The following is a 50163-nucleotide window of genomic DNA, read 5'->3' as shown; positions in this document are numbered from 1 at the left end:
CCGAGGAACACGTAGGTGTGGTGGTCGACGATGTCGTGGCCTTGGCGGTTGAACTGGCCAGCCATGACCTTCTCGGCGATGGCGAAGCCGACCGCGTTGGCCAGGCCCTGGCCGAGCGGGCCGGTGGTGGTTTCGACGCCTGCGGTGTAGCCGAATTCCGGGTGGCCCGGGGTTCGGCTGTGCAGTTGGCGGAAGCCCTTGAGGTCATCGATGGACAGGTCGTAGCCGGTCAGGTGCAGCAGCGAGTAGATCAGCATCGAGCCGTGGCCGTTGGACAGCACGAAGCGGTCGCGGTCGGCGAAGTGCGGGTTGCTCGGGTTGTGCTTGAGGTAGTCGCGCCACAGCACTTCGGCGATATCCGCCATGCCCATCGGGGCCCCGGGGTGGCCGCTGTTGGCCTTTTGCACGGCATCCATGCTGAGGGCGCGGATGGCATTGGCACGTTCACGACGGCTGGGCATCGCTGGTCTCCTGAAAGCTTGGAAAAGGGGGGTATCACGGAAAAAGTCCGACATTTTCCCCCACGCGCAGGTATTGGGCAATCACGGATTTCGTGGAGCGGCAAGCTATCAGTTGCAAGCGGCAAGCCAGACCGTGCAACCCGTTAACTTTGTCTGAGCGCGCACGCCGGGCTTGCCGCCTGCCGCTAATAGCTTGCCGCTGGCGCCCCGCGCCAATATCAAAACTTTTTGATATTGCTGTTGCGGGCCACGCCTGCCGTGACTAGACTGCCGCCCCATGAACCTACCCGCGCAGCCTTTCCCCGAGCATTGCAGCGATGACCTGGCCGCCCTGTGCAAGGCCAGCGGCGATGTGCTGCGCCTGAACGTGCTGCGGGTACTGGTCAGCGATTCGTTCGGCGTGCTGGAGCTGGCGCAGATTTTCGATATCGGCCAGTCCGGCATGAGCCACCACCTCAAGGTGCTGGCCCAGGCCGGGTTGGTGGCCACGCGCCGGGAAGGCAACGCAATCTTCTATCGCCGCGCCCTGCCAGATACCGTACGTCTCGGCGGTCGCCTGCATGCGGCCCTGCTAGAGGAGGTCGACGGCCTGGCCCTTGGCGCCGATATCCAGCAACGCATCGTGCAGGTCCAGCAGCGTCGCGCCGCCACCAGCCAGGACTTTTTCCTGCGCGTGGAAGAGAAGTTTCGCGCCCAGCAAGACCTCATTGCCGGCCTGCCGCACTATCGTGAAAGCCTTTTGGCCCTGCTCGACAAACTGAGCTTCGCGCCCCAGGCCACAGCCTTGGAGGTCGGTCCCGGCGATGGCGGCTTTCTGCCCGACCTGGCCCGCCGCTTCGCCCAGGTCACGGCGCTCGACAACAGCCCGACCATGCTCGAACTGGCCCGCCAGTTGTGCCTGCGCGAAGGCCTCGACAACGTCGACCTGCAACTGGCCGACGCCTTGGACAGCAGCCAGGGTCAGGCCGACTGCGTGGTCCTGAACATGGTCCTGCACCACTTCAGCGACCCGGCCCTGGCCTTGCGCCGCCTCGCTTCGCGGGTCAACGCCGGCGGCAGCCTGCTGATCACCGAGCTGTGCAGCCACGATCAGGACTGGGCCCGCGACGCCTGCGGCGACCTGTGGCTGGGGTTCGAACAACACGATCTGGCCCGCTGGGCCAGCGCTGCCGGGCTGACCCCCGGCGAAAGCCTGTACGTGGGCCTGCGTAACGGCTTCCAGATTCAGGTCCGGCATTTCCAGCGGACCACTGCCAACACTTTCATCGGTACTTTCTAGGAACCCTTCGAGATGAGCGAATACTCCCTTTTCACGTCCGAGTCCGTGTCCGAAGGGCACCCGGATAAAATCGCCGACCAGATTTCCGACGCGATCCTCGACGCCATCATCACCCAAGACAAATACGCCCGCGTCGCCTGTGAAACCCTGGTCAAGACTGGCGTGGCGATCATCGCTGGCGAAGTTACCACCTCGGCCTGGGTCGACCTGGAAGACCTGGTGCGTAAAGTCATCGTCGACATCGGCTACAACAGCTCCGAGGTCGGCTTCGATGGCGCAACCTGCGCAGTGATGAACATCATCGGCAAACAGTCGGTGGACATCGCCCAAGGCGTCGACCGTTCCAAGCCCGAAGATCAGGGCGCAGGCGACCAGGGCCTGATGTTCGGCTACGCCAGCAATGAAACAGAAGTGCTGATGCCAGCGCCGATCTGTTTCTCGCACCGTCTGGTCGAGCGCCAGGCCGAAGCGCGCAAATCCGGCTTGCTGCCGTGGCTGCGTCCGGACGCCAAGTCGCAGGTCACCTGCCGCTACGAAGCCGGCAAAGTGGTCGGTATCGATGCGGTGGTGCTGTCGACCCAGCACAACCCGGACGTTTCCTACGCTGACCTGCGCGATGGCGTGATGGAACTGATCGTCAAGCACACGCTGCCGGCCGAGCTGCTGCACAAGGACACCCAGTTCCACATCAACCCGACCGGCAACTTCATCATCGGTGGCCCGGTGGGCGACTGCGGCCTGACCGGGCGCAAGATCATCGTCGACTCCTACGGCGGCATGGCTCGCCACGGTGGCGGCGCGTTCTCCGGTAAAGACCCATCGAAAGTCGACCGTTCCGCCGCCTACGCCGGCCGTTACGTGGCCAAGAACATCGTCGCTGCCGGCCTTGCCGACCGTTGTGAAATCCAGGTGTCGTACGCCATTGGCGTCGCCCAGCCAACGTCGATTTCGATCAACACCTTCGGCACCGGCAAGGTCTCCGACGCTCGTATCGTGCAGTTGGTGCGCGAGTGCTTCGACCTGCGCCCCTACGCCATCACCACCATGCTCGACCTGCTCCACCCGATGTACCAGGAGACCGCTGCCTACGGCCACTTCGGCCGTACCCCGCAGCAGAAGACCGTGGGTGACGACACCTTCACCACCTTCACCTGGGAACGCACCGACCGCGCCGAGCAACTGCGCGTCGCGGCTGGCTTGTAAGCCCAACCTGGGTTTCGCCAAAGCCCCTGCCGAGCGATCGGCGGGGGCTTTTTCATGCCAAACGTTTCGCCAGGCGAGTCCACAACAGCCCATAGACCTCGAATTCGACCGCATCGCTGATGCCGCCCGGCACCGCACAACTACCATGGCGAAGCACGTCGGAACTCAGAAATCCCTCAGGTTTTTCGGCATGCGCGTCGATGTAATGCAATGGAATGAGCCGCTGGGTGTCGTCCAGTGCGCAAAGCCTGAAGCGGCCCGCAACCTGTTCGCTCAGCGCCACCACGTAGATCGCGTAGTACTTGCGCAGTTGTTCCTGCGTGACGAACGGGTCGCCTGACCTGACCTTGTTTTCGGGTTGCAGATGGCTCAGTCCCTGGCCGATCTTCTCCCAATTGGCCCTCAGCCATCGTGGCTCGAAAGCCCGCAGACCCATTGCCTCGAGACGATGATGCATAGCCCTCTACTCCTGTTCGGGTGGTTTGCCGATAGCGCCCTCCTACTGCACCGGTTTCTGCGGCTTTTCCACAACTGGTAAAAATGTCAGGTGGCCCGGCATGGCTGCTCCTCCAGCGAGACAGGCTGGCGATCAGCAGCCTTGGGCAACTTCCGCTGACACTCGCATCCCGGCGGGTTCGCCTGCGCCGACTAGGCTGGCCCTTCCCCTGATGCCTGCAAGGAAGCCGGCCATGTTGCCCAAAGTCTTGATCGTCGTTGCCGTGTTCGCCTGTAGCGCGATCACCCGTGCCGACGATTGCCCCGACTGGTCTGCGCCAAGGGCCGCAAGCGAGGTCAGCGACCTGCGCCAGACCCTCACCCGCTGGGACGATCACTATCACCGCCAGGGCGTCGCCCTGGTCGACGACGAGGTGTACGACCAGGCCCGTCAGCACCTGCGCCACCTGCAACGGTGCTTCGCCCTGCCACAGCAGGACGATCCACTGGCAAGCGCAGGTGGCCCGCGGCCCCATCCCATTCCCCATACCGGCCTTATCAAGCTCGATGACGAGTCGGACGTGCGCCGGTGGCTGGATACCCGACGCGATGTCTGGCTACAGCCCAAGGTCGATGGCGTGGCGGTGACGTTGATCTACCGCGGCGGCACACTCGAGCAGTTGATCAGCCGCGGCAATGGCGTCAGCGGACACGATTGGAGCCGGCACCTGCCGATGCTCGAGGGCATTCATCGGACACTGCCCGAGCCGCTCGATCTGGTGCTGCACGGCGAGCTTTATCAGCGTCTGGATGAACATGTACAGGCCAGGGCGGGTAGCGTTGGCGCGCGTGGGGTGGTCGCCGGCTGGCTGGCGCGCAAACACCTGAGCGCCAGTGACGCGCAGCGCATTGCCCTGTTCGTCTGGGACTGGCCGCAAGGCCCCAACGAGCAGGCCCTGCGCTATCAGCGCCTGGCTGATCTGGGGTTTGTCGACACCCTGCGCTTCAGCGTGCCGGTCACAGGCTTGGATGAGGTCAGCCGCTGGCGCCAGCACTGGTACCGCCGCCCCTTGCCGTTCGCCAGTGACGGCGTGGTGCTGCGCCAGCAACACCGCCCGCCGGCCTCGCGCTGGCAAGCCCGGGCACCTCACTGGGTAGCCGCCTGGAAGTACCCGTTTCGCACGGTACTGGCGCAGGTGCGTGACGTGCGTTTCAGCATCGGTCGCAGTGGCCGCATCACACCGCTGGCGCTGTTGCAGCCGGTCACGCTCGATGATCGTCGCCTCAGCCAGGTCAGCCTCGGCTCACTGGCGCGCTGGCAGGCCCTCGATGTGCGCCCTGGCGATCAGGTGCACATCAGCCTGGCAGGGCTGATCATTCCACGCTTCGAGGGCGTCGTTCTTCGCGCCAGCGAGCGCGTGCCAGTGGTGCAGCCTGACCCTGCACAGTTTCACCCACTCAGTTGCTGGCGGGTCAGCGATACCTGCCGTGAGCAGTTCGTCGCGCGCCTGGCCTGGCTCAGCGGCAAGCAAGGGCTCAACCTGCCCAAGCTGGGTGCGGGCACCTGGCGGCGCCTGGTGGATGCGGGTGCGCTCCACGGGCTGCTCGACTGGCTCGAGCTGGACGAGTCGCGATTGCGGCAGATTCCCGGCATTGGCCTGGCGCGGGCTGCGCACCTTTCCGAAAGCTTTCGCCTGGCGCGCAGCCGCCCATTCGAGCAGTGGCTGCGCGCGCTGGGGGTGCCCGCCAGACCAACACAGGCGCTGCACGCAGACTGGCACAGCTTGGCTGCGCGTACGCTCAGCCAATGGCGGCAACAACCTGGGGTGAGCGCGCAGCGCGCCCGCCAGTTGCATGGGTTTTTCAGCGACGAACAGGTGAACGCACTGGCGCGGCAACTGGCCGATCATCAGGTGGATGGGTTTGGGTCAGTTGCGCTAAGGGCCGCACAATAGCGTTTGGCAACGTTTGGTGTCAGAAAAGCCTGAGTTATGGCCAGAAACCACTATCAAGGGTTTCTTAAAGCACAAAACCAAGGCAGGATTTCCCCCAACTTTTGCTACCCCGCCCCGTAAGGGAGGCTTTACATGAAACCGATATCCTCGCTCGTCCTGCTGACTACCCTCCTTCTCGGTGCCACTGGCGTCCAGGCTGCCCAGCCCGATGCCGGCCTGACCGGCTGCGCCGCCAAGCGCAGCGCTATCGAGAATCAGCTCAAGCAAGCGCGTGATCACGGCAACGCCAACCAGGCCGCCGGCCTGGAAAAGGCGCTCAAGGAAAATACCGACAACTGCACCGACGCCAGCCTGCGCAAAGAGCGCGAGCAAAAGGTGCTCGAGGCCCGCCACGAAGTGGCACAACGCACCAAGGACCTGGACAAGGCGATGAAGAAAGGCGACGCCGAGAAGATCAACAAGCGCAAGGAAAAGCTCGCTGAGTCGAAGAAAGAACTGCAAGACGCTGTCGACCAACTCGAGCGCTAAGGCACCAGACTGACGGCGTACTTCAGTGGTTGCGAAACTCCTGATGGCAGGCCTTGCAGGCCGCCTCGACCGCATCCATGGGCGCCTTCAGGCTGGCAGGTTGCAGTGCCTGCTGCCGGGTCTGCTCGCGCAGCACGGCGGTGCTGGCCTCCAACCGCCGGGCCAGGTCTTCGAATCGCGCCTGGCGCTGCCAGAGTTCGGGCCGGGCGCTGCTGTTGGCGCCTTCGGGCTGTTTGGCGAAATGCTGCCATGGTTCGTGCGCCAAGGTATCGAGCTTGACCGCACCCTCAGCGAAAGCGCCAGCGTCGAACGGCAGGCGGCCGCGCAACATGCCGCCAAGGTTTTCACTGGTGTGCAGCAGCTCTTTGAAAATTGCCTTGCGTTTGGCCACTGGCGAGTCGGGGTCGACTCGGTCGCAACCGGCAGTGATCAGGGTGATACAGAGGATTGCAGTGAAGCGCTTGTACATCCGCGAGCCTCGGGCTGAGAAAAAGGCCCGCCAGTATCACGGCCCACACCGCAAAGACCAATCCCTTACTGATTTCAGGGTCGAATTTCCCATTCACCCGTACAAGGACACCGCCCCATGAGTTCAACCCTGCGCCGCCTCACCGGCACCCTCACGGCCCTGGTACTGCTGGCCGGCTGCAACGGCGGCGACCAGGACAAGCCCGCGCCCCACGCCATCGCCACCTATGCCCCTGCCACCTGGAAAGACTTGCCTGCGGTCAGCGACAGCGACCTGCTGGCCGGCTTCACCACCTGGCGCCAAGGCTGCGAGAAACTCACCCGTGATCCGGCCTGGGCGCCGATCTGCCAGGCGGCCGCCACGCTGCCGAGCGAGCCGCAGGCGGTGCGCAGCTTCTTGCAGGAACACCTTGAGGTGTACGGCCTGCGCTCGGCGCAGAACCAGGCCAACGGCCTGATCACCGGGTACTACGAGCCGGTCTACCGCGGCAGCCTCGAGCAGACAGCCCAAGCCTCGGTGCCGGTGTACGGCATTCCTGACGACATGGTGGTGGTCGACCTCGCCAGTGTTTATCCGGAACTCAAGGGCAAGCGCCTGCGCGGTCGCCTCGAAGGCCGCGTGCTCAAGCCCTACGACACCGCCGAGGTCATCAGCCGCGACGGCGTCAGCGCACCGGTGCTGGCCTGGCTGACCGACCCGATGGACCTGCAATTCCTGCAAATCCAGGGTTCGGGGCGAGTGCAGCTGGAGGACGGCCGGCAACTGCGCCTGGGCTACGCCGACCAGAACGGCCACCCCTATCGTCCCATCGGCCGTTGGCTGGTCGAGCAGGGTGGATTGACCAAGGACCAGGTGAGCATGGGCGCCATTCATGACTGGGCCCAGGCACATCCGCAGCGCGTACCGGAGCTGCTCGCCAGCAACCCCAGCTACGTGTTCTTCAGCGCTCGGCCAGACAGCAACGAAGGCCCTCGCGGCTCGCTCAACGTGCCGCTGACTGCCGGCTACAGCGTGGCCATCGACCGCAAGGTGATTCCGCTGGGCAGCCTGCTGTGGCTGTCGACCACGCGACCCGACGGCAGCCCCGTGGTACGCCCGGTGGGCGCTCAGGATACCGGTGGCGCCATCACCGGCGAAGTGCGTGCCGACCTGTTCTGGGGCACCGGACCCGAAGCCGGCGAGCTGGCCGGCAACATGAAGCAGCAAGGGCAGATCTGGATGCTCTGGCCCAAAGGTCAGCCGCTGCCGGACGTGCCCAAGGTGCCGTGATTCACACCGAGACGACGAAGAAACTGACGGTCAATATCAGGCCTGCGAAGTATGCCAGTGAGCGCAGCGCCGCCAGGTCGGCCATGTAGCAGAGGATGAACAGCAGGCGGCTGGTGATGTACAGCACACCCAGGACATCCTGGGTGACTTGCTCGGCATTGCCGACCACATCGGCCACCAGCACCGCAGCCGCGAACGCCGGGAAGGTCTCGAAGCCGTTCTGCTGCGCCGAGTGCAGACGCCGTGGCAGGCCAGACAATGTGTCGAGAAACGCTCGCGGGTCGTGGTTTTCACGAAAACCAAAACGGCCACTGCTGAGCTTGGCACCCAGTGCACACAGCGGCGGCAAGAACATGGCGAACAGAATGCACCAGAGGGCGACGGTCATAGCGAAAACTCCACGATCAAGGGGTCAGAACTTCATTACCAATACGCCAGCCAGGACCAGCCCGCAGGCCAGAAGTCTAGGGCCGCCGAACGGTTCCTTCAAATAGCGCATACCCAGCAGCACCACCAGAATCACACTCAACTCGCGCAGCGCAGCCGCCTCGGCGATCGAGCCCAGGTGCATGGCCCACAGCACCAGGGCATAGCTGAGCAACACGCATACACCCACTGCCAGCCCCAGCCGCCACTGACTACGCCAGAACGCGGTGAATGCTGTGCGGCGAGTCGACCCGGCAATCAGCGGAAACGGCAGTGAGCAGCATAGCGTCAGCCATACCAGGTAATCCCAAGGCTTGCCCCAGCGCTGCACGGCCTGACCGTCGAACCAGGTGTAGCAGCCGATGCACAAGCCGATCAGCGCCACCACCGGCAGCATCGACCAAGGCAGGCGATCACCGCCACCGCCCTGCCACAACAGGCACGCCATGCCACATGGAATCAGCAGAATGCCGATGATCTGCTGGCCGCTCAGGCTTTCGCCAGCGAACAGCAAGGTCAACGCCAGCACCACCAACGGCGACGTACCGCGCATCAGCGGGTAGATCAGCCCTAGGTCGCCCACCCGATACGCCTGGATCAACAGAATACGGTAGAGCAGCTCGGCCAACGCCGAGGCGGCCAGCCACGACCAGATATCGGCCGGCGGCGGCTCGACCATGGCCAGCAGCGGCAGAGCGAAGATCAGCCCCACCATGTCCATGCAGGCAATCACCAGCCAGCGCTCGCCGCTGAACTTGATCAAGGTGTTCCAGGTGGCATGCAGAACCGCAGCGATCAGTACCAGAGACGTTGCCAACACCGTGCACAGCTCCTTGAACCGTTGAGAAGTAAGCAGATATTTCGAGCGCTACCTTACCGCGACTCACCGCAGGTTGCAGGCGTTATGCCGCCTGCAAACGGAACGATGATGAGTTTTCTGGTCAGAGCATGTGCCCGACCACGCGGTCAGATCATCAAACAACACTCCCGGGACCATTCGGGTTTCGACTTGGAAGCCACTGCCACAGGATTCAGGATGCTTGAACTCGTTGCTGCGTTTATCTGCTTGACCACCCTCCTCACCTATGTGAACTACCGTTTCATCGGCCTGCCCCCGGCCATTGGCGTGATGGTCACCGCCCTGGTGTTCTCGCTGATCATTCAGGGGCTGAGCTTCATCGGCTTCCCTGGCCTGGAAGAACGGGTCGAAGGCCTGATGAACCAGATCGACTTCAACGACCTGCTGATGCACTGGATGCTGTCGTTCCTGCTGTTCGCCGGCGCCCTGCACGTGAACCTCGGCGACCTGCGCAGCTACCGCTGGCCGATCGGCCTGTTGGCAACCGTCGGTGTGTTGATCGCCACGGTGGTGATCGGCCTGCTCGCGCATTGGGTGTTCGCCCTGTTCGGCTGGCAGGTCAGCCTGATCTACTGCCTGCTGTTCGGCGCGCTGATCTCGCCAACCGACCCCATCGCCGTGCTCGGCGCGCTGCGTACCGCCAACGCCCCGAAACCGCTGAAAACCACCATCGTCGGTGAGTCGCTGTTCAATGACGGCACCGCAGTGGTGGTGTTCACCGTGCTGCTGGGCATCGCCCAGCTCGGCGAAACGCCGAGCGTGGCCGATACCGCGATGCTGTTCCTGCGCGAAGCGGTCGGCGGCGCGCTGTTCGGTGGCCTGATCGGTTACGCCACCTACCGCATGATCAAAGGCATCGAGCAGTACCAGGTCGAGGTCATGCTGACACTGGCGCTGGTGATCGGCGGTTCTGTGATGTGCTACGAGCTGCACGTTTCGGCACCGATCGCCATGGTCGTGGCCGGTCTGATCATCGGCAACCTGGGCCGTAACCTGGCGATGAACGACATGACCCGGCGCTACATGGACGGCTTCTGGGAACTGATCGACGACATGCTCAACGCCCTGCTGTTCGCCCTGATCGGCCTGGAGCTGTTGCTGCTGCCGTTCAACTGGCTGCACCTGGCCGCCGGCAGCGTGCTGGCGATCGCGGTACTGGCCTCGCGCCTGCTGACCGTGGCGCCGGCCATTCTGCTGTTGCGCCGCTGGCGCAGCGTGCCCAAGGGCACCATCCGCGTGCTCACCTGGGGCGGCCTGCGCGGCGGTGTTTCGGTAGCCTTGGCGCTGTCGCTGCCAGCCGGCGAAGAACGCGACCTGCTGCTGTCGATCACCTACATCGTGGTGCTGTCGTCGATTCTGATTCAGGGTCTGACGGTGGGCGGCGTGGTGCGCAGGGTGAGCGAACAGCCGTAAAAAAAGGGGCCGCGCAATGCGGCCCCTTCGCTATTCACTCCACCGAACCGTCGGGGAACTGATCTTCCACGTACTTGATGTGCGTACGCCCATGGGCCGCCGGCAGGCCGTCTTCGCCGAGGTTGACGAAGACCATGCGGTCGACGGTGAGGATGCTCTTGCGGGTGATCTTGTTGCGCACTTCACAGCGCAGGGTGATCGAGGTGCGGCCGAACTCGGTGGCGGTGATGCCCAGCTCGATGATGTCGCCCTTGCGCGAGGCGCTGACGAAGTTGATTTCCGACATGTACTTGGTCACCACGCGCTGGTTGCCCAGCTGGACGATGGCGTAGATCGCGGCCTCTTCGTCGATCCAGCGCAGCAGGCTGCCGCCGAACAAGGTGCCGTTGGGGTTGAGGTCTTCGGGCTTTACCCACTTGCGGGTGTGGAAATTCATCGGGACTCCTGAACGCCGAGTTAACGTCGGACCATCATGGCAGAGCGGCTGACGTGACTCCATCGACCCTCGACCATGGTCTCGATCAATTCGACAGAAAACCTTGGGCTAAGTGCTCGGCGCGGCTATAATCTGCGCCGTTTCACATGGTCGCCCACAGCGGCGCCATGCCCGCCACCTGTCCGAGGGGCGCTGCAGCAGGTTCTCCTGTCAGGCTCGGATGGGGCGTTGTCCGCGCATGCGGACGCCAAGGCGCTGAGTGAACGGTCTTGAGCGAAGGTCAGGCAAGGCGAAAACAGCCGAGAACGCGGAATGCACTGAAAGTACATGAGCATTTCGAGGGTGTTTTCAACGCAGCATGACCGAGCCTCGAGGCTGTTCAGGCGGCGCCAAAACGCACAACGGCGCCCATTCGACTATTACGAATGGAGGCTCTTCATGAGCGCTGTAAACACGCCTGCCGGTTTTGCCGATTTCAAGGTCGCCGACATTTCCCTGGCCGATTGGGGCCGCAAGGAAGTCATCATCGCCGAGTCGGAAATGCCCGCGCTGATGGGCCTGCGCCGCAAGTACCAGGCCGAGCAACCGCTCAAGGGCGCGAAGATCATCGGCTGCATCCACATGACCATCCAGACCGCCGTGCTGATCGAAACTCTGGTCGCGCTGGGCGCCGAAGTGCGCTGGTCGTCGTGCAACATCTTCTCCACCCAGGACCAGGCCGCTGCTGCCATCGCCGCTGCCGGTGTTCCGGTGTTCGCCTGGAAAGGCGAGACCGAGCAGGAATACGAGTGGTGCATCGAGCAGACCATCCTCAAGGACGGTCAGCCCTGGGACGCCAACATGGTGCTGGACGACGGCGGTGACCTCACCGAAATCCTGCACAAGAAATACCCGGCCATGCTCGACAAGATCCACGGCGTGACCGAGGAGACCACCACCGGCGTACACCGTCTGCTCGACATGCTGGCCAAGGGCGAGCTGAAAGTCCCGGCGATCAACGTCAACGACTCGGTCACCAAGAGCAAGAACGACAACAAGTACGGCTGCCGTCACAGCCTCAACGACGCCATCAAGCGCGGCACCGACCACCTGCTGTCGGGCAAGCAGGCCCTGGTGATCGGCTACGGCGACGTGGGCAAGGGTTCGGCGCAGTCGCTGCGTCAGGAAGGCATGATCGTCAAGGTCACCGAAGTCGACCCGATCTGCGCCATGCAAGCGTGCATGGACGGTTTCGAGCTGGTCTCGCCGTTCAAGGATGGCATCAACACCGGCACCGAAGCCGGCATCAATGCCGACCTGCTGGGCCGCATCGACCTGATCGTCACCACCACCGGTAACGTCAACGTCTGCGACGCCAACATGCTCAAGGCCCTGAAGAAGCGCGCCGTGGTGTGCAACATCGGCCACTTCGACAACGAAATCGACACCGCCTTCATGCGCAAGAACTGGGCGTGGGAAGAGGTCAAGCCGCAGGTGCACAAGATCCACCGCACCGGCGCCGGCACCTTCGACCCGCAGAACGATGACTACCTGATCCTGCTGGCCGAAGGCCGTCTGGTGAACCTGGGCAATGCCACCGGTCACCCGAGCCGCATCATGGACGGTTCGTTCGCCAACCAGGTCCTGGCTCAGATCTTCCTGTTCGAGCAGAAATATGCCGAACTGGACGCAGGCAAAAAGGCCGAGCGCCTGACCGTCGAAGTACTGCCCAAGAAGCTCGACGAAGAAGTGGCCCTGGAAATGGTCCGCGGCTTCGGCGGCGTGGTCACCCAACTGACCCCGCAGCAGGCCGAATACATCGGCGTCACCGTCGACGGCCCGTTCAAGCCTGACGCTTACCGGTACTAAGCTGCGAGCTTGAAGCTGTAAGCGGCAAGCGAGAGCGCCGCCTGCAGCTTCACCGCCGAAACCTGAACGATGCACAGCCGGATCGCACCACGCCGATCCGGCTTTCACTTGCAGCTTGAAGCTTGAAACTTGTAGCTCCAGAGCCTGCTGCTGGGAGAAGCCCCGATGTCCCAAGAACGCCGCTACAGCTTCGAGTTCTTTCCGACCAAGACCGAAGCCGGCCATGACAAGCTGATCAGCGTTGCCCGTCAGCTGGCCACCTACAACCCCGACTTCTTTTCCTGCACCTACGGCGCAGGCGGTTCGACCCGCGACCGTACGCTGAACACCGTGCTGCAGCTGGAAAGCGAAGTGAAAATTCCCGCCGCCCCGCACCTGTCGTGCGTTGGCGACACCAAAGCCGAACTGCGTGCACTGATCGGCGAGTACAAGGACGCCGGCATCAAGCGCATCGTCGCACTGCGCGGTGACCTGCCCTCGGGCATGGGCATGGCCTCCGGCGAGCTGCGCCATGCCAGCGACCTGGTGCAGTTCATCCGCGAGGAAACCGGTGATCACTTCCACATCGAAGTGGCCGCCTACCCCGAGATGCACCCCCAGGCGCAGAACTTCGAGTCCGACCTGAAGAACTTCGCCACCAAGGTCAAGGCCGGTGCCGACAGCGCCATTACCCAGTATTTCTTCAACCCCGACAGCTATTTCTACTTCGTCGAACGGGTGCAGAAGCTGGGCGTCGACATCCCGCTGGTGCCGGGCATCATGCCGATCACCAACTACAGCAAGCTGGCGCGTTTCTCCGATGCCTGTGGTGCCGAGCTGCCGCGCTGGGTGCGCAAGCAACTGGAAGCCTATGGCGATGACGCCGCAAGCATCCAGGCCTTTGGTGAAGAAGTCATCACCCGCATGTGCGAACAACTGCTGCAAGGCGGCGCACCGGGCCTGCACTTCTACACCCTGAACCAGGCCGAGCCGAGCCTGGCGGTGTGGAACAACCTGCAACTGCCACGCTGACCTCGCCCTGGCACCGCTTGCACCCACCGCAACCGCCCAAGCCCTGGCAGCGGCGGTTGCGGTGCAGGTGTCCGAGGAAAGTGCAGAGCAGTTTTGCATGTGCCTGTTGCGCGCGCCGTCGATGGCCTCGCGCAACATCCCGCGCAATCACCTGGTGACGCTTCTGTTGCGCTGTTCACAGCGCGGGCATCTGCCTTCCGGGCATGGCTGGTCATCGGCAGATGACCCGCGTACTCTGCCGCCATGTCCAAGATCCTCCCCCTGATCGGTATCGTGCTGCTGATCTGCCTGAGCCCGCTGGCCCAGGCAGAACGTTTGCGCATCGTCAGCGATGACTGGGCGCCTTACATCTATCAGGACAACGGCCAGCCCCATGGCCTCCACTTCGAGGTGGCCAGCGAAGTGTTCAAACGCCTGGGCGTGGAGGTCGACTGGGTGTTCATGCCATGGAAGCGCTGCCTGGCGATGGTCGAGCAGGGTCAGGCCGATGGCATTCTCGGGCTGTTCAAGCTGCCCGAGCGTGAGTCGTTCATTCTGTATCCCGATGAGCCGCTGTCGCAGGTCGAATTCGTTCTGTTCCAGTCGCGCGCGCGCCCTCATGAGGTACGTACGCTGGATGACCTCAACGGCCTGACCATCGGCACCTCACCCGGTTACAACTACAGTGCCGAGTTCAACGAGGCCAAGGGCTTTCGCCGTGAGCCGGCGCCTACCCATATGTCGAATTTCGGCAAACTTGCGCTCGGACGCATCGATCTGTTGGTAACCGATCGCCATGTCGGCCAATACCTGCTGCACCAGCTGCAACTCGATGAGCAGATCGAAGCCTTGCCGCTGCTCATCGACAGCAAGCCGCAATACCTGGGCCTGGCGCGCAAACCGGGACGTGAGCAGTTGGCTCAGGCGTTCGCCGAGGCCCTGCAGCGTTTCAAGCAAGAGCCGGCGTATCAGGCGATCGTGCAGCGTTATGCCGACACCCCTGAAAGTTTTCCACGCACCGTTGAGCACCACGAACACGGCACGCGCTGAATGCTCTGTTATACTCGGGCCTTCCCGCCCGGCTCACGCCCGGACGCTCGGCCTCGTAACAGGCATCCCGATCGGCAGTTGCGCACCCCAGGTGCCCCCGCCGCTTCCTCGATGCGCAGTGCATGCCAAGCTGGACCGGACGCGATCGCATTCCCTCAGATGCCCGTCGCGCCAGGCAGATCACCCCATCGGGCCCAGCCCCCACGAGAACAGGATTGCCCATGTCCTTTGCTTCCCTCGGTCTCTCCGAGGCACTTGTCCGCGCTATCGAGGCCGCGGGCTATACCCAGCCAACTCCCGTGCAACAGCGGGCCATTCCCGCCGTGTTGCAAGGCCGCGACCTGATGGTCGCCGCCCAGACGGGTACTGGTAAAACCGGCGGCTTCGCCCTGCCGATCCTCGAGCGCCTGTTTCCAGCAGGTCACCCCGACAAATCCAAGCGCCACGGCCCCCGCCAGCCACGGGTTCTGGTGCTCACCCCGACCCGCGAACTGGCCGCCCAGGTGCACGACAGCTTCAAGCTGTATGCCCGCGACCTGAGCCTGGTCAGTACCTGCATCTTCGGCGGCGTCGGCATGAACCCGCAGGTGCAGGCCATGGCCAAGGGCGTCGACGTGCTGGTGGCCTGCCCCGGTCGTCTGCTCGACCTCGCCGGCCAAGGCAGCGTCGACCTGTCCCATGTGGAAATCCTCGTGCTCGATGAAGCCGACCGCATGCTCGACATGGGCTTCATCCACGACGTCAAGAAGGTCCTGGCCCGCCTGCCGGCCAAGCGCCAGAACCTGCTGTTCTCGGCCACCTTCTCGAAAGACATCACCGACCTGGCCGACAAACTGCTGCACAACCCCGAACGCATCGAGGTCACGCCGCCGAACACCACGGTCGAGCGCATCGAGCAGCGCATCTTCCGCCTGCCGTCGGGCCACAAGCGCGCGCTGCTGGCGCACCTGATCACCCAGGGTGCCTGGGAACAGGTGCTGGTCTTCACCCGTACCAAGCACGGCGCCAACCGCCTGGCCGAGTACCTCGAAAAACACGGCCTGCCGGCTGCCGCGATCCACGGCAACAAGAGCCAGAACGCGCGCACCAAGGCGCTCGCCGACTTCAAGGCCAACAGCGTCCGCGTGCTGGTCGCCACCGATATCGCCGCGCGCGGCCTGGACATCGACCAACTGCCCCACGTGGTCAACTTCGAGCTGCCCAACGTCGAAGAAGACTACGTTCACCGCATCGGCCGTACTGGCCGTGCCGGCCGCTCCGGTGAAGCCATTTCCCTGGTCGCGCCGGACGAAGAAAAACTGCTCAAGAGCATCGAGCGGGTCACCCGGCAGAAGATCGCCGACGGCGACACCATGGGCTTCGATGCCAGCCAGATCGAAGCGGAAAAGCCGGAAGTGCGTGAACGTCCACAGGCCAATGGCCGTGGCGGGCGCAATGGCCAGAGCCGCGGCGATGGCGCCACTGCCAGCAATGGCGGGCGCAAGGACAAAGGCAAGGATAAAGGCAAGGGCCGTCAGCAGTCGGCGGAAAAGCCTGCCGAGAAGGCCAAGTCCGGCGAGCGTCAGGCGCAGCAACCGCGCAAGCCACGCGATGCCAAGACACCCCGCCCGCAGAAGTCGGCCCAGGCCAGCACTTCAGCTGCCGACGGTAACCGCGACCCGGAAGTCTTCCTCGACGATGACATAGACAACTTCGGCAACCGTGCCGACTACGTCAGCCCATACCAGAATGCCAAGAACTCCGGCCGTCAGCGCCGTCCCGGCAGCTCTTCCGGCCAGGGTCAGCAGCAAGGTAGCGGCCAGCCGCGCAACCAGAACGGTGGTCAACCGCGCTCAGGCGGTCAGCGTGGCGCTGGCGGTGCCAACAGCGGGGGCGAAAAACGCCGCAACAACAACGGCGGCGGCGCTGCCCGTGGCCGTCGCGAAGACACCACTCGCCAGGAACCGGCGGTGCGCAACCCGCGTGAGTCGCAGCAACAGCCGGTGATCATCCGCAAGGAATCCAAGCTCGATCGCTACCCCACGCCCGAGCAGCTCGAAGACGCACCAAGCCGCCCACGCGGTGAGCGTCCGGCGCTGCTGACCCGCAAGGGCTAAGCCGCAAGGCCCGATAAAAAAATCCGATGCCAGCAACTGGCATCGGATTTTTTTGTCCGCAGTAGCGGGGTGCAACGGTGCACCCCGCGCTGCGCGCCTTACTTCTGCTTCACACCTTCGACACTGATATCCAGGTCGAGGGTCTGCGAAGTCGGACCTGGACCTTTGATGCCGAAGTCGCTCAGGGTCAGCGTGGTGGTGGCATTGAAGCCGGCACGCTCGCCGCCCCATGGGTCTTTGCCTTCACCGTTGAACACGGCCTTGAAGGTAACCGGCTTGGTCACACCGTGCAGGGTCAGGTCGCCAGTGACGTCGGCGGTCTTGTCGCCGGTGGACTTGACTGCGGTGGAGACGAACTTGGCGTCCGGGTATTTCTTCACGTCGAGGAAGTCGGCGCTGGCGATGTGCTTGTCACGCTCGGCGTGGTTGGACCACAGGCTGGCGGTTTTCAGGTCGACGCTGATCTTGCTCGCCTCGGGCTTGGCGCTGTCCCAGGAGAAGTTACCGTCGAAGTCCTTGAAGGTACCGTGGATGAAGCTGTAACCCAGGTGGCTGATCTTCCAGTCGACGAAGGCGTGCTGGCCTTCCTTGTCGATCTTGTAGTCGGCGGCCATGGCCTGACCCGCAGCGAACAGGGCAGTACCGAGCGCCAGTGCGGCAAACGTCTTTTTCAACATCCTTTGATTCCTTCCGTTGCATTTTTGGGAGTGAGTCACGCTTTGCGGCCCAGCATACGCAGAAGGGTCGCGTCACGGTCGATGAAGTGATGCTTGAGTGCTGCCAGGCCATGCAGGCCGGCGAAGATCACCAACCCCCAGGCCAGGTAGAAATGAACTTCGCCGGCGATGTCCGCCTGATCAGGCAGGTTGCTGACCAGTGCCGGCACATGGAACAGCTCGAACACGGGAATGCCGACACCGTCGGCGGTGGAGATCAGGTAACCGGCGATCATCACCGCGAACAGGCCCACATAGAGAAGTCCGTGTCCCGCCTTGGCCGCCAGCCGGGTGAAGCGGCCGTGACTGGCGGGTGAAGGCGGCGGCGGGCTGATCAGACGCCACACAACCCGCACCAGCATCACCGCCAGCAGCACCAGCCCTATGCTTTTGTGCAGGTCAGGGCCAGCCTTGCGCCACGGGTCGTAGTAGTCGAGACCGACCATCCACAGGCCCAGGCCGAACAGGCTGAAAACCGTCAGCGCCACACCCCAGTGCAGCACGATGCTGATGGCCCCGTAACGCGATGATGAGTTGCGCAGTTGCATGGTGCTGAAATTCCCCGTGAGAGCTGTGCCAAGACTACCGTCAAACGTATCGAATAAAAGCAGAAAAAACTGCTCTGAAATATCGAATAAAACGATAGTAATTGTTCACGGACGTTATTAAGGAAACGTTAACCCTAGACGGATTTTTAGACGGCTGTCGAAAGACGGGTGGCTGGATGGTGGCTGCTGTTTTAAAGCCAGGCTGCAGCCCCGGCTGCGTTCCATCGACAAGATGCCGAGAGATACGCAGCCAGAACCCCGGTATGGCGGCCTCAGCGCGCCGGCTGGGCCTGCTCAGTGGTTGCAGGTTTCTTGGTCGCGGCCGGTTTCTTCGCAGGCGCCGGGTGGTGCGCTGCAGATTTGTGCGCCGCAGGCGCCGGGGCTTTCTTCGCAGCGTGCGGCGCTGGCTTGGCGGCGGGGGCCGGGGCGGGTTTGGCCGGCTCTACCGGCGCTGCCGGAGCGGCTTGCGCAGCGGGCGCGGCGGGTGCTGCCGGGACTGCTGCCGGGGCAGCTGGGGCAGCTGGGGCCGGTTGGGCAGGCTCTGGCTTGTCCTCACCGCCACCGCCGAACAGGCGTGAGAAGAATCCAGGCTTGGCCGCCTCTGGCGCAGCCTTCTGCTCGGTCGAGGCAGGGGTAGCCGCAGGTTGCGCCGCGTCGGATTTATCTGCCCCGCCGCCAAACAGCCGCGAGAAGAAGCCGGGCTTGCTCGCCTCAGGCGCAGCGGCTTTGTCGGCCACGGCTGGGGCAGCAGCAGGCGGGGCCTTGGCCTTGTCGTCGGTACTCCCACCGAACAGCCGCGAGAAGAAACCGCCCTGCTTCGCCGCTGCCGCGCCTGCCACCGCGGCAGTTGCCGCCGCTGGCCCGACCTTGATCGGTTCTAAGGACTTGCCGGCAGCCAGATCCTGCACCTGGATGGCGGCGCGTTGACCACTGCGCAGCGCACCTTCCAGGGTGCCTGGATACAGCGCGTCGGTGTGCTCGCCGGCGAAGGTCATGCGCTGCAGCGGGCGCTCCCACAGACGCCAGTACTTGCTGATCTGCCCCGGGCCATAGGCCAGGTAAGCGCCGCCCATGGCCGAATCGGTGCCATAACGGCGCACCTCATAGCCGGTGAAGGCGCCACGTGCCTTGGGATAGAACGCATGCAGACGAATCAGCACCTGATCGACCATCTGCTTGTCGCCGAACGCCTGCAGCAAGCGGGCGTTGTCACCGGCGAGGTTGATCACCACGTTGGCGCCGCCTTTCAGAGCAGGCTCGATCCACAGCATGCCCAGGCCTGCGTTACTGAAGATTTCCCCGGACATCCGCGCCCGGCTCTCCCACACCGGCTGCTTGAACTTCAGCAGCACCTGGTCGCGCCAGCCGTAGTTGGTGCCCTTGATCGCCGCCACGTGCTGGTTGTCCAGGCTCGGCGTCATCTGAATCTTGGCCAGTGCGCGCAGCGGCACGGCCATCACCAGGTAATCGGCGCTGTAGCCCACGCTTCCGACCTTCACCGTTACGCCATCTTTGTCCTGGATGATGGCGGTGACCGGCGAGTTGCTCTTGATCGCCTTGATCTGCTTGACGAAGGCCTGGGCCAGCACCGGGCTGCCGCCAGGCAGGCGCGCGGCGCGCAGGTCGCGGTCGTCGACACCGCGGTATACGCGGCTTTGCTGGGCGAAGTAGAGCAGCGACAGGCGCGAAGGTTCGTCGTAGCGGCTGCGGATCTGCTGGTTGATCAACTGCCGCGCGGTGGTCGGCAATTGCAGACGGTCGAGCCAGTTGGCGACGTTGATCTGATCGAGGGCGAACAGTGTGTTGTTGGCTGCCGGATTGAGCGGATCGTCGATCGAACGGGCCAGGTCATCGACGGTTTTCTCGTAGCGCTTGAGCGCTTCGGCAGTGGCCGGCTGCTTGGTCGCCAGATCAGCGGCGCTGAAGTAGTCGCCGTCGATCAGGTAGCCGGGGCTGCGCACGAACTCGGGGGCCGGCAAGGTGCTGAGCTTGAACTGTTGCAGGTACTGGTTGAGCACCGGCTGGGCCTTGTCGTTGCCGATCCACTCGCTGGTCGCCAGCCCCGAACGCCCGCCAGGACTGGCCTTGGCCTCAAGCAGGGTCACTTGCCAGCCCTTGTTCTGCAGCTCGTAGGCCGCGGTCAGGCCCGCCAGGCCGCCACCGACGACCAGCGCCGTCGGGGTCTTGCCTTGGGCCTGCGCTGCGGCGCCGGACAAGCCAATCATGATTACCGCGCACACGCGCACCCAAGCAGCAGCCATCGAGGCAGACTCCAGATCAAAAAAAGCGTGAAGAACCCAGAGCGCGAACCGCCCCGGAAAAAAGAGCCGCTAAGAATACGTCAGCCCCGGCTGCCCTGCTAGCACCGTGGCATCGTCCGCTGTCGACAAGCAGCGGTTGCGTACACGCATCTCGGGTTGTTCGACACGGCCGCTTCTCTTAGGCTTACGCGCTCTTTTACCCGTACGCCGCCAGGAGAACCGCCCATGGGGCTCAATCAACAGTGGATGCAACGTGACCTCGAAGTCCTGTGGCACCCCTGCACCCAGATGAAAGATCACGAGCACCTGCCGCTGATCCCGATCAAGCGCGGCGAAGGGGTATGGCTGGAAGACTTCGAAGGCAAGCGCTACCTGGACGCGGTGAGCTCGTGGTGGGTCAATGTGTTTGGCCATGCCAACCCGCGCATCGGCCAGCGCATCAAGGATCAGGTCGACCAGCTCGAGCACGTGATCCTCGCAGGCTTCAGTCACCAGCCGGTGATCGAGCTGTCCGAGCGCCTGGTGGCGCTGACCCCCGAAGGGCTCGACCGGGTGTTCTACGCCGACAACGGCTCGTCGTGCATCGAAGTGGCGCTGAAGATGAGCTTCCACTACTGGCACAACACCGGCCGGCCCGAGAAGAAGCGCTTCGTCACCCTGACCAACAGCTACCACGGCGAAACCATCGCGGCGATGTCGGTGGGCGATGTGCCGCTATTCACCGAAACTTACAAGGCCCTGCTGCTCGACACCCTCAAGGTGCCCAGCCCGGACTGCTACCACCGCCCTGAAGGGGTGAGCTGGGAAGACCACTCGCGAACGATGTTCGCCGCCATGGAGCAGACCCTGGCCGAGCACCACGACAGCATCAGCGCGGTGATCATCGAGCCGCTGATTCAGGGCGCCGGCGGCATGCGCATGTATCACCCGGTGTACCTCAAGCTGCTGCGCGAGGCCTGCGACCGCTACGACGTGCACCTGATCCACGACGAGATCGCCGTCGGCTTCGGCCGCACCGGTACGATGTTCGCCTGCGAGCAGGCCGGTATCCGCCCCGACTTCCTCTGCCTGTCCAAGGCTCTCACCGGTGGCTACCTGCCGCTGGCCGCGTGCCTGACCACCAACAAGGTCTACCAGGCCTTCTACGACGACTACCCGACCCTGCGCGCCTTCCTCCATTCGCACAGCTACACCGGCAACCCGCTGGCCTGCGCGGCGGCCCTGGCGACCCTGGACATCTTTGCCGAAGATCAGGTCATCGAGGCCAACAAGGCCTTGGCTACGCGCATGGCCAGCGCCACCGCGCACCTGGCCGACCACGCCCATGTCGGTGAAATTCGCCAGACCGGCATGGCCCTGGCCATCGAGATGGTCAAGTCGCGCGACGGCAAGGTGGCCTACCCGTGGCAGGAACGGCGTGGCCTGAAAGTCTTCGAACACGCCCTGAGCCGTGGTGCGCTGCTGCGCCCGCTGGGCAGCGTGGTGTATTTCCTGCCGCCGTATGTGATTACCCCGGAGCAGATCGACTTCCTCGCCGAGGTCGCCAGCGAAGGCATCGACATTGCCACCCGCGACAGTGTCAGCGTGGCGGTGCCGGCTGATTTCCATCCGGATTTTCGTGATCCCGGTTGATAGCCCCTGAGTCCTGTGGGGGCGTTGGCGGCCAATCGGAGCGCCGAACCGACCGCTCCCACATGACCGTGTTTCCATCGAGCCACACTTTCCATCGAGCCATACCTTCCATCGAGACAGACCATGCGACTCTCACGCTTTTTCATCGACGCCCCCTTGAGCCTTGGCGAGCACGACCTGCCCGAAGCGCAGGCCCACTACATTGGCCGCGTGTTGCGCATGAACCCAGGCGATGCCGTACAACTGTTCGACGGCAGTGGTCAGGAATTTCTCGGCCAGTTGCTGGAAGTGGGCAAGAAAACCGTACGGGTTGCGCTCGACCAGGCGCTGCCCGGTCAGGCCGACTCGCCGCTGCACATTCACCTGGGCCAGGGGCTGTCGCGCGGCGAGCGCATGGACTGGGCGATCCAGAAGGCCACGGAGCTGGGCGTAACGGCCATCACCCCGATCGTCAGCGAGCGCTGCGAAGTGCGTCTGAAGGACGAGCGCGCCGACAAGCGCCTGGCGCACTGGCGGCAAGTGGCGATCAGCGCCTGCGAGCAATGCGGCCGTTCGACCCTGCCGCAGATCAATCCGCCGCTAACCCTCGCCGAATGGCTCGGCAGCACCGATGCCGACCTGAAGCTGGTGCTGCACCCCGTGGCGGCGCCGCTGACCAGCCATGCCAAACCGGCCCGGCTGGCCTTTCTGATCGGCCCCGAAGGTGGCCTGAGCGACGCGGAAGTGGGCCAGGCCAGTGCCGCCGGCTTCCACCCTGCCCGGCTCGGCCCTCGGGTGCTGCGCACCGAAACGGCACCGGTGGTGGCGTTGGCAGTGGCGCAGCAGCTGTGGGGTGATTTCTAGCGCGCCTAGCGCACGTAGAAGAACACCGCGATGAAGTGCAGCAGGCTGCCGGCGATCACGAACAGGTGCCAGATACCGTGCCAGTGGCGGAAGCGCCGGTCGAAGGCGAAGAAGATGATGCCGACGGTGTAGAAAACTCCGCCTGCGGCCAGCCAGGCAAAGCCTGCCGTGCCCAGGGTAGCGAGCAGCGGCTTGACCGCCACCAGCACGATCCAGCCCATCAGCGCATAGATGACGATCGACAGGATGCGCGCCTCGGAACGCGGCTTGATCTCCTGCAACATGCCGATCGCGGCCAGCCCCCAGACCACGCCGAACAGGCTCCAGCCCCAGGGCCCGCGCAGGCTGACCAGGCAGAATGGCGTGTAGCTGCCGGCGATCAGCAGGTAGATCGACAGATGATCGAGCTTGCGCATGATCACCTTCGCCCGCCCGCGGGTGCTGTGGTAGAGGGTGGAAATGCTGTAGAGCAACAGCAAGGTGAAGCCATAGATGGAAAAGCTGACGATCTTCCACGGGTCGCCTTGCAGGCCCGCCGTGATGATCAACCAGAGTGCACCGATGGCCGCCAGAACGGCGCCGACCAGATGGGTCCAAGCGTTGAAACGTTCACCGTAATACATGCAGGAACAGACCTCCGGTTACTGATCGGGTTCCGTCGACCCGACACGTCCACCACTCGGCGAAGGCTCTGGCGCAAGCCTCTTGCGACCAGCAACCGAAGCCGAACTACATCTTGCGCGGGCGACTTTACAACTGTGCGTCACGCACCAGGCGCTCGAGCGCAGCAAGGTCGGGTACCCGCACCACCTGTTCGGCCACCTGCACTGCAGCCAGTTCCAGCGCGGCCAGCGGCACGTCGACATAATTGAGCTGGCTGTCGAGCTTGCACGAGCGCGGAATGCCTTGCAGCAGCAGCGCCAGGTAGCGCAGGCCGGTGTCGCCCAGTGCATTGAGCACGACGATGCGTGCACGCTCGCCGCAGGGGGTGTGACCGCCACAGGCCGCTTCGAAACCGATCAGTGGCAGCCGCTGCTGGCGCCAGTCGAGCCAGCCCATGTGCCAGTCGAGCGCGCCTTGCTCGCAGCTCAGCTGGCGCTGGCCGACCAGCTCGGCGATGGCCACGTTGGGCAGCAGCAAGGTGCGGTCGCCCAACGGCAACAGCAGCCCGGTGAGGCTGCTGCGCTGGCCGACGATGTGTTCAAGCATGCGGGGCACTCCAGTGGGCGATGCTGTGCAGCAGTTGCGACTCCTGATACGGCTTGCCCAGGTATTCGTTGACGCCGATGGCCATGGCCCGCTCGCGGTGCTTCTGCCCGCTGCGCGAGGTGATCATGATGATCGGCAGGTGCCTGAGGCGCTCATCCTGACGAATCCGCGTGGCCACCTCGAAGCCGTCCATGCGCGGCATTTCGATGTCCAGCAACAGCACGTCGGGGCAATGCTCTTGCAGCAAGGCCATGGCATCGACACCGTCCTTGGCGGTCAGGACACTCATGCCGTGGCGCTCGAGCAGGCGGCTGGTGACCTTGCGCACCGTCACCGAATCGTCCACCACCATCACCAGCAACGAGCGCTGCCGGCTGCTGCCAGGCAGCATGGGCGTGCTACGTGCCGCCGAAGGCAAGCGCGCCAGGCGCCGCTGCTGGCCACGCAACTGGCCGAGCAGGTCGAGAATCAGCACCACCCGGCCATCGCCCAGCAAGGTCGCCCCAGCCAGGCCCGGCACGGCGGCGAATTGCGGGCCAAGGCTCTTGACCACGATCTCGCGGCTCGGCGACAGGCCGTCGACCTGGATGGCGAACGACTGTTCCTGGGAATGCACCAGCAACACCGGCAGCGGCACGCTCTGGCCCAGCAGGTTCGGCTGCGGCGTGCCTTGCAGCAGCTCGCCCAGGTAGCGCAGCTGGTACTGGTAACCGGCATACACGTACTGCGGCGGATCGAGGCGATAGCACGCTTCCAGCTCGGCCGGTGGCACGCGCACCACCCCCTCGATGGTGTTCAGGCCAATGGCGTATTGCTCTTCACCCAGGTGCACCATCAGCGCGCGGTTCAGCGACACGGTGAACGGCAGGCGGATCTGGAAACGTGCGCCCTTGCCAGGACTGGACTCGATACTCATCGAACCGCCCAGTTGCTTGACCTCCTCATGCACCACGTCCATGCCCAGGCCACGCCCGGAAATCTGCGTGATCTTCTCGGCGGTGGAAAAGCCCGGGCGCAGGATGAACTGCAAGACTTCGTGATCGCTGAGGGTCGCCTCAGGGTCGAGCAGGCCGCGCTTGATGGCTTTCTTGCGCACTGCCTCCAGGGGCACCCCGGCGCCGTCATCGCTCATTTCGATGACGATGTCGGCGCCTTCGTGGAGCAGGCCCAGGTGGATGGTGCCCTGCTCCGGCTTGCCCGCCGCGCGCCGGGCGCTGCTGGTTTCCAGGCCGTGGTCGACGGCGTTGCGCAGCATGTGTTCGAGCGGCGCGACCATGCGTTCCAGCACGCTGCGGTCCAGCTCGCCCTCGGCATTGCCCACCACCAGTTCCACCTGCTTGCCCAGTTCGCTGGCGACCTGACGCACCACCCGCTGCAAGCGCGGCACCAGCCGCTCGAACGGCACCATCAGGGTTGCGGTCAGGCCCTCCTGCAACTGGCTGTTGATACGCGCCTGTTGCTGCAACAGGCCGTGGGTATGCTGGGCGCGCTGGGCCAGGGTTTCCTTGAGGTCGAGCAGGTCGGAGGCCGACTCGAACAGTGCCCGCGAGAGCTGCTGCAATTGCGAATGTCGGTCCATTTCCAGCGGGTCGAAGTCGTCGTAGGTATCGCCTTCGGCCTGATGACGGCTGAGCACCCGGCTCTGGGTTTCGTTGTCCAGGCGCAGCAACTGGTCACGCATGCGCTCGAGGGTGGTTTCCATCTCGTTGAGGGCGAACTGGCCATCGTTGACCTGCTGTTCGATGCGCCCGCGGATGATCGAGTGCTCGCTGGCCAGATTGCCAAGCTCGTCGAGCAGTTCGGCATCGACCTTGACCATGTCGCCGGTGGCGCGCTCATGGCTGGCTGCAGGCGCTTCGGCCGGTGCAGCCTCGCTGGGCAGCACCCCGGCCACCGTGTCGTTCAGCGCCGAGCTGGTGAAGTTGCGGATGTAATCGATCAGCGCGGTGGCGGCATGCAGCGGCTGCTCGAGGCGCACCGCATCGAGCATGTGTGCGAGGCGGTCATGGCAGTTCTGCAACAGGCTGAACAGCGCCAGGCTCGGCGGCAGCCGACCGGCGGCGAACAGTTCGTAGAGAAACTCCAGTTCGTGGGCCAGATCGCCGATGGCGCTGATCTCGACCATGCGCGCGCCGCCCTTGAGGGTGTGCAGGTCGCGCAGCAAGGTCTCGACTTCGGCGGTGTTGCGCGGGTCGGCCTGCCAGCGCGCCAGGGCCGCGGCCGAGCTTTCGACGATGTCCGAGCTTTCTTCGAGAAACACCTCCAGCAGCGCCTTGTCGCCCGGCGCTTCGTCCAGTTCCGACAGCGCCTCGAGCTCGCCCTCGGCCGTGTCGCTCGGCGCCACCGGCAGTTCCAGGGCACGCACGCCTTGCGGCCCGACCACACCCAGGCTGGCTGGGTCCAGCGCGCCGTGCAGGTGTTCGTGCAAGCGCGCCAACAGCGCCGGGCGTGGCTCGACGTCCTGTCCGGCGGCGACTTCATCGAGCATGTCGAGCATGCCTTCAAGCCCCTGTGCCAGCAGCGCGAACAGCGTGTCGGTAGCGGCAAGGCTGCCTTCTTCGACGGCGCCGAGCAGGTCGAGCAAGCTCTCGCACAACTGGTCCAGCGACCACAGATCGGCCAGATGCGCGGCATGCCCGAGCGCGGTCAGCTCATCGAGTAGCCCATCGAGCTGATCGCGCTGCGCGGGGGCTGCCTGCCAACGTGCCAACGCGGCCTCGGCTTCGAGCACGTGGTCCATGGCTTCACCCAACAGGCGTGCAGTGGCCTGCGGGTCACGGGCCACGGGCTGTTCGGCGTACGACGGTTGCGCCAGGGCCTGCTGCACGCTCTGTTCGATCTGCTCGATCAGTTCGCCAGCACCGGCGATGGCCGCCAACGGAGCGCTGTCGAGCTGCGCGAGGCCGCGCTGCAACAGGCCGTGGGCGGCCTGCAACTGCTGCAACTGCACCCCACCCAGAAGCAGGCCATGGGCCTTGTGTTCCCGCACCAGACGATCCAGGGCGGTGGCCAGCTGCGCCATGGGCTCGACCCCGGCCATGGCCGCGCTGCCCTTGAGGGTATGCAACGCCCGCTGCAACGCGTCGCTGATGCTCACCTCGCTAGCGCCTGCCTGCTGCAGGAAAGCGTCCAGCGCCTGCAAGTGGCCTGCGGCCTCGCGGGCGAATACACCGAGCAGGTGTGGATCGAGGCCCGCGGTGTCGGCGAGCGCCGGCGCCTGATCCTGCGCCAGGGCGTGCAGATGGTCGGCCAGCGCCTGGTTTTCCGCAGACGACCCCAGTTGCCCTCCGGCGTAATCGGCGAGCAGGTCCGGAAGGCGCACGAACACCTGCTGCAACGCCGCCTGGCCATCCCGGCTCAGGCTGATGCGCCCGTCGAGTACGCGATTGAGCAGGTGCTCGGCGCCCCAGGCCAGGGCCGCCAAGGCCTCGGCATGGACCATGCGGCCACTGCCCTTGAGCGTGTGCAAGGCGCGGCGCAGCTCGCCCAGTGTCGAGTGGGTCTGCTCTGCGCGCCACAGCGACCACTGCCGTTCGATCTCGGCCAGCAGCTCGCCGGCCTCTTCGAGAAACACTTCGCGCAGCCCATCATCCAGGGCCTCGGACGCTACTGCCGTGGAGGCTCGCTGCTGACACGGCACGCCCAGCAGCGCCAGGCTGGCACAGGCCCGCTGCAACAGCGGGCGGGCATCGGCCAGCGGGTCGGCCAATTGCCATTGCAAGTAGAATTCGGCCGCGCACAGGGCCTCGGCGAACGGCTCGAGGGTCGCGGCTTGCGGACGCTGGTCGAGGTCGTTGAGCCAGCCCTGGGTATACGCGGCGCACCCGCCGAGCACCTCGGCGGCCTCTGCCAGCATCAGCATGCTCAACGCGCCGCGCGCCTGTTGCAGCAGCCCGGGCACGCCTTGCAGACGCTGCCACGACCAGTCGTCGTCGAGGCAATCGGCGATCAGCTCCCTGGCCTGTTGCACCACAGACTGACACTCGGCCAACACCTGCTGACGAATCTCCAGCAGATCGGAGCCGGGCAGGCTCGCCGGGTCGTTGTCTTCCAGCGGCCCGACCATGCCGTTGAGGGTTGCCTCGACGTACAACAGTGCGCCGGCCACATCCATCAACAGCGCATCGGCGCCGGCATGGTTGTGCGCCGGCAGGCCCTGCAGCGCCAGCACCTGATCGATGATCACCCGCCGCGGCTGCTGGAAGCCGAGCACCGCCAGGGTATCGGCAATCTGCCGCAGCGGCGCCAGCAGGGTTTCCATCTGGCCGGCGTCGTGGCGATCACTGCGCACGAAGTGGTCGAGCCGCTCCTTGATGCGGATCAGGTCGTCACACAGGGCGATCACCACCGAGCGCAGGGCATCGCGGCCCTGGCCCGCCTGCAGCTGTTCGCGCCAGTTGCCCAGCGACACGTCCAGATCCGCCAAGTCGGCAGCCGCCGCTGCGGGCGCACCGACCTGGTTCAGGCTGCCTTCGGCAAGCGGCTCCAGGCCGCGGCAGTGGCGCAGTTGGTTGAGCAGCGGCAGCATCACCAGCGGCAGGTCGTGGCGGGCGCCGCGCAGCCGTTCGAGGTAGGCCGGCAACTGCTCCAGACCACGGAACAACGCGCCCAGGCACTCACCGCGCGGGCTCTGCTCACTGGCCGCCATGGCCGCACCGAGCAGCTGCATTTCCTCGGCCAGGTGCGCCGCGCCGCGCAGTTCGAGCATGCGCAGGCAGCCCTGTACCTGGTGCAGCTGGCTGACGAACTCGTTCAGTGGCGCCGCCTCGGCCGGCTCACGGGCGAACTGTTCGAGGGCCTGACGGGCCAGTTGCAAGCTGTCGAGAATGGCCGCCTTGCTCCAGGCCAGTCCCACCGTATCGTGGCGTTCCAGGGTCACTGCGGCAGGCGCCATGCGGGCCTCCTCATTGCGGCGGCGTCGTGTTCGGCAGGGTGAAGCCGGACACCGAGCGGCGCATCTCGCTGGCCATGCGCGCCAGATGGCGGATGCTGTCGGCGGTGGCGCCGGAGCCTGCCGAGGTCTGCGCGGTAATTTGCTGAATCACCGACATGGTGTGGGAAATCTGCCCGGCCGATGACGTCTGCAACTGCGCGGCATCGGAAATGCTCAGAATCAACTCGGCGAGGGTCTGCGACACGCCTTCGATCTCTGCCAGCGCCACCCCGGCGTCCTGCGCCAGGCGCGCGCCGCGCACCACTTCGGCGGTGGTCTGCTCCATGGAAATCACCGCCTCGTTGGTGTCGGTCTGGATGGTCCGCACCAGTGCTTCGATCTGCCGGGTGGCCGAGGACGAGCGCTCGGCCAGGCGCTGCACTTCATCGGCGACCACGGCGAAGCCGCGCCCCGCCTCACCGGCCAGCGAGGCCTGAATCGCGGCATTGAGGGCGAGGATGTTGGTCTGCTCGGCGATGTCGTCGATCAGGCTGACGATGTCGCCGATTTCCTGCGACGACTCACCCAGACGCTTGATGCGCTTGGCGGTGTCCTGAATCTGCTCGCGGATGTTGTCCATGCCATCGATGGTATTGTGCACCACCTCGTTGCCCTTGTTGGCGATGGCCACCGAACGTTCGGCGACCTTGGCCGACTCGTAGGCGTGGGCCGAAACGCGGTCGATCGACTCGACCATGTCGCCCACCGCCACCGACGCCTCGCTGATCTGCTCGGCCTGATGCTCGGAGGCCTTGGCCAGCTGGCGCGCGGTATTCTGCGTGTCCTGCACGGCGGCGGCGACCTGCTCGGCGCTGTGGTTGATGGTGGTGACCAGCTCGCGCAATTGGTCGACCGAATAGTTGATCGAGTCGGCGATGGCCCCGGTGAAGTCTTCGGTGACTGCCACCGACACGGTCAGGTCGCCATCGGCGAGTTCTTCGATTTCATCGAGCAGGCGCATGATCGCCTGCTGGTTGCGCTCGTTCTTCTGCGCGGTATCGCGCAACTGCCGGCGCGTGGCGCGGACCATGATCGAGCCGATGAGAATGATCGAAGCCAGTGCCAAAAGGCCCAGGGCATAACCGCCGACGGTGTCCAGGGTGCGGCTGCCGGCCAGGTTCTCGAAGCTGTTGGCCAGGTGCGAGGCTTCGTCGAGCAGGGTCTGTGACAGGCTGAAGATATTCCCTGCGGCCTCGCGCACCCGCAGCAGCTCAGGCGAGGTTTCGAGAATTTCATCCACCGAACCTGCGACGAACTGGAACAGCTCGGTAATTTCCCCCAGGCGGTTGCGCGCATCGGCATCCTCGACCCGGCTGATCTCCAGCGCCGCGTCGCCGTTGAGCATGCCTTGCAGGACCTGGCCGAACCGGTTGGCATCGCGGCCGAAGGTGGCAGCGGCCTGGGCGGTAGTGTCGTCGCCGGCAAGCACGGTGTTGACCGAGCCGAGGATACGCTCGGCCAGCAGCAACTGGCGCTGGGCCACCGCCACCTGGCTGGCCGGGGCGCCGCTCTTGAGCAGGATCTCCACCACCTTTTCGTACTCGACCTGCAACTGCGGCACGGTCTCGGCCAAGGTCGCGGCCACCTGGTGCAGCGACAGTACGGTCTGTTCGCTGGAAAGAATGACATCGGTGTTCTTGAGCAAGTTGTCCCAGTCCTGCCCGACGGCGGCCATTTCGTCGCGCACCGCGGCCGGTGCGGCGGGCAGGCCGGTGGCATGGTCGCCGCGGCGCAGGTAGCCCCAACGGCGGTCGAAGTCGTTGCGCGCATCGGACAGCAACTTGAACGCCAGGGCCTTGCCGGCTGCGGCCTCGGTGGCGTTCTTGGCGATGCGCTGCGACAGCACGCGCAATTCACCGGCGTGGCCGATGTACTGCTTGTCGTAGGTCGACTGGGTGTTGAGGTAGGCGAAGTTGGCGAACAGCAGCACGATCGACAGAATCAGCACCACGAACAGCACGGTGATCTGCGCGCTGCTGCGGGTGCGCTGGGTCATCGGCGGCGGAGTGACGCCAGGGGTGGACTTGCTCAAGACAGCATCCTCTACAACGCCACATCGAGAAAACCTGGCGCCTGGGCCAGGGCGAACGGGCTGAAGATCGCCCAGTTGCGTGCGCCGGGGAAATGCCCCTGAACGAAGCGCGCGGCACTGCGCAGCAACGGCTGCGGCGGCGTTGGCTGCAGTTGCTCGAGGTCGAAATGCTGCAGGCCCAGCACCTCGTCGACCAGCAGGCCGACGAACAGATCGTCGTGGTCGAGCACCATCACCCGACGCTGCTTGCCCGGCGCCACCGGGGCGAGACCAAGAAAGCTCGACAGGTCGAGCACCGGCAGCAGGCGCCCGCGCAGGTTGCCGACCCCCACCACCCACGGGCGCACCCCGGGCACGCGGCTGCTGCGCGGTTCACGCAGCACCTCGGCCACCTCGCCCATGGGCGCGACGAACCAGTGGCTGGCGATGCGAAAGCCAATGCCGCTCCAGGCTTGCGCCGGGCTGGGTTCGAAAGGCTGATCGGCCACCAGCAGGCGGCAGCGGCGGTCGATGTCCAGCAGCAGTTCGAAGGCGGTCAGCGACGCGCCTTGCGGCCGGGTGGTCAAGCCTTGAGCACCTCGTCGAGCTTGCTGATCAGCGCCTCTTCGTCGATGGGCTTGGTGAGAAAATCACGCGCACCCTGACGTGTCGCCCAGATACGGTCGGTGTCCTGGTCCTTGGTGGTCACCACCAGCACCGGGATGTCGCGGGTTTCCGGGTCCTTGGACAACTGGCGGGTGGCCTGGAAGCCGTTCATGCCGGGCATGACGATGTCCATCAGTACCGCATCGGGCTTTTCCTGGCGGGCCAGGGCCACGCCGTCGGCGCCATTGCTGGCCTTGATCACCTGGTGACCGTGCTTTTCCAGCCAGTCGGTGAGCTTGTACATCTCGGTCGGCGAGTCGTCGACAATCAGAACTCGGGCCATGCTGTTTCCCCGTCAGGAACTACGACGCCGTGGCCGGCGTCAGGAGGCGTGTTGTGGCTGCTCGACGAAACCCGGCACATGGGCACGGATGGCGTCGAGCAACGCTTGTTTGCTGAATGGTTTGGTCAGGAACTGGTCGGAGCCGACCACCCGGCCGCGGGCCTTGTCGAACACTCCGTCGCGCGACGACAGCAGAATCACCGGCGTGTCCTTGAACGCGCTGTTGTGCTTGATCAGCGCGCAGGTCTGGTAGCCATCGAGGCGCGGCATCAGCACGTCGACGAAGATGATCTGCGGCGCGTGGTCGACGATCTTGGCCAGGGCATCGAAGCCGTCGCTGGCGGTGATCACCTCGCAGCCCGCCTCGCCGAGCAGCAGCTGGGCGGTACGGCGGATGGTGCGCGAATCATCGATCACCATCACCTTCAGGGGCTGTTGCATAAGTTGCGTTACCGTGGCTGCTCACTGGAAGGTCGGCCTGTGCCGGGGCTGGGCGCAGAGCCTGTGCGGCCCTGCGCGCCGGACACGGCTTGCGGCGTGAAGCTGGGGGCATTTTTAGCACACTCCGGGAGCCCGTTCCATCTGCCCACCCCTTGACCGACCGCGCCTGCGGCGCCACCCTGAGCGACTTTTCATTTCGAACCATCGCGGCGCACGCCGCCAAGAGGAATTACCCCATGAGCGTTCGCCTCGGGATTGTCATGGACCCCATCGCGTCCATCTCCTACAAGAAGGACAGTTCGCTGGCCATGCTGCTGGCCGCCCAGGCCCGCGGCTGGAGCCTGTTCTACATGGAGCAGCGTGACCTCTACCAGGGCGAAGGCAAGGCCCGCGCGCGCATGCGCCCGCTGAAGGTATTCGCAGATCCGGCGCACTGGTTCGAACTGAGCGAAGAGCAGGACAGCGCCCTGGCCGAGCTGGATGTCGTGCTGATGCGCAAAGACCCGCCGTTCGACATGGAATTCATCTACAGCACCTACCTGCTCGAGCAGGCCGAGGCCGACGGCGTGCTGGTGGTCAACCGTCCGCAGAGCCTGCGCGACTGCAATGAAAAGCTGTTCGCAACGCTGTTCCCGCAGTGCACCGCGCCGACCCTGGTCAGCCGCCGCGCCGACGTGATTCGCGAATTCGCCGCGCGCCACGGCGATGTCATTCTCAAACCTTTGGACGGCATGGGCGGCGCCTCGGTGTTCCGCCATCGCCAGGGCGACCCGAACCTCTCGGTGATCCTTGAAACCCTGACCCTGCACGGCCAGCAGCAGATCATGGCGCAGGCCTACCTGCCGGCCATCGTCGATGGCGACAAACGCATCCTGATGATCGACGGCGAACCGGTGCCGTATTGCCTTGCGCGCATTCCGGCCAGCGGCGAAACCCGCGGCAACCTGGCCGCCGGTGGTCGTGGCGAAGCGCGTCCACTCACCGAACGCGACCGCTGGATCGCCGCGCAAGTCGGCCCGACCCTGCGCGAGAAAGGCCTGCTGTTCGTCGGCCTGGACGTGATCGGCGACTCGCTGACCGAAATCAACGTCACCAGCCCGACCTGCATCCGCGAGATCGACGCCGCCTTCGGCCTCGACATCGGCGGCCAGTTGATGGACGCCATCGCCCGTCAGCTCGACGCGCGCTGACCACCAGCACGCGGCAAGCCCGCGCAGTGGGGTATGATGCCGGTCCCGTCCGCTGACCTGCCCCACCGCGCCTTTGCTGGATATTCGATGACGCTGTCCGCCAACATCCCGCCCGACCTGCTGCCGCCACGCGTCCGCCCCGTGGACCGGCTGGGCTTTACCCTGTTTCTTGCAGCGCTGCTGCACATCGTGCTGATCCTCGGCGTGAGCTTCAGCGTCAGCACGCCCAAACAAGTGCGCCAGACCCTCGACTTCACCCTGTCGACCTTCCAGAGCGAAAAGCCGCCGGAAAAAGCCGATTTCCTCGCCCAGGACAACCAGCAAGGCAGCGGCACGCTAGAGAAGAAAGCGGTGCCGACCACCACCGAAGTGGCGCCGTTCCAGGACAGCAAGGTCAACAAGATCACCCCGCCGCCGGCCCCGCGCCGTGAAGTGCCGCCGCCGCCGCAGAAGGCCGTGGTGACCACCAAGGCGCCGAAACCGACCAAGGTCGAGCCGCGGCCCAAGGAAAGCAAGCCGCAGCCCAAGCCCACCGCTCCGGCCCCGGATTTCGACAGCTCGCAGCTCTCCAGCCAGATCGCCAGCCTCGAGGCCGAGCTGTCCAACGAACAGCAGCTGTACGCCAAGCGCCCGCGTATCCATCGCCTCAACGCCGCCTCCACGGCCCGCGACAAGGGCGCCTGGTACAAGGAAGACTGGCGCAAGAAGATCGAGCGCATCGGCAACCTCAACTACCCGCAGGAGGCGCGCAGCCAGAAGCTGTACGGCAGCCTGCGGCTGATGGTGTCGATCAACCGCGACGGTTCGCTGCATGAAGTGCTGGTGCTCGAATCGTCCGGCCAGCCGCTACTGGACCAGGCCGCCCAGCGCATCGTGCGCATGTCGGCACCGTTCGCGCCGTTCACCGGCGATCTGGCCGAATTCGACCGCCTGGAGATCGTGCGCACCTGGCGCTTTGCCCGCGGCGACCGTCTGTCTAGCAATTGATCACACATGAGCCTGGCGAGCAGCTTGTCAGCCTCGTCACCTGACGCCACACTACCGACCATGAAAAACCACACACCTACCTATCTCAAGCATCAGTTTCTGATTGCCATGCCGCACATGGCCGATCCGAACTTTGCGCAGACCCTGACCTATATCGTCGAGCACAACGCCAACGGTGCGATGGGCCTGGTGGTGAATCGTCCGCAGGATCTGAGCCTGGCCGACATCCTCGAGCAGCTGCGCCCGGATGAAGAGCCGGCGCCGCGCACGCTGAACGTGCCGATCTACCTCGGCGGCCCGGTGCAGACCGACCGCGGCTTCGTCCTGCACAGCCCCGAATGCAGCTATCAGGCCACCGTCGAACTCGACGGCATGAGCCTGACCACCTCGCAGGACGTGCTGTTCGCCATCGCCGAAGGCCGCGGCCCACAGCAGAGCCTGATCACCCTCGGCTATGCCGGCTGGGAAGCCGGTCAGCTCGAAGAAGAGCTGGCCGATAACGCCTGGCTCAACTGCCCGTTCAGTCCCGAGATTCTGTTCGCCACGCCCAGCGACCTGCGCCGCGAAGCGGCTGCCACCAGCCTGGGCGTCACCCTGAGCCTGCTGACCAGCCAGGCAGGCCACGCCTGATGGCCGAACTGCGCCTGTTGCTGGGCTTCGACTACGGCACCAAGCAGATCGGCGTGGCGGTGGGCCAGGTGATTACCGGCCAGGCCCGTGAGCTGTGCACGCTCAAGGCGCAGAATGGCGTTCCCGACTGGAACCAGGTGGAAAAGCTGATCGGCGAATGGCAACCCGACGCCATCGTCGTCGGCCTGCCGCTGAACATGGACGGCACGCCCAGCGAGATGAGCGCCCGCGCCGAGAAGTTCGCCCGCCGCCTCAACGGCCGCTACAACCTGCCCGTGCACACCCACGACGAACGCCTGACCACTTTCGAGGCCAAGGGCGAACGCCAGGCCCGAGGCGGCCAGCGCGGCAGCTACCGTGACGATCCGGTCGACGCCATTGCCGCGGCGTTGCTGCTGCAAGGCTGGCTGGAAGCCAATACCTAACGCTTTGCCGCCGGCAATACCGGCCCAGCCAAGGAGCACACAATGAGCCTACCCGACCCTTCCGCCCTTATCCGGCAGATGGCCGTCGACCTTCGCGCCCATCTGGCCCGTCGCCAGATCGAGTCGCCGCGTTTCATCGGCATCCGCACCGGTGGCGTGTGGGTCGCGCAGGCGCTGCAGGACGCCCTGCACGACGACAGCCCGCTGGGCACCCTGGATGTGTCGTTCTACCGCGACGATTTCAGCCAGAACGGCCTGCACCCGCAGGTGCGCCCCTCGGAGCTGCCCTTCGAAATCGAAGGCCAGCACCTGGTGCTGATCGACGACGTGCTGATGAGCGGGCGCACCATCCGTGCGGCGCTCAACGAGCTGTTCGACTACGGCCGCCCGGCCAGCGTGACCCTGGTTTGCCTGCTCGACCTGGACGCCGGTGAGCTGCCGATTCGCCCCGACGTGGTCGGCGCCAGCCTGCCACTGGCCGCCGAGCAACGCATCAAACTGACCGGCCCCGCCCCGCTCGCCCTCGAGCGCCAGGACCTGACCACCGCCTCCGCCCACTAAGAGCCCCACCGATGACGCCACTCGACGCCAAGCGCCCGCTGCAGCTCAACGACCAGGGCCAGCTGCGCCACTTCCTCTCGCTGGACGGCCTGCCCCGCGAGCTGCTGACGGAAATCCTCGACACCGCCGACTCGTTCCTCGAAGTCGGTGCCCGCGCGGTGAAGAAAGTCCCGCTGTTGCGTGGCAAGACGGTGTGCAACGTGTTCTTCGAGAACTCCACACGCACGCGCACCACCTTCGAACTGGCCGCCCAGCGGCTGTCGGCCGATGTCATCAGCCTGAATGTGTCGACCTCATCGACCAGCAAGGGCGAGACGCTGTTCGACACCCTGCGCAACCTCGAAGCGATGGCCGCCGACATGTTCGTCGTGCGCCACTCCGACTCGGGCGCCGCGCACTTCATCGCCGAGCACGTGTGCCCGGAGGTGGCGGTGATCAACGGCGGTGACGGCCGCCACGCCCACCCGACCCAGGGCATGCTCGACATGCTCACCATCCGCCGCCACAAGGGCAGCTTCGAGAACCTCTCGGTGGCCATCGTCGGCGACATTCTGCACTCGCGTGTGGCACGTTCCGACATGCTCGCGCTCAAGGCCCTGGGCTGCCCGGACATCCGCGTGATCGGCCCGAAAACCCTCATCCCCGTGGGTATCGAGCAATACGGCGTGAAGGTCTACACCGACCTCAGCGAGGGCCTCAAGGACGTCGATGTAGTGATCATGCTGCGCCTGCAGCGTGAGCGCATGGCCGGTGGCCTGCTGCCCAGCGAGGGCGAGTTCTACCGCCTGTTCGGCCTGACCACGGCACGCCTGGCCGGGGCCAAGCCCGATGCCATCGTCATGCACCCAGGGCCGATCAACCGCGGCGTGGAAATCGAGTCGGCGGTGGCCGACGGCAGTCACTCGGTGATTCTCAACCAGGTCACCTACGGCATCGCCGTGCGCATGGCGGTGCTGTCCATGGCCATGAGCGGGCAGAACACACAACGTCAACTCGACCAGGAGAACGCCCTGTGAGCATCAGTATTCTCGGCGCCCGGGTCATCGATCCGCACAGTGGCCTGGATCAGGTCAGCGACCTGCATATCGAAGCAGGCCGGCTCGTCGCCATCGGCGCCGCGCCGGCCGGCTTCACTGCGCAGCGCAGCATCGAGGCCAGCGGCCTGGTGGCCGCGCCTGGCCTGGTCGACCTCAGCGTTGCCCTGCGTGAGCCGGGTTACAGCCGCAAAGGCACCATCGCCAGCGAAACCCGCGCGGCCGTTGCCGGTGGCGTCACCAGCCTGTGCTGCCCGCCGCAGACGCGCCCGGTGCTCGACACCTCGGCGGTGGCCGAGCTGATCCTCGACCGCGCCCGCGATGCTGGCAACGCCAAGGTCTACCCGATCGGCGCGCTGACCCGTGGCCTTGAAGGCGAGCAACTGGCCGAGCTGATTGCCCTGCGCGACACCGGCTGCGTGGCGTTCGGCAATGGTCTGAAGGAAATCGCCAACAACCGCACCCTGGCCCGCGCGCTGGACTACGCAGCGACCTTCGACCTGACCGTGGTGATTCATTCCCAGGACCATGACCTGGCCCAGGGCGGCCTCGCCCACGAAGGCCCGATGGCCAGTTTCCTCGGCCTGCCGGGGATTCCGGAAACCGCCGAAACCGTGGCCCTGGCGCGCAACCTGCTGCTGGTCGAGCAAACCGGCGTGCGCGCGCACTTCAGCCAGATCACCAGCGCCCGTGGCGCCCAACTGATCGCCCAGGCCCAGGCCCGCGGCCTGCCGGTGACCGCAGATGTGGCGCTGTATCAGCTGATTCTCACTGACCAAGCGCTGCGCGACTTCTCCAGCCTCTACCACGTGCAACCGCCGCTGCGCACCGCAGCCGACCGCGACGGCTTGCGTGAGGCGGTGAAGTCCGGCGTGATCCAGGCCATCTCCAGCCACCACCAACCCCACGAGCGCGACGCCAAGCTGGCCCCGTTCGGCGCCACCGAGCCTGGCATCAGCAGCGTCGAGCTGTTGCTGCCGCTGGCCATGACCCTGGTGCAGGACGGCCTGCTCGACCTGCCCACCCTGCTCGCCCGCCTGACCAACGGCCCAGCCCAGGCCCTGCGCCTGCCGGCAGGCACGCTGAACGTCGGCGGCGCCGCCGACCTGGTACTGCTCGACCCCCAAGCCTCCACCGTGGCGGGCGAGCAGTGGTTCTCGCGCGGGTCCAACTGCCCGTTCGTCGGGCACTGTTTGCCGGGAGCGGTGCGCTACACCCTGGTCGATGGGCAGGTTCGGCACGGCGAGTGATCGTAGTTCGAGGGGCTGTCGTGCAGCCCCTCACCCGATATTAATCGAGGTCGACTGCGGTCGTTTTTCGAGCCGTGTGCGCCTGAGAGGCCAAGCACCGAGGCTGCTCAAGCCTATGCTGCCCCAGCCCTCACATCTCCGGCTCACCTGCCGCTTGCCACTTACCGCTCGCCGCTCGCTGCTTGAAATCCCTCCCCCCACCCCCATATCAGTTTCCATCAGGCATTTTCGCCCTCGCTGCATGGAGACGTTCCCTTGACAACCATCGTTTCAGTCCGCCGCCAAGGCAAAGTCGTCATGGCGGGTGACGGCCAGGTTTCCCTCGGCAACACCGTGATGAAAGGCAATGCGAAAAAGGTTCGTCGCCTGTACCACGGCCAGGTCATTGCCGGCTTCGCGGGCGCTACCGCTGATGCCTTCACCTTGTTCGAGCGTTTCGAAGGGCAGTTGGAAAAGCACCAGGGTCATCTGGTGCGCGCTGCCGTGGAGCTTGCCAAGGAGTGGCGCACCGACCGCTCCCTGAGCCGTCTGGAAGCCATGCTGGCGGTCGCCAACAAGGACGCCTCGCTGATCATCACCGGCAATGGGGATGTGGTCGAACCCGAGGACGGCCTGATCGCCATGGGCTCGGGCGGTGCATTCGCTCAGGCTGCGGCCCGCGCCCTGCTGGACAAGACCGATCTCTCGGCCCGGGAAATCGCCGAAACCGCACTGAACATCGCCGGTGACATCTGCGTGTTCACCAACCACAACCTGACCATCGAGGAGCAGGACCTGGCCGAGTGATCAGCTGTTCTGGCGCCCAGCCCCGGTGGCTGGGCTTTTCCACGCTGAAACACCGCATTCCAGGACCATCATTCTTATGTCCATGACCCCCCGCGAGATCGTTCACGAACTCAACCGCCACATCATCGGCCAGGACGACGCCAAGCGCGCCGTGGCCATCGCTCTGCGCAACCGCTGGCGGCGCATGCAACTGCCGACCGAACTGCGCGCCGAAGTGACGCCGAAGAACATCCTCATGATCGGCCCCACCGGTGTCGGCAAGACCGAAATCGCCCGCCGTCTGGCCAAGCTGGCCAATGCGCCGTTCATCAAGGTCGAAGCCACCAAGTTCACTGAAGTCGGCTATGTCGGCCGTGATGTCGAGTCGATCATCCGTGATCTGGCCGATGCCGCGCTGAAGATGCTGCGTGAACAGGAAATCGTCCGCGTGCGTCACCGCGCTGAAGATGCCGCCGAAGACCGCATTCTCGACGCCCTGCTGCCCCAGGCCCGGCCCAGCAGCTTCAGCGAAGAGGCTGCGCCGTCGAGCAGCGATTCCAACACCCGCCAGCTGTTCCGCAAGCGCCTGCGCCAGGGCGAGTTGGACGATAAAGAGATCGACATCGAAGTGGCCGAGTCGGCCGGCGTGGAAATCGCCGCACCGCCGGGCATGGAAGAAATGACCAACCAGTTGCAGAGCCTGTTCGCCAACATGGGCAAGGGCAAGCGCAAGTCGCGCAAGCTCAAGGTCAAGGAAGCGCTGAAGATGGTCCGCGAGGAAGAAGCCAGCCGCCTGGTCAATGAAGAAGAGCTCAAGGCCAAGGCGCTGGAAGCGGTCGAGCAGCACGGCATCGTCTTCATCGACGAAATCGACAAGGTCGCCAAGCGCGGCAACGTCGGCGGCGCCGATGTGTCCCGTGAAGGCGTGCAGCGCGACCTGCTGCCGCTGATCGAAGGCTGCACCGTCAACACCAAGCTGGGCATGGTCAAGACCGACCACATTCTGTTCATCGCCTCGGGCGCCTTCCACCTGAGCAAGCCGAGCGACCTGGTGCCCGAGCTGCAAGGCCGTCTGCCGATCCGCGTGGAACTCAAAGCCCTCACCCCGGAAGACTTCGAGCGCATCCTCAAGGAGCCGCACGCCTCGCTCACCGAGCAGTACCGCGAGCTGCTCAAGACCGAAGGGCTCAATATCGAGTTCGTCGACGAAGGCATCAAGCGCCTGGCCGAGATCGCCTACCAGGTCAACGAGAAGACCGAGAACATCGGTGCTCGGCGCCTGCATACCCTGCTCGAGCGCCTGCTCGAAGAGGTGTCGTTCGACGCCGGCGACCTGGCCAGCGCACACACCGACACCCCGGTGCGCATCGACGCCGAATACGTCAACGGCCACCTCGGCGAGCTGGCGCAGAACGAAGACCTCTCGCGCTACATCCTGTAACGCCAACACTGTCAACGAGGGCCGCTATCGCGGCCCTCGTCGTTTCCGGCGCATGGTCGGTCGCAGCCACGCTTGAATCTCTGGGCGCGAAGCTCGAAGCTTGGCGCATCCGCCTTCAAGAGACACCCGCCATGCCACGCCTGCCCATCGCCATCAACCTGCACAAAGCCTCGAAAACCCTGGCACTGACCTACGCCCCCGGCGAGGTCTACCACTTGCCGGCGGAGTTTCTGCGGGTGCATTCGCCCTCGGCCGAAGTGCAGGGCCATGGCAATCCGATTCTGCAGGTCGGCAAGATCAACGTTGGCCTCGCAGGCCTCGAGCCGGCCGGGCAGTACGCATTGAAGTTGATCTTCGACGACGGCCACGACAGCGGCCTGTTCACCTGGGAATACCTCGAACAGCTGTGCCAGCGCCAGCAGGCGCTGTGGGAAGACTACCTCGAAGCGCTGCGCCTGGCCGGCAAGAGCCGTGACCCGCAGGAGTCGGTGGTCAAGCTGATGCTCTGACACTGCGCCCGGGCAAACCTCGGTCGATCTGCTTGACTGCTTGATTGACCCTGGGCGCCGCGCTGCTCGCCGGCGCTGCGCCGGCCAGGATGGCCGCCGCTACTCGTCCCAAGACAACGGAGCGTCGTCGATGAGTGACCGCAAGCAACCGCCGCCTGGGCGATCTTTGCCAGGCATGACGCCAATCCTCGGCCTCGCCGGCAAGGACCTGCTCAGCACCGCGCGCACGCTGTTGCGCCAACCGCTGCGCCAGCCGCTGCACAGCTTGAAGCATGCCGCGCAGCTCGGCCAGGCGCTCAAGCAGGTGCTGGCCGGCCATTCACCGTTGCAGCCAGCCCGCGACGACCGCCGTTTCAACGACCCGACCTGGCGAGACAACCCGCTGTACCAGCGCTCTGTGCAAGGCTATCTGGCCTGGCGCGATGAGCTGCAGGCCTGGATCGCCGGCAGCGACCTGTCGGCCGAGGACATCAGCCGCGGCCAGTTTCTCATCGGCCAGTTGACCGACGCCCTGGCACCGAGCAACAGCCCGGCCAATCCGGCAGCGCTCAAGCGCGCCTTCGAAACCGGCGGCAAGAGCCTGCTCGACGGCCTGGCCAATCTGATCCGGGACCTCACCGAAAACGGCGGTATGCCCCGCCAGGTCGACCCCGACGCCTTCACGGTGGGCAAGGATGTCGCCGCCAGCGAGGGCGCGGTGGTGTTTCGCAATGAGCTGCTGGAGCTGATCCAGTACCGCCCGCTGACCGCTCAGGTGCATGCCCGGCCGCTGCTGGTGGTGCCGCCGCAGATCAACAAGTTCTATGTGTTCGACCTCAACCCGGAAAAAAGCGTGATGCGCTTCTGCCTGCAAGCGCAGCAGCAGACCTTCACCCTCAGCTGGCGCAACCCCACCAAGGCGCAACGCGAGTGGGGACTGTCGAGCTACATAGAGGCGCTCAAGCAAGCGGTGGATGCGGTGCTGGCGATTACCGGCAGCGCAGACCTCAACATGCTCGGGGCCTGCTCGGGTGGCATCACCTGCGCGGCGCTGCTGGGCCACTACGCCGCGCTGCAGCAGCACAAGGTGCATTCGCTGACCCTGCTGGTCAGCGTGCTCGACGCCACCCTGGACAATCAACTGGCGCTGTTCATCGACGACCACACCCTGCAGGCGGCCAAGCGCCATTCGTATCAAGCCGGGGTGCTGGAGGGACGCGACATTGCCAGGATCTTCGCCTGGATGCGCCCGAACGATTTGATCTGGAACTACTGGGTCAACAATTACCTGCTCGGCCATGCGCCGCCGGCCTTCGACATTCTGTTCTGGAACAACGACACCACGCGCCTGCCAGCCGCCTTGCATGGCGATCTGATCGAGCTGTTCCGGCACAACCCGCTGACCCGCGCCGGCGCACTGGAGGTGTGCGGTACGCCGGTCGATCTGCGCCAGGTGCGCTGCGATGTCTACAGCGTCGCCGGCAGCGCCGACCACATCACCCCGTGGCCTGCGTGCTACCGCTCGGCGCATCTGTTCGGCGGGCAGGTGCAGTTCGTGCTGTCCAACAGCGGCCATGTCCAGAGCATCCTCAACCCGCCAGGCAATCCCAAGGCACGCTTCCAGACCAGCACCGAGCAGCATGACGACCCGGCGAACTGGCGCGAGCACGCCGGCACGCACGCCGATTCCTGGTGGCTGCACTGGCAGCGCTGGCTGGCCGAGCGGGCCGGCGTGCTACAGGACGCGCCGACGCTGCTCGGCAGCCAAGACCACCCCGCCATCGAGCCGGCGCCTGGCCGTTATGTTCATCAACGTTGAGCCCGCGCAGCGCCGCGTTTAGCGGCACCGGGGTAGCGGTTCCACTCACTTGGGAGAGCGCATGTCTGAGTCCTATCGGTCGAAAACCCTGCAGTTGGACCAGCAGTCGATCCACACCCTGGTGCGTCCCGGCCAGGGTCAACTGACGCCGCTGCTGATCTGCAACGGCATTGGCGCCAACCTGGAATTGCTGCTGCCCTTCATCGAGGCGCTGGACCCTGAAGTGGAGGTGATCGCCTTCGATGTACCCGGGGTTGGCGGCTCGTCGACGCCGCGCACGCCGTACCGGTTCAGCGGGCTGGCGAGCCTGGTGGCGCGCATGCTCGATGCCTTAGGCTACGGCCAGGTGAATGTCCTCGGGGTGTCGTGGGGCGGCGCGCTGGCGCAGCAGTTCGCCCACGATTTTCCCGCGCGCTGCCGCAAGCTGATCCTTGCCGCCACCGCTGCGGGCGGGCCGATGTTGCCGGGCACGCCGAAGGTGCTGTGGGCGATGGCCAGTCGCCGCCGTTACAACGACCCCGACTATGTGATGCGCGTCGCGCCGCAGGTGTATGGCGGCTCGTTCCGTCAGCACCCGGAACAGGCACTGGAATTTGCCGCCAAGGCGCGCTCGGGCAGCAAGCTGGGCTATTACTGGCAGCTGTTCGCAGGGCTGGGCTGGACCAGCTTGCACTGGCTGCACAGGCTGCGCCAGCCGACTCTGGTGCTGGCAGGCGATGACGATCCGCTGATTCCGCTACTGAACATGCGCCTGCTGGCCTGGCGCATCCCCCATGCCGAGCTGCAGATCATCGACGATGGGCACCTGTTGCTGATCACCCGCGCCGAAACCGTGGCGCCGAAGGTAATGGCATTTCTGCGCGAGGAGCGCCAGCCGGCGGTAATCCACCCCCGGCCGGCAGACGCCTGAAGCGCTGGCGAGTCAGGCCAGCGCCTTGTCCAGCGCCCGCTCGATCTCGCCCTCGATGGTGCCGCTCATCATCGACAGCATCATGCCCAGCTTGAGCTCGACGCGAATCAGTTCATCACCGATGTGCACGCTGCCCTTGGCACCACTGCGGGCGATGTCGACCCGATCACCGTCCCAGTTCGCTTCCAGGTCGTACTTCTGGCTGAGCTTGTCGACCAGGGTCTGGGCCTTGGCGCGGGCCGCTTCACGGCCGAGGTTGTGTTTGCGTTCAACGCTGATCTGGGTCATGCAACCGATCCTGACGATAAGACATGCTGAGCATTATGCCCGCCCCTGCCAGACGGCACACCCTGCCAAGACAAATCCGCCGGTTCACTCCAGGGGCTGTTCCCGTTTCATCACAACCGCGCCGACGCCTGTTTTTCCGCCGTTTCGAGTTCAAGACTCGAACGCTTCATACGAAAAAACAGGCACGGCCCTTCGGGTTACGCGCCGAATCGCGCCACCCCGCGTTGAAGGACTTGAAAAGGGAATGACCCTCTCCTGCGTCCTTCGCCTCGGCTGGCACGATTTGGCGCTGTAACGCGGTTTGTGCTGAAACGGGAACAGCCCCTAGAATGGCGGTACTTTTTCCCCGGTGAAGCGATATGAACGACCAGCGCAAAGGCGACCACGCCGAACCCACCACCCATTTCGGCTACAGCGACGTTCCAGAGAGCCAGAAGGCCCGCAAGGTCGCCGAGGTCTTCCACTCCGTCGCCGCCAAGTACGACCTGATGAACGACGTCCTGTCCGGTGGCATGCACCGGCTGTGGAAGCGCTTCACCATCGAACTGTCCGGGGTGCGCAGCGGCAACCGCGTGCTGGATATCGCAGGCGGCACCGGTGATCTGGCGGCCAAGTTCTCGCGCCTGGTCGGCCCGACCGGCCAGGTGGTGCTGGCCGACATCAACGAGTCGATGCTCAAGGTCGGGCGTGACCGTCTGCTCGACCGCGGCGTGGCCGGCAACATCGAGTTCGTCCAGGCCGACGCAGAAAAACTGCCCTTCCCCGACAACCACTTCGATTGCGTGACTATCGCCTTCGGTCTGCGCAACGTCACCCACAAGGACGCCGCCATCAGCTCCATGCTGCGTGTGCTCAAGCCAGGTGGGCGCCTGCTGGTGCTGGAGTTCTCCAAGCCGACCAACAAGCTGATGTCCAGGGCCTACGACGCCTATTCGTTCGCCTTCATGCCGCTGGCCGGCAAGCTGATCACCAACGACTCGGAAAGCTACCGCTACCTGGCCGAGTCGATCCGCATGCACCCCGACCAGGAAACCCTCAAGAGCATGATGGTCGAGGCCGGTTTCGACCGCGTCACCTACCACAACATGACCAGCGGCATCGTCGCCGTGCACCGGGGGATCAAACCCTGATGCTGCTGGCCGGGGTGCTCGCCAGCGTCGAGCATGGCCTGAACCGGGTGCTGCGCATGGACAGCACGGCCTTGCCGCGCCTGGCCGCGCTGGAAGGCAAGGTGATCGCCATCGACTGCGTGCAACCGGCGCTGCGTGTGTACATCCTGCCCGACGAAGACGGCCTGATGCTCGCTGGCCACTGGGAAGGCGATGTGCACTGCACCCTGCGCGCCCCGGCCAGCCACCTGGCTCGCCTGGCCCTGGCCCGCGACAAGACGGCCGTGCTGCATGCCCCGCAGGTGCAGTTGCATGGCGACAGCGCCGCCCTGCTCGACCTGGTCGGCGTTCTGCAGAATCTGGAGCTTGACTGGGAATACGAGCTGTCGCGCTGGCTCGGCCCGGTCGCCACTTCGCTGCTGGCCGGCCACCTGCGCCTGCGCGCACGCTGGACTCGCGAAGGCCTGGCGCGCTTCAGTCAGAACCTGTCCGAGTACCTGGCCGAAGAGTCGCGCACCCTGGTGGGCAAGCGTGAAGCTGAAGCGGCGTTCAGCGAGCTCGACGCGCTGAAGGTCGATATCGAACGTCTCGAGGCGCGCATCCGTCGCCTTTCCCAGTCCCTTGATGCCAGCGATAACGCATGAAGCTGCTTGCCGTCCGCCGTCTGTTCCGTATTCAGCGAGTGGTGATCCGCTACCGTCTCGATGACCTGCTGTTCGCCATGCCGCTGCCCTGGTGGCTGATGAGCCTGCGCCTGCTGATGCCCTGGCGCTGGCTGCCGCGCAAAGCCCAGGAAGCGTCACGCGGGGCGCGTCTGCGCATGGCCCTGCAAGACCTCGGGCCGATCTTCATCAAGTTCGGCCAACTGTTGTCGACCCGTCGCGACCTGCTGCCGGCCGACGTCGCCGACGAACTGATGCTGCTGCAGGACCGCGTGCCGCCGTTCGATCCGAAACGCGCAGTGGAGCTTATCGAGGCTCAGTTGGGGGCCAAGGTCAGCGAGGTGTTCAGCCGCTTCGACGTCGAGCCACTGGCCTCGGCCTCGGTGGCCCAGGTGCACGCTGCCAAGCTCAAGAGCGGCGAAGAAGTGGTGGTCAAGGTGGTGCGTCCGGGCTTGAAGCCGGTCATCGCCCAAGACCTGGCCTGGCTGTTCCTCATCGCCAAGGCCGCCGAGCGGCTGTCGGCCGATGCCCGGCGCCTGCACCCGGTCGAGGTGGTCGGCGACTACGAAAAGACCATCTACGACGAGCTCGACCTACTCCGCGAAGCGGCCAACTCGAGCCAGTTGCGCCGCAACTTCGAAGGTTCGGAACTGATGTACGTGCCCCAGGTGTACTGGGACTACTGCCGGCCCAAGGTGCTGGTGATGGAGCGCATCTACGGCGTGCCGGTCACCGACATGGCGACCCTGGCCGACCAGCGCACCGACATGAAGCTGCTCGCCGAACGAGGCGTGGAAGTGTTCTTCACCCAGGTGTTCCGTGACAGCTTCTTCCACGCCGACATGCACCCCGGCAACATCTTCGTCAGCACGGTCAACCCGTGGAGCCCGAAGTACATCGCCATCGACTGCGGCATCGTCGGCAGCCTCACCGACGAAGACCAGGACTATCTCGCGCGCAACCTGATCGCCTTCTTCAAGCGCGACTACCGCCGCGTGGCGCAGTTGCACATCGATTCGGGCTGGGTGCCGGCGCATACCAAGGTCAACGAATTCGAAGCGGCGATTCGCACCGTGTGCGAGCCGATCTTCGAAAAGCCGCTCAAGGACATCTCTTTCGGCCAGGTGCTGATGCGCCTGTTCCAGACTGCGCGGCGCTTCAACATGGAAGTGCAGCCGCAACTGGTGCTGCTGCAAAAGACCCTGCTCAACATCGAAGGCCTGGGGCGCCAGCTGTACCCGGACCTCGACCTGTGGAGCACCGCCAAGCCCTACCTGGAACGCTGGATGCGCGAGCGCATGAGCCCCAAGGCGGTGCTGAGCAACATTCACAGCCAGGTCGAGCAACTGCCGCACCTGGCCGACATGACCCGTGACCTGCTCGAACGCCTGTCGCAACCGCACCTGGACGACCCGCGCCTGCCGCGCCAGCGCCAGGACGACCACTGGGCGTTGCGTCTGCTCGGAGCCGGCCTGCTCGGCGGCGGCGCCACGCTGGCCGCCGGTGCCGCCAGCCTCACCGCGCCGGCAGTGTGGCCGGCCTACCTGATGCTGGCCGCGGGGCTGTACCTGATCGTGCGTCGATAGCCACACCTGGCCACGGCTGGCACACTAGCGCACCTGGTTCGGCACTGACGCGGGCCTGGTTCTGGAGCGAAACATGAAAGACTGGCTGGACGAGATCAACTGGAACAGCGACGGCCTGGTACCGGCCATCGCCCAGGATCACAAGACGGGCCGCGTGCTGATGATGGCCTGGATGAACCGCGAGGCCCTGGCGCTGACTGCCGCCGAGCAGCGCGCCATCTATTGGTCGCGCTCGCGTGGCAAGCTGTGGCGCAAGGGCGAGGAGTCCGGGCATGTGCAGAAGCTGCATGAAATGCGCCTGGACTGCGACGCCGACGTGATCATCCTGATGGTCGAGCAGCTCGGCGACATCGCCTGCCACACCGGCCGCCAGAGCTGTTTCTACCGGGTGCACGAAGAGGGCCAGTGGCGCACGGTCGACCCGGTCATCAAGGACCCGAACGCCATCTACAGCGCAGGACACTGACATGAGTGACACCCTCACCCGCCTGGCCGAAGTGCTCGAAGCGCGCAAGCATGCCGCACCCGACAGCTCGTACGTGGCCAGCCTGCACCACAAGGGCCTGAACAAGATTCTGGAAAAGCTCGGCGAAGAATCGGTGGAAACCATCATCGCCGCCAAGGACGCCGCCCTCAGCCACGACTGCAGCGACGTCATCTACGAAACCGCCGACCTGTGGTTCCACAGCCTGGTCATGCTCAGCGCCCTGGGCCAGCACCCTCAGGCGGTGCTCGATGAGCTGGAGCGGCGTTTCGGCCTTTCCGGCCACGATGAAAAGGCCGCCCGGCAACCGTCGGCCTGAGTGCTGGCGGCCAGCGGGTACTGAACCACACGGCGCGGGTTGCGTGCCGTGAGTCGTTGAACAATCGATACGCCTGTCTCTGGAGTACGCAATGGGTATTTTTGACTGGAAACACTGGATCGTCCTCTTGGTGGTGGTGGTGCTGGTATTCGGTACCAAGAAGCTGAAGAACCTCGGCAGCGATCTGGGTGAATCGATCAAGGGCTTTCGCAAGGCCATGAGCGACGAAGAAGCCAAGCCGGCCGAGCCGACCACGCCACCGCCTGCGCCTCCCGTGCAGCCGGTACAGACCGCCCAGCCCGTGCCACCGGCCCAGCCACAGGCACCGCTCACCCCGGGCCACACCCTCGAGGGCCAGGCCACGCCGGTCCAAGAGCCGCAGCGGAAAGACTGACCCATGTTCGGCATCAGCTTCGGCGAACTTCTGCTGGTGGGCCTGGTGGCCCTGCTGGTCCTCGGCCCCGAGCGCCTGCCGGGCGCCGCGCGCACCGCAGGCCTCTGGGTCGGCCGGCTCAAGCGCAGCTTCAACAGCATCAAGATGGAAGTGGAGCGGGAAATCGGCGCTGACGAAATCCGTCGGCAGTTGCATAACGAGCACATCCTCTCGATGGAAGAAGAAGCCCGGCGCCTGCTCGACCCCAAGACTCAGGCATCCACCGCGCCAGCGCCAGCCGATGCGCCACCTGCGGCGCCTGCCGATGCCACCCCTGCGCCTGCCGAGCCGCCAGCAGCGGTAGCTACCCCGAGCGCCGCCACGCCTTCGACCCCTTCTGAACCGCCACAGCCGCCGCGAGCCCCATGAGCGAACTTCCCGATCACGACCAGCCCATGCCGCTGGTGTCGCACCTGACCGAACTGCGCACGCGCCTGCTCCGCTGCGTCGCGGTGATCTTCGCCATCTTCATCGGCCTGTTCTCGTTCGCCCAGCAGATCTACACCCTGGTCTCGGCCCCGCTGCGTGACCATCTGCCGGCCAACGCGACGATGATCGCCACCGACGTCGCCTCGCCGTTCCTCACCCCGTTCAAGCTGACCATGATCGTCTCGCTGTTCCTGGCGATGCCGTTCATTCTGCAGCAGGTCTGGGGCTTCATCGCGCCGGGGCTGTACCGCCATGAAAAGCGCGTGGCGATTCCGCTGTTGGTGTCGAGCATCGTGCTGTTCTACGCCGGCATGGCCTTCGCCTACTTCCTGGTCTTCCCACTGATCTTCGGCTTCTTCGCCGCCGCTACCCCCGAAGGCGTGTCGATGATGACCGACATCGCCAACTACCTCGATTTCGTCATGACGCTGTTCTTCGCCTTCGGCGTGGCCTTCGAGATTCCGGTGGCCGTGGTGCTGCTGGTGTGGATCGGCATCGTCGATGTGAAGTACCTGAAGAAGATCCGTCCCTACGTGATCATCGGCTGCTTCGTGGTCGGCATGGTACTGACTCCGCCAGACATCTTCTCGCAGACCCTGCTCGCCGTGCCGATGTGGTTGCTGTTCGAAGTCGGGGTGCTGTTCGGCAGCCTGATCCGCAAGCGTCGCCAGGAAGACGACGTCGCCGACGATGCACCCAACCCGCCGCCAGCGTCGCAACCGTGAACCTGCTGCTGCTCGAAGAGGCCGACTTCGTTGCGCCCGACCGCGTGGTGCTGAGCGACCGACGCCTGACCCACATGCAGGAGATTCACCGCGCCGAAGTCGGTGACAACCTGCGCGTGGGGCGCATCGGCGGGCTGATGGGCAGCGCCACGCTGCTGCGCCTGGACGCAGGCGAGGCCGAGTTGCAGGTGCGTTTCGAACACGCGCCGCCAGCCAAGCTGCCGCTGACCCTGGTGCTGGCCGTGCCGCGGCCGAAAATGCTCCGCCGGTTGTTTCAGACCGTCGCCACCCTGGGGGTGCCGCGGCTGATCCTGCTCAACAGCTACAAGGTGGAAAAGAGCTTCTGGCAAACGCCCTTCCTGCAACCG

General features: G+C 65.0%; 49 protein-coding genes, 1 pseudogene and 1 riboswitch (1 of these 51 only partly in view). Of the genes and pseudogenes, 33 read left to right on the top strand and 17 right to left on the bottom strand.

Annotation, left to right across the window (positions count from 1 at the left end; all coding sequences use genetic code 11):
* Window positions 1–461: pseudogene (locus tag H618_RS0102515) on the bottom strand (transketolase); the annotation flags it as partial.
* A 277-nt stretch (window positions 462–738) separates the two neighbouring features.
* Between H618_RS0102515 and H618_RS0102510 the strand changes: the two are divergent.
* Window positions 739–1740, top strand: coding sequence for an ArsR/SmtB family transcription factor (locus H618_RS0102510; RefSeq protein ID WP_028693567.1), 1002 nt, complete (start codon window positions 739–741; stop codon window positions 1738–1740).
* 12 nt (window positions 1741–1752) lie between these two features.
* Complete coding sequence (metK, locus tag H618_RS0102505; protein ID WP_028693566.1) at window positions 1753–2943, top strand: methionine adenosyltransferase; 1191 nt, start codon at window positions 1753–1755, stop codon at window positions 2941–2943.
* 52 nt (window positions 2944–2995) lie between these two features.
* On the opposite strand, the gene H618_RS0102500 is transcribed toward metK, so the two are convergent.
* The gene (locus tag H618_RS0102500; RefSeq protein ID WP_154660605.1) at window positions 2996–3400 is read right to left on the bottom strand and encodes a hypothetical protein; all 405 of its coding nucleotides are present in this window, start codon (window positions 3398–3400) and stop codon (window positions 2996–2998) included.
* A 235-nt stretch (window positions 3401–3635) separates the two neighbouring features.
* Here H618_RS0102500 and ligB point away from each other — a divergent pair, with 235 nt between their 5' ends.
* Window positions 3636–5333 carry an NAD-dependent DNA ligase LigB gene (ligB, locus tag H618_RS0102495; protein ID WP_028693564.1) on the top strand — a complete coding sequence of 566 codons (1698 nt, stop codon included), beginning with the start codon at window positions 3636–3638 and terminating at the stop codon, window positions 5331–5333.
* Between the two features lie 132 nt (window positions 5334–5465).
* Window positions 5466–5861, top strand: a complete 396-nt coding sequence (locus H618_RS0102490; RefSeq protein ID WP_028693563.1) for a DUF1090 domain-containing protein — start codon at window positions 5466–5468, stop codon at window positions 5859–5861.
* A gap of 22 nt (window positions 5862–5883) precedes the next feature.
* Here the strand turns inward: H618_RS0102490 and H618_RS0102485 are convergent, their stop codons facing one another.
* Entirely contained in the window at window positions 5884–6330 is a 447-nt protein-coding gene (locus H618_RS0102485; RefSeq protein WP_028693562.1) for a c-type cytochrome, read from the bottom strand.
* 117 nt (window positions 6331–6447) lie between these two features.
* Between H618_RS0102485 and mltA the strand changes: the two genes are divergently transcribed.
* Window positions 6448–7599, top strand: coding sequence for a murein transglycosylase A (mltA, locus tag H618_RS0102480; protein ID WP_028693561.1), 1152 nt, complete (start codon window positions 6448–6450; stop codon window positions 7597–7599).
* 1 nt (window position 7600) lies between these two features.
* On the opposite strand, the gene H618_RS0102475 is transcribed toward mltA, so the two are convergent.
* Window positions 7601–7987: an MAPEG family protein gene (locus H618_RS0102475; RefSeq protein ID WP_028693560.1), complete on the bottom strand. Its 387-nt coding sequence runs from the start codon at window positions 7985–7987 to the stop codon at window positions 7601–7603.
* A gap of 24 nt (window positions 7988–8011) precedes the next feature.
* Window positions 8012–8845: an EamA family transporter gene (locus H618_RS0102470; RefSeq protein ID WP_028693559.1), complete on the bottom strand. Its 834-nt coding sequence runs from the start codon at window positions 8843–8845 to the stop codon at window positions 8012–8014.
* A 216-nt stretch (window positions 8846–9061) separates the two neighbouring features.
* On the opposite strand from H618_RS0102470, the gene H618_RS0102465 reads away from it, so the two are divergent.
* Complete coding sequence (locus tag H618_RS0102465; RefSeq protein WP_028693558.1) at window positions 9062–10297, top strand: cation:proton antiporter; 1236 nt, start codon at window positions 9062–9064, stop codon at window positions 10295–10297.
* A 34-nt stretch (window positions 10298–10331) separates the two neighbouring features.
* Here the strand turns inward: H618_RS0102465 and H618_RS0102460 are convergent, their stop codons facing one another.
* Entirely contained in the window at window positions 10332–10733 is a 402-nt protein-coding gene (locus H618_RS0102460; RefSeq protein WP_028693557.1) for an acyl-CoA thioesterase, read from the bottom strand.
* 178 nt (window positions 10734–10911) lie between these two features.
* A riboswitch (S-adenosyl-L-homocysteine riboswitch) is annotated at window positions 10912–10998 on the top strand.
* Window positions 10999–11171: 173 nt separating this feature from the next.
* Between H618_RS0102460 and ahcY the strand changes: the two genes are divergently transcribed.
* The 4 genes from ahcY (at window position 11172) to rhlE2 (ending at window position 16717) form a co-directional block, all read left to right on the top strand.
* The gene (gene ahcY / locus H618_RS0102455; RefSeq protein ID WP_028693556.1) at window positions 11172–12581 is read left to right on the top strand and encodes an adenosylhomocysteinase; all 1410 of its coding nucleotides are present in this window, start codon (window positions 11172–11174) and stop codon (window positions 12579–12581) included.
* Window positions 12582–12746: 165 nt separating this feature from the next.
* On the top strand, window positions 12747–13592 hold the full coding sequence (gene metF / locus H618_RS0102450) for a methylenetetrahydrofolate reductase [NAD(P)H] (protein WP_028693555.1): 846 nt from the start codon (window positions 12747–12749) through the stop codon (window positions 13590–13592).
* 243 nt (window positions 13593–13835) lie between these two features.
* Entirely contained in the window at window positions 13836–14621 is a 786-nt protein-coding gene (locus H618_RS0102445) for a substrate-binding periplasmic protein (protein WP_028693554.1), read from the top strand.
* Between the two features lie 221 nt (window positions 14622–14842).
* Window positions 14843–16717, top strand: coding sequence for an RNA helicase RhlE2 (gene rhlE2, locus H618_RS0102440; protein WP_028693553.1), 1875 nt, complete (start codon window positions 14843–14845; stop codon window positions 16715–16717).
* Between the two features lie 98 nt (window positions 16718–16815).
* On the opposite strand, the gene H618_RS0102435 is transcribed toward rhlE2, so the two are convergent.
* The 3 genes from H618_RS0102435 to H618_RS0102425 form a co-directional block, all read right to left on the bottom strand.
* Complete coding sequence (locus tag H618_RS0102435) at window positions 16816–17394, bottom strand: YceI family protein (protein WP_028693552.1); 579 nt, start codon at window positions 17392–17394, stop codon at window positions 16816–16818.
* A gap of 35 nt (window positions 17395–17429) precedes the next feature.
* On the bottom strand, window positions 17430–17981 hold the full coding sequence (locus H618_RS0102430; RefSeq protein WP_028693551.1) for a cytochrome b: 552 nt from the start codon (window positions 17979–17981) through the stop codon (window positions 17430–17432).
* Window positions 17982–18253: 272 nt separating this feature from the next.
* Window positions 18254–20242, bottom strand: coding sequence for a flavin monoamine oxidase family protein (locus H618_RS0102425; RefSeq protein ID WP_028693550.1), 1989 nt, complete (start codon window positions 20240–20242; stop codon window positions 18254–18256).
* A gap of 225 nt (window positions 20243–20467) precedes the next feature.
* Here H618_RS0102425 and H618_RS0102420 point away from each other — a divergent pair, with 225 nt between their 5' ends.
* Both H618_RS0102420 and H618_RS0102415 read left to right on the top strand, forming a co-directional pair.
* A complete protein-coding gene (locus tag H618_RS0102420) occupies window positions 20468–21874 on the top strand; it encodes an adenosylmethionine--8-amino-7-oxononanoate transaminase (protein ID WP_028693549.1) in 1407 nt (468 codons plus the stop codon).
* A gap of 123 nt (window positions 21875–21997) precedes the next feature.
* Window positions 21998–22717, top strand: coding sequence for a 16S rRNA (uracil(1498)-N(3))-methyltransferase (locus H618_RS0102415; RefSeq protein ID WP_028693548.1), 720 nt, complete (start codon window positions 21998–22000; stop codon window positions 22715–22717).
* A 5-nt stretch (window positions 22718–22722) separates the two neighbouring features.
* Here H618_RS0102415 and trhA read toward each other — a convergent pair whose 3' ends face one another.
* The 7 genes from trhA to H618_RS0102380 form a co-directional block, all read right to left on the bottom strand.
* A complete protein-coding gene (trhA, locus tag H618_RS0102410) occupies window positions 22723–23340 on the bottom strand; it encodes a PAQR family membrane homeostasis protein TrhA (RefSeq protein WP_028693547.1) in 618 nt (205 codons plus the stop codon).
* Between the two features lie 127 nt (window positions 23341–23467).
* A complete protein-coding gene (locus H618_RS0102405) occupies window positions 23468–23926 on the bottom strand; it encodes a chemotaxis protein CheW (RefSeq protein ID WP_028693546.1) in 459 nt (152 codons plus the stop codon).
* Window positions 23919–28820 carry a hybrid sensor histidine kinase/response regulator gene (locus H618_RS0102400; protein WP_028693545.1) on the bottom strand — a complete coding sequence of 1634 codons (4902 nt, stop codon included), beginning with the start codon at window positions 28818–28820 and terminating at the stop codon, window positions 23919–23921. The genes H618_RS0102405 and H618_RS0102400 overlap by 8 nt, the downstream gene beginning before the upstream one ends.
* 10 nt (window positions 28821–28830) lie before the next feature.
* Window positions 28831–30855 carry a methyl-accepting chemotaxis protein gene (locus tag H618_RS0102395; RefSeq protein ID WP_154660608.1) on the bottom strand — a complete coding sequence of 675 codons (2025 nt, stop codon included), beginning with the start codon at window positions 30853–30855 and terminating at the stop codon, window positions 28831–28833.
* A gap of 47 nt (window positions 30856–30902) precedes the next feature.
* On the bottom strand, window positions 30903–31457 hold the full coding sequence (locus H618_RS0102390) for a chemotaxis protein CheW (RefSeq protein WP_028693543.1): 555 nt from the start codon (window positions 31455–31457) through the stop codon (window positions 30903–30905).
* The gene (pilH, locus tag H618_RS0102385) at window positions 31454–31819 is read right to left on the bottom strand and encodes a twitching motility response regulator PilH (RefSeq protein ID WP_028693542.1); all 366 of its coding nucleotides are present in this window, start codon (window positions 31817–31819) and stop codon (window positions 31454–31456) included. Before pilH ends, H618_RS0102390 begins: the two co-directional genes overlap by 4 nt.
* Window positions 31820–31858: 39 nt before the next feature.
* Window positions 31859–32260 (bottom strand): response regulator, encoded by a 402-nt coding sequence (locus H618_RS0102380; protein ID WP_028693541.1) that lies wholly within the window; start codon window positions 32258–32260, stop codon window positions 31859–31861.
* A 236-nt stretch (window positions 32261–32496) separates the two neighbouring features.
* On the opposite strand from H618_RS0102380, the gene gshB reads away from it, so the two are divergent.
* The 12 genes from gshB (at window position 32497) to phaZ (ending at window position 43760) form a co-directional block, all read left to right on the top strand.
* Window positions 32497–33450, top strand: a complete 954-nt coding sequence (gene gshB / locus H618_RS0102375; protein ID WP_028693540.1) for a glutathione synthase — start codon at window positions 32497–32499, stop codon at window positions 33448–33450.
* An 87-nt stretch (window positions 33451–33537) separates the two neighbouring features.
* Window positions 33538–34437, top strand: coding sequence for an energy transducer TonB (locus H618_RS0102370; RefSeq protein ID WP_028693539.1), 900 nt, complete (start codon window positions 33538–33540; stop codon window positions 34435–34437).
* A 60-nt stretch (window positions 34438–34497) separates the two neighbouring features.
* Window positions 34498–35067: a YqgE/AlgH family protein gene (locus H618_RS0102365; RefSeq protein WP_028693538.1), complete on the top strand. Its 570-nt coding sequence runs from the start codon at window positions 34498–34500 to the stop codon at window positions 35065–35067.
* Entirely contained in the window at window positions 35067–35492 is a 426-nt protein-coding gene (gene ruvX / locus H618_RS0102360; RefSeq protein ID WP_028693537.1) for a Holliday junction resolvase RuvX, read from the top strand. Before H618_RS0102365 ends, ruvX begins: the two co-directional genes overlap by 1 nt.
* A gap of 42 nt (window positions 35493–35534) precedes the next feature.
* Window positions 35535–36053, top strand: a complete 519-nt coding sequence (gene pyrR, locus H618_RS0102355) for a bifunctional pyr operon transcriptional regulator/uracil phosphoribosyltransferase PyrR (protein WP_028693536.1) — start codon at window positions 35535–35537, stop codon at window positions 36051–36053.
* 11 nt (window positions 36054–36064) lie between these two features.
* Window positions 36065–37069: an aspartate carbamoyltransferase catalytic subunit gene (locus tag H618_RS0102350; RefSeq protein WP_028693535.1), complete on the top strand. Its 1005-nt coding sequence runs from the start codon at window positions 36065–36067 to the stop codon at window positions 37067–37069.
* A complete protein-coding gene (locus tag H618_RS0102345) occupies window positions 37066–38337 on the top strand; it encodes a dihydroorotase (RefSeq protein WP_028693534.1) in 1272 nt (423 codons plus the stop codon). Before H618_RS0102350 ends, H618_RS0102345 begins: the two co-directional genes overlap by 4 nt.
* A gap of 255 nt (window positions 38338–38592) precedes the next feature.
* A complete protein-coding gene (hslV, locus tag H618_RS0102340; RefSeq protein WP_028693533.1) occupies window positions 38593–39123 on the top strand; it encodes an ATP-dependent protease subunit HslV in 531 nt (176 codons plus the stop codon).
* Window positions 39124–39199: 76 nt separating this feature from the next.
* Window positions 39200–40543 carry an ATP-dependent protease ATPase subunit HslU gene (gene hslU / locus H618_RS0102335; RefSeq protein WP_028693532.1) on the top strand — a complete coding sequence of 448 codons (1344 nt, stop codon included), beginning with the start codon at window positions 39200–39202 and terminating at the stop codon, window positions 40541–40543.
* Window positions 40544–40674: 131 nt separating this feature from the next.
* Window positions 40675–41052: a gamma-butyrobetaine hydroxylase family protein gene (locus tag H618_RS0102330; protein ID WP_028693531.1), complete on the top strand. Its 378-nt coding sequence runs from the start codon at window positions 40675–40677 to the stop codon at window positions 41050–41052.
* 130 nt (window positions 41053–41182) lie between these two features.
* Entirely contained in the window at window positions 41183–42850 is a 1668-nt protein-coding gene (gene phaC, locus H618_RS0102325; protein ID WP_028693530.1) for a class II poly(R)-hydroxyalkanoic acid synthase, read from the top strand.
* Between the two features lie 61 nt (window positions 42851–42911).
* The gene (phaZ, locus tag H618_RS0102320; RefSeq protein WP_028693529.1) at window positions 42912–43760 is read left to right on the top strand and encodes a poly(3-hydroxyalkanoate) depolymerase; all 849 of its coding nucleotides are present in this window, start codon (window positions 42912–42914) and stop codon (window positions 43758–43760) included.
* A gap of 12 nt (window positions 43761–43772) precedes the next feature.
* Here phaZ and H618_RS0102315 read toward each other — a convergent pair whose 3' ends face one another.
* A complete protein-coding gene (locus tag H618_RS0102315; RefSeq protein WP_028693528.1) occupies window positions 43773–44048 on the bottom strand; it encodes a polyhydroxyalkanoic acid system family protein in 276 nt (91 codons plus the stop codon).
* A gap of 359 nt (window positions 44049–44407) precedes the next feature.
* On the opposite strand from H618_RS0102315, the gene ubiE reads away from it, so the two are divergent.
* From ubiE to H618_RS0102270, 9 genes are all read left to right on the top strand, one after another.
* A complete protein-coding gene (ubiE, locus tag H618_RS0102310) occupies window positions 44408–45178 on the top strand; it encodes a bifunctional demethylmenaquinone methyltransferase/2-methoxy-6-polyprenyl-1,4-benzoquinol methylase UbiE (RefSeq protein WP_028693527.1) in 771 nt (256 codons plus the stop codon).
* Window positions 45178–45801 (top strand): ubiquinone biosynthesis accessory factor UbiJ, encoded by a 624-nt coding sequence (locus tag H618_RS0102305; RefSeq protein ID WP_028693526.1) that lies wholly within the window; start codon window positions 45178–45180, stop codon window positions 45799–45801. The genes ubiE and H618_RS0102305 overlap by 1 nt, the downstream gene beginning before the upstream one ends.
* A complete protein-coding gene (gene ubiB, locus H618_RS0102300) occupies window positions 45798–47405 on the top strand; it encodes a ubiquinone biosynthesis regulatory protein kinase UbiB (protein WP_028693525.1) in 1608 nt (535 codons plus the stop codon). The genes H618_RS0102305 and ubiB overlap by 4 nt, the downstream gene beginning before the upstream one ends.
* 73 nt (window positions 47406–47478) lie before the next feature.
* Complete coding sequence (gene hisI, locus H618_RS0102295) at window positions 47479–47871, top strand: phosphoribosyl-AMP cyclohydrolase (protein ID WP_028693524.1); 393 nt, start codon at window positions 47479–47481, stop codon at window positions 47869–47871.
* Between the two features lies 1 nt (window position 47872).
* Entirely contained in the window at window positions 47873–48208 is a 336-nt protein-coding gene (locus H618_RS0102290) for a phosphoribosyl-ATP diphosphatase (protein ID WP_028693523.1), read from the top strand.
* A 91-nt stretch (window positions 48209–48299) separates the two neighbouring features.
* On the top strand, window positions 48300–48602 hold the full coding sequence (locus H618_RS0102285; protein WP_028693522.1) for a twin-arginine translocase TatA/TatE family subunit: 303 nt from the start codon (window positions 48300–48302) through the stop codon (window positions 48600–48602).
* 3 nt (window positions 48603–48605) lie between these two features.
* A complete protein-coding gene (tatB, locus tag H618_RS0102280) occupies window positions 48606–49010 on the top strand; it encodes a Sec-independent protein translocase protein TatB (RefSeq protein ID WP_028693521.1) in 405 nt (134 codons plus the stop codon).
* The gene (gene tatC / locus H618_RS0102275) at window positions 49007–49795 is read left to right on the top strand and encodes a twin-arginine translocase subunit TatC (protein WP_028693520.1); all 789 of its coding nucleotides are present in this window, start codon (window positions 49007–49009) and stop codon (window positions 49793–49795) included. The genes tatB and tatC overlap by 4 nt, the downstream gene beginning before the upstream one ends.
* Window positions 49792–50163, top strand: partial view of a 16S rRNA (uracil(1498)-N(3))-methyltransferase gene (locus tag H618_RS0102270; protein WP_028693519.1) — the 5' portion only. Its footprint extends 336 nt past the window's final position; only the first 372 of its 708 coding nucleotides appear in the window; it begins with the start codon at window positions 49792–49794; its stop codon lies beyond the right edge, outside the window. Before tatC ends, H618_RS0102270 begins: the two co-directional genes overlap by 4 nt.

Source organism: Pseudomonas cremoricolorata DSM 17059 = NBRC 16634 (assembly GCF_000425745.1).
GTDB classification, from domain to species: Bacteria; Pseudomonadota; Gammaproteobacteria; order Pseudomonadales; family Pseudomonadaceae; genus Aquipseudomonas; species Aquipseudomonas cremoricolorata.
Note: the sequence above shows the minus strand (reverse complement) of the source record. Positions and strands in the feature narration are given on the sequence as shown.

Coding starts and splice junctions, on each gene's coding strand:
- H618_RS0102510 (WP_028693567.1), top strand. CDS start 739: ATGAACCTACCCGCGCAGCCTTTCCCCGAGCATTGCAGCGATGACCTG.
- metK (WP_028693566.1), top strand. CDS start 1,753: ATGAGCGAATACTCCCTTTTCACGTCCGAGTCCGTGTCCGAAGGGCAC.
- H618_RS0102500 (WP_154660605.1), bottom strand. CDS start 3,400: ATGCATCATCGTCTCGAGGCAATGGGTCTGCGGGCTTTCGAGCCACGA.
- H618_RS0102490 (WP_028693563.1), top strand. CDS start 5,466: ATGAAACCGATATCCTCGCTCGTCCTGCTGACTACCCTCCTTCTCGGT.
- H618_RS0102485 (WP_028693562.1), bottom strand. CDS start 6,330: ATGTACAAGCGCTTCACTGCAATCCTCTGTATCACCCTGATCACTGCC.
- mltA (WP_028693561.1), top strand. CDS start 6,448: ATGAGTTCAACCCTGCGCCGCCTCACCGGCACCCTCACGGCCCTGGTA.
- H618_RS0102475 (WP_028693560.1), bottom strand. CDS start 7,987: ATGACCGTCGCCCTCTGGTGCATTCTGTTCGCCATGTTCTTGCCGCCG.
- H618_RS0102465 (WP_028693558.1), top strand. CDS start 9,062: ATGCTTGAACTCGTTGCTGCGTTTATCTGCTTGACCACCCTCCTCACC.
- H618_RS0102460 (WP_028693557.1), bottom strand. CDS start 10,733: ATGAATTTCCACACCCGCAAGTGGGTAAAGCCCGAAGACCTCAACCCC.
- ahcY (WP_028693556.1), top strand. CDS start 11,172: ATGAGCGCTGTAAACACGCCTGCCGGTTTTGCCGATTTCAAGGTCGCC.
- metF (WP_028693555.1), top strand. CDS start 12,747: ATGTCCCAAGAACGCCGCTACAGCTTCGAGTTCTTTCCGACCAAGACC.
- H618_RS0102445 (WP_028693554.1), top strand. CDS start 13,836: ATGTCCAAGATCCTCCCCCTGATCGGTATCGTGCTGCTGATCTGCCTG.
- rhlE2 (WP_028693553.1), top strand. CDS start 14,843: ATGTCCTTTGCTTCCCTCGGTCTCTCCGAGGCACTTGTCCGCGCTATC.
- H618_RS0102435 (WP_028693552.1), bottom strand. CDS start 17,394: ATGTTGAAAAAGACGTTTGCCGCACTGGCGCTCGGTACTGCCCTGTTC.
- H618_RS0102430 (WP_028693551.1), bottom strand. CDS start 17,981: ATGCAACTGCGCAACTCATCATCGCGTTACGGGGCCATCAGCATCGTG.
- H618_RS0102425 (WP_028693550.1), bottom strand. CDS start 20,242: ATGGCTGCTGCTTGGGTGCGCGTGTGCGCGGTAATCATGATTGGCTTG.
- H618_RS0102420 (WP_028693549.1), top strand. CDS start 20,468: ATGGGGCTCAATCAACAGTGGATGCAACGTGACCTCGAAGTCCTGTGG.
- H618_RS0102415 (WP_028693548.1), top strand. CDS start 21,998: ATGCGACTCTCACGCTTTTTCATCGACGCCCCCTTGAGCCTTGGCGAG.
- trhA (WP_028693547.1), bottom strand. CDS start 23,340: ATGTATTACGGTGAACGTTTCAACGCTTGGACCCATCTGGTCGGCGCC.
- H618_RS0102405 (WP_028693546.1), bottom strand. CDS start 23,926: ATGCTTGAACACATCGTCGGCCAGCGCAGCAGCCTCACCGGGCTGCTG.
- H618_RS0102400 (WP_028693545.1), bottom strand. CDS start 28,820: ATGGCGCCTGCCGCAGTGACCCTGGAACGCCACGATACGGTGGGACTG.
- H618_RS0102395 (WP_154660608.1), bottom strand. CDS start 30,855: ATGACCCAGCGCACCCGCAGCAGCGCGCAGATCACCGTGCTGTTCGTG.
- pilH (WP_028693542.1), bottom strand. CDS start 31,819: ATGGCCCGAGTTCTGATTGTCGACGACTCGCCGACCGAGATGTACAAG.
- H618_RS0102380 (WP_028693541.1), bottom strand. CDS start 32,260: ATGCAACAGCCCCTGAAGGTGATGGTGATCGATGATTCGCGCACCATC.
- gshB (WP_028693540.1), top strand. CDS start 32,497: ATGAGCGTTCGCCTCGGGATTGTCATGGACCCCATCGCGTCCATCTCC.
- H618_RS0102370 (WP_028693539.1), top strand. CDS start 33,538: ATGACGCTGTCCGCCAACATCCCGCCCGACCTGCTGCCGCCACGCGTC.
- H618_RS0102365 (WP_028693538.1), top strand. CDS start 34,498: ATGAAAAACCACACACCTACCTATCTCAAGCATCAGTTTCTGATTGCC.
- ruvX (WP_028693537.1), top strand. CDS start 35,067: ATGGCCGAACTGCGCCTGTTGCTGGGCTTCGACTACGGCACCAAGCAG.
- pyrR (WP_028693536.1), top strand. CDS start 35,535: ATGAGCCTACCCGACCCTTCCGCCCTTATCCGGCAGATGGCCGTCGAC.
- H618_RS0102350 (WP_028693535.1), top strand. CDS start 36,065: ATGACGCCACTCGACGCCAAGCGCCCGCTGCAGCTCAACGACCAGGGC.
- hslU (WP_028693532.1), top strand. CDS start 39,200: ATGTCCATGACCCCCCGCGAGATCGTTCACGAACTCAACCGCCACATC.
- H618_RS0102330 (WP_028693531.1), top strand. CDS start 40,675: ATGCCACGCCTGCCCATCGCCATCAACCTGCACAAAGCCTCGAAAACC.
- phaC (WP_028693530.1), top strand. CDS start 41,183: ATGAGTGACCGCAAGCAACCGCCGCCTGGGCGATCTTTGCCAGGCATG.
- phaZ (WP_028693529.1), top strand. CDS start 42,912: ATGTCTGAGTCCTATCGGTCGAAAACCCTGCAGTTGGACCAGCAGTCG.
- H618_RS0102315 (WP_028693528.1), bottom strand. CDS start 44,048: ATGACCCAGATCAGCGTTGAACGCAAACACAACCTCGGCCGTGAAGCG.
- ubiE (WP_028693527.1), top strand. CDS start 44,408: ATGAACGACCAGCGCAAAGGCGACCACGCCGAACCCACCACCCATTTC.
- H618_RS0102305 (WP_028693526.1), top strand. CDS start 45,178: ATGCTGCTGGCCGGGGTGCTCGCCAGCGTCGAGCATGGCCTGAACCGG.
- ubiB (WP_028693525.1), top strand. CDS start 45,798: ATGAAGCTGCTTGCCGTCCGCCGTCTGTTCCGTATTCAGCGAGTGGTG.
- hisI (WP_028693524.1), top strand. CDS start 47,479: ATGAAAGACTGGCTGGACGAGATCAACTGGAACAGCGACGGCCTGGTA.
- H618_RS0102290 (WP_028693523.1), top strand. CDS start 47,873: ATGAGTGACACCCTCACCCGCCTGGCCGAAGTGCTCGAAGCGCGCAAG.
- H618_RS0102285 (WP_028693522.1), top strand. CDS start 48,300: ATGGGTATTTTTGACTGGAAACACTGGATCGTCCTCTTGGTGGTGGTG.
- tatB (WP_028693521.1), top strand. CDS start 48,606: ATGTTCGGCATCAGCTTCGGCGAACTTCTGCTGGTGGGCCTGGTGGCC.
- tatC (WP_028693520.1), top strand. CDS start 49,007: ATGAGCGAACTTCCCGATCACGACCAGCCCATGCCGCTGGTGTCGCAC.